Origin of the sequence: Cupriavidus sp. D384, from assembly GCF_001652915.1 — a bacterium.
Classification (GTDB): domain Bacteria; phylum Pseudomonadota; class Gammaproteobacteria; order Burkholderiales; family Burkholderiaceae; genus Cupriavidus.
In genome coordinates, this window is sequence record NZ_BBQI01000017.1 from 1 (window position 1) to 55,202 (window position 55,202).

The following is a 55,202-nucleotide window of genomic DNA, read 5'->3' on the forward strand; positions in this document are numbered from 1 at the left end:
TAGATAAAGGCCACCACGGCACCGGCCGAGAACTGGCGGTAGCTGTACAGCCGCATGTTCATCAGCGGATCTGGCGCGCGCAGCTGCCAGGCAACAAAGGCCGCCAGCATCAACACGCCGAACACGGCCAGCCCGAGGCCTTCGCCAGCGCTGGTGCGCATTTCCACCAGTCCGTTGAGCAGGCTCACCGTGGCAACGCCCACCAGGGCCAGGCCGCGCCAGTCCAGCGGCTTGCGCTCGCCCATCATCGCCGAGTCCACGGCCATGTAGCGCCGCGCCATCCACAGGCCGGCCAGCGTCAGCGGCACCACCACGAAGAAGATGGAGCGCCAGCCGAACAGCTCCACCAGGAAGCCGCCCACGCTGGGGCCGATGGCCGGCGCCAGCACCACGCCAAACCCGAACAGCGACAACGCCTTGCCCTGCTCGCGTTCATCGAAGACGCGCAGGATGAAGATATTGGGCAGCGGCTGCATGATGCCGGCGGCAATGCCTTCGGCCACGCGCATGGCCAGCATGACGCCGAACGTGGGAGAGAAGCCGCCGATCAGCCCGCCCCCGCCCAGCAGCACCAGCGTGCCGATGAAGGTGCGGCGCAGGCCGTAGCGGTTGAGCAGCCACGGGGTCAGCAGCATCGACAGCGTCATGGCGATCATGAAGCTGGCGGCCACCCATTGGGCACGCTCCTGGCCCAGGTCAAAGTGGCGGCTCAGGTCGGGAATGGCGACATTGACGATGGTCGACGACACGATCGACGACATCGTGCCCAGCATCAGCGTGACAAGGATCAGCCAGCGCAGGCGGTCGCCGTAGCGGGCGCGCAGATCGGCACGCGTGGGGCCACCACGGCGGCCCGCCGACGGGTCCGGCTCGCCTGGCTCCCCGGGTGCCTGCGATCCGCCAGCGCCTCCTCCATGGGCATCCCCGCTGCCGGTACTTGCCGGCGCAGTGGATGGGCGGCTCACCCGAGCCGTCCTGTCGCGGCGATTTCCCGGATCTTGCGAACCGTGTCGAGGTCGGCCTCGTGATAGGCCGACTTGACGATCTCGGCGTAGCGGTTGTCGCCGCTCGCGTCCACGTTGGGCATGGTGGTCTGGTAGATGAAGCGGACCAGCAGTGCGCCAGGCGCCGGGGTCTCGATAATCATCTCCAGCGTGCCGCCCGCATGTTCGGCGGTGGGGGCCGACTCATACCGTACGGCGCGGCGCGGTTCGTAGGCCACGCGGTCGCTCACGCTGGCCTTGCCGAAATGCAGCACGCGTTCGATCCAGCCATCTCCCCGCCCGACGATCTCGGCGCTATCCAGCCCGAGCATGAACAGTTCCGGCGATTCCGCCCGCAGTACAAGGCCCTGCCAAAGCTGGTCCGGCGTCAGCGGCTCCAGCGTGGGATTGCCTGGGTCATTGATTTCCACCAGGTGTTCGAAGCGCAACTTGAATCTCCAGATCGTAGATTTCCGTATTATGGGGCTTCCCGCGCGCCGCTGTCCGCCCCCAGGACCACCAGTCCGGGGTGGCGGCCTGCGCATCACTCCTGACAGCTGGTGTCAGGAGCCCGGGCGCACAATGCTCGCCCGGTTTCAAGCAAGCGTCAGGAGTCGTCAGGAGCGGCTGCCCGGCGCCGCGCATCGGGAGAACGCTCAGGAGGCAGGCATGGAGTTGTTGATCAACATCGACGTCGATGACCTCGAACGCGGCATCGGCTTCTATGAGGCAGGATTGGGATTGCGGCTCAACCGCAGGCTGTTCGACGGCACGGTGGCCGAACTGCACGGCGCCTGCGCGCCCGTGTACCTGCTGGCCAAGGCGCCCGGCACCGTGGCGACCACACGGGCCGATACCCGGCGCGACTATGTCCGGCACTGGACCCCGGTGCATCTGGACTTCGTGGTCGAATCGCTGGAACCAGCCATCGAGCGGGCGCTCAGCGCCGGCGCGGAAATCGAGGACTGGCCACGGGAATTCGACTGGGGCCGCCAGGCGATGCTGTCGGACCCGTTCGGGCATGGCCTGTGTTTTATCGAGTGGAAGGGCCAGGGATACGGGGCCGGGAGCGCGCCATAGATGGCCCAACCGGCAATCGGACCCCGAAAATAGCGTCCCGCCGGTAACACCCCGCCGATAGCGCATCCGCCGGCATGGCCGCCGCCATTGCCCGGCGCCCTCACCGCCCAACAAAAAACCCCACGGCTCGCACCGTGGGGTTTTTCTGTTGGCTTTCTGGCGAAACCGCCATCACCAGGGCTGACTTCAGACTTCCTCGTACAGCGGCAGCGTCAGGAATTCGGCGAAGTCTTCCGACGTCGACATTTCCTCGAAGATCTTTGCGGCGCGGTCATAGGTCGGGCCCGTGCCCGCCACTTCCTTGACCTTGGCCAGTTCTTCCGGAATCAGCGCGCGCACCAGCTCGGCGGTGACCTTGCGGCCGTCCTCGAGCTTGCCCTTCGGCGAGCGGATCCACTGCCAGACCTGCGAACGCGAGATCTCGGCCGTGGCGGCGTCTTCCATCAGGTTGTGGATCGGCACGCAGCCGTTGCCGGCCAGCCAGGCACCCAGGTAATGGATGCCGACGTTGATGTTCATGCGCAGGCCGTGTTCGGTGATCGGCGTTTCCGGCTGGAAGTTCAGCAGGTCGGCGCCCTTTACTTCCACGTCCATGCGCTGCTTCTCGAACTGGTTCGGCTTGTCGCCCAGCACGGCCACGAATTCCTTCATTGCCGGCTCGACCAGGCCCGGGTGGGCCACCCAGCCGCCGTCGTAGCCGTCGGTGGCGTCACGACGCTTGTCGCTGATGATGCCTTCCATGGCGATGGCGTTCTTTTCCGGATCGTTCTTGATCGGGATCAGCGCGCTCATGCCGCCGATGGCGGGCGCACCGCGCTTGTGGCAGGTCTTCAGCAGCAGCAGCGCGTACGAACGCATGAACGGCGCGGTCATCGTCACCTTGGCGCGGTCGGCCAGGCAGAAGTTCTTGTCCACCTTGAACTTCTTGATGCACGAGAAGATGTAGTCCCAGCGGCCGGCGTTCAGGCCAGCGCTGTGGTCGCGCAGTTCGTACAGGATTTCTTCCATTTCGAATGCGGCCAGGATCGTCTCGATCAGCACCGTGGCCTTGACCGTGCCTTGCGCCAGGCCAACTTCCTTCTGGGCCATCACGAAGACGTCGTTCCACAGGCGCGCTTCCAGATGGCTTTCCATCTTCGGCAGGTAGAAGAACGGGCCGTCGCCGCGGGCGATCTGTTCGCGGGCATTGTGGAACAGGAACAGCGCGAAGTCGAAGATGCCGCCCGAGACGCGCTTGCCGTCGATCGTGACGTGCTTTTCGTCCAGGTGCCAGCCGCGCGGACGCACCTGCAGCGTGGCGATCTTGTCGTTGAGCTTGTAGTGCTTGCCGTTGCTGTCCAGCGTCAGCGTGCGGCGCACGGCGGCCTTCAGGTTCACCTGACCCTGCATCTGGTTGTGCCAGTTCGGGGTGTTGGAGTCCTCGAAGTCGGTCATGTAGCTGTCAGCGCCCGAGTTGAAGGCGTTGATCACCATCTTGGCTTCGACCGGGCCGGTGATTTCCACGCGGCGGCATTCCAGAGCCTTGGGCACCGGGGCAACCTTCCAGTCGCCTTCGCGCACGTTCTTCGTTTCCGGCAGGAAATCGGGGATCTCGCCGGCGTCCAGGCGCTTGGCGCGTTCCACGCGTGCGGCCAGCAGTTCCTGGCGGCGCGGCTCGAAGGCGCGGTGCAGCTTGTCGACCAGGGCCAGGGCTTCCGGCGTGAGGATGTCTTCGTAGGCCGGCAGGATCTCGCCGGTAATCTTCATGCCCGCGGGCAGCGTGATAGCCATCAGTCTTCTCCTGTAGGTGCGATGGTGTATTAAGGGGGGCCTGCCTGTCAGACCGTTGCGCCCGAGGCGGCAACGAAGGCAAGCAGGTCGTTCATGTCGTGCCCGGTGCCGGTGGGCGCCACGTCCAGGCGCTCCGCCGGATGGCCGGCACGGTTGATCCAGTAGGTGGTGTAGCCAAACCACGTGGCGCCACAGGCATCCCAGCAGTTCGACGAGACAAACAGGATCTCGCCGGCCGGCACGTCGAAGGCCTTGGGGCCCAGCGCGTAGGCGGCCGGCGCGGTCTTGTACTGCTTCACGGCATCGACCGACAGCACATGGTCGAACAGCCCGTGCATGCCGGCGCTCTTGACCGCGATATCAAGCATTTCCGGGTTGCCGTTGGACAGGATGCCCAGCGGCAGGCTGGCGCGCTTCAGCCGCTTGAGTGCCGCCAGGTTCTCGGGGAACGCCGACAGGCACGCGTATTCCTTGAGCAACTGCGCCTGCGCGGTGTCATCGAGCTTCAGTTCGAGACGGTCGGCGGCATAGCGCAGTGCATCGATCGTGATGTCCCAGAACGGCTTGTAGCGCGCGCCGTCCGGCGCGGCCAGCGAACGCAGCCGGGTGTAGTCGATCTGGCGCTCGCGCCAGAGCAGGGCCAGTGCCTCGCCCTTGCCCGGAAACAGTTGCTCGGCGCGCGCCGTGACCGAATACACGTCGAACAGCGTGCCGTAAGCATCGAAAACTACCGCGCGGATTTTGTTCATCTCTCAAAACGCCAGGGACTGAATGGACCTGTACACGATTGAATGCATGGAATTCTAGTGATGCGCTGCAGTGCGGCAAATAGGCTCGCTGTCACTTGATCTTTTACTTTTGCACTACTAATCTTTGCCATCCCCATCAAGACTCGTGTACAACCGAGCTAACATTCGTGGACCACTTCAAGCAACTGGAGACTTTTGTATCGGTGGCGTCACGTGGCAGCCTCTCCGCTGCCGCAGCCGCCGAAGGCGTGGCGCCGGCCATCATCGGCCGCCGCATCGACGCCCTGGAAGAACGGCTCGGCGTGAAACTGCTGGTGCGCACCACCCGCAAGATCACGCTGACGTTCGAAGGCTCCGCGTTCCTGGAAGACTGCCAGCGCATCCTCAACGATCTCCACAATGCCGAAGCCAGCGTCTCCGCTGGCGGGGTCAAGGCCAGCGGCCACCTGCGCATCACCGCGCCGGCCGGCTTTGGCCGCAAGCACGTGGCGCCGCTGGTGCCGCTGTTCATCGAATCCCACCCCGACGTCACGCTCACGCTCGACCTGTCCGACCGCGTGGTCGACCTGGTCAACGAAGGCTTCGACTGCGCCATCCGCCTGGGCGACCTGCCCGATTCGAGCCTGGTATCGATCCGCCTGGCCGAAAACCGCCGCGTGGTCGTGGCGTCGCCCGAATACCTGGCGCGCGCCGGCACCCCTGCCCTGCCTGAAGACCTGGCACGCCACAATTGCCTGCACTTCGGCGCCAGTGCCAACGTGCAGCGCGGCTGGGTCTTCCAGCAGGATGGCCGCGCCGTCACCGTCAAGGTGGGTGGCAACATGGAATGCACCGACGGTGCCGTACTCCATGCCTGGTGCCTGCAGGGCCACGGCCTGGCCTGGCGTTCCTGGTGGGAGGTCGGCCAGGAAATCGTCAGCGGCCGGCTGGTGACCGTGCTCGACGAATTCCAGGCGCCGCCCATCGGCATCCACGCCGTCTTTCCCCAGCGCAAGCACCTGCCCCTGCGCGTCCGGCTGTTTATCGACCATCTCAAGAACACCTATGGCAACCCGGCCTACTGGCGCCGCGCCGAACAGGCGCCCAGCAATGCCGCCGCCGAAGTCCACGCTGTCGTCGCCTGACACCGTCCGTTCGCTGTCAATCGCAGAATCTTGATATTTCACAATGACGAACACTGCACACTGACTACAATCGATTCAGACAGGCGCCCCGCTGGCCTGCACCCGTTCCCACTCGTGAAAGGAGGTCCCGGTATGTTCAAGCACATCCTGCTGCCCACCGACGGTTCGGAGCTGTCCAAGAAGGCCATAGACGGCGGCCTGGAACTGGCCAAGGTCATCAATGCCCGCGTCACCGCCTACGTCTGTCTCGAGGAATATCCCTATACGCCCTTCAGCGAGATCGTGGTCGAGGCCCCGCAGGCGTTCAAGGAACGCATCGAGAACCAGGCCCGGCTGTACCTGAAGGAAATCGAAAGCGCCGCCGTGGCTGCCGGCCTGCCCTTCGACGCCGACATGACCACCTTCGCGGTGCCCTACCTGGGCATCATCGACGCCGCGGAGCGCCACGGCTGCGATGTCATCTTCATGGCCTCGCACGGCCGGCGCGGGCTGTCAGGCCTGCTGCTCGGCAGCGAGACGCAGAAGGTGCTCACACATACGGATATTCCAGTCATTGTTTACAGGTAGGCACTAGCAAAACGATTCTGGCGTCGCGCGGCCTTGGCCGATCCACTACTGTCTGCGGCCGCGCGCTTTGGCCAGAACCGCTGCGCTTCGTTTTGTTAGCGCCCTTGAACGCTGCTGTCCTGCAAAAAAGCCGCGCCGCAGGTCTTGCGGCGCGGAGCCAAACTGACGGCGCGATGGTCGCGCGCCGTCCCCGAATCCCCTTTCCGTTCAGAAGGCTCAGGCCACCTTCTTGTCGAAGAACTGTTCGTCTTCGGTCGATCCCTTGAGCGCGGTCGTCGACGACTGGCCGCCTTCGATGGTCTGCGTCACGGCGTCGAAATACCCGGTGCCCACTTCGCGCTGGTGCTTGACGGCGGTGAAGCCCTTCTCGGCAGCGGCAAACTCGGCTTCCTGCAACTCCACGAAGGCCGACATCTGGTTGCGGGCGTAGCCATAGGCCAGGTTGAACATCGAGTAGTTCAGCGAGTGGAAGCCCGCCAGCGTGATGAACTGGAACTTGTAGCCCATGGCGCCCAGTTCGCGCTGGAACTTGGCGATGGTGGCGTCGTCGAGGTTCTTCTTCCAGTTGAACGAGGGCGAGCAGTTGTAGGCCAGCAGCTTGCCCGGGAACCTGGCATGCACCGCCTCGGCAAACTTCTTCGCGAATTCCAGGTCCGGCTTGCCGGTTTCGCACCACACCAGGTCGGCCACTTCGGCGTAGGCCAGCGCGCGGGCGATCGACTGGTCGATGCCGGCCTTCGAACGGAAGAAGCCTTCCACGGTGCGCTCGCCGGTCAGGAACGGCTGGTCGCGCTCGTCCACGTCCGAGGTCACCAGGTCGGCGGCTTCGGCATCGGTTCGGGCGATCACCAGCGTCGGCACACCCGACACGTCGGCGGCCAGGCGCGCTGCAGTCAGCTTGGCCACGGCCTCGCGGGTCGGCACCAGCACCTTGCCGCCCATGTGGCCGCACTTCTTCACCGAGGCGAGCTGGTCTTCGAAGTGAACGCCGGCGGCGCCCGCCTCGATCATCGACTTCATCAGTTCGAACGCGTTCAGCACGCCGCCGAAACCGGCTTCTGCGTCAGCCACGATCGGCGCGAAGAAGTCGGTGTCGCCCTTGCCTTCGCTCCACTGGATCTGGTCGGCGCGCTGGAACGTGTTGTTGATGCGTTTGACGACCATCGGCACCGAGTTGGCCGGGTACAGCGACTGGTCCGGGTACATTTCGCCGGCCAGGTTGGCGTCGCCGGCCACTTGCCAGCCCGACAGGTAGATGGCCTTCAGGCCGGCCTTGACCTGCTGCATGGCCTGGTTCCCGGTCAGCGCGCCCAGCGTATTGACGAACGGCTCGGTGTTCAGCAGGTGCCAGAGCTTTTCGGCACCGCGGCGAGCCAGCGTGTGCTCGATCTGGACCGAACCCCGCAGCTTGACCACATCCTCGGCCGTGTAATGACGTTGCACGCCCTTCCAGCGCGGGTTGGTATCCCAGTCCTTTTGAAGGGCGTCGATCTGTTGTTGGCGGGTCGTCATGTTCACTCTCCTGTAACGATTTCGAGATGGCATGGAAATCGGTGACTGCTCCCCGTCTGCTGCCTGCCGGGGGACGCTGGCCGCCTGTGCCGCCGGCGCCTCAAGTCATGTGTCTTATATAAGAGTGTAGGGAAACTTCCCGCGTTGCAACAAGCGTCGACCGTAACGAGGACACAGTTTTTTATTTGATAAAAATCAAAGCGTTACCTTCAGCTTTCCACGATACGGCATGAAATCTTTCATGATGAGAAATGCCGGTGCCGGTATGGGCATGCCATTTTTGCGGACCAAAACATCATTCCGCATCATGAAATTTTGGCAGCCTCCGGGTCGACACGGGCCGCCTCCAGCGCGGGTGACGCGGGCGCACCATCGAGATGATCGACAAACTCGCACACCATGGCCGCCATGCGCCGCGGATGCGACAGCGGCAGCCAGTGGTGCGCCTCGACCCGTCGGCGCCACAACCGGGGCACCCAGCGGCCCAGGTCTTCGGTCACGGCCGGACGCACGTAGCGGTCGCGCGTGGGGACGATGATCTGCACCGGCGCATGGGCCTGGCGCTCGCGCGGCGCCTGCAGCCGCGCGCGGATATTGGCGCGATACAGCCGCAGCCCGTGGATGCCGTCGGCCGTCTGGGTGGGACTGGACGGCACGTGCAGCCCTTCGGTGCGGCGCAGCCAGAAGGGCCAGCCGCGTCCGAGCCAGAGCTTCCAGTTCCATTCGGGCAGCAACGGAATATGAAAGAACACGATGTACCAGGACGCCAGCGCCTGCCGCAACGTAGCGCCCCATTGCTTCAGGCTGCGGCGCCCGCCGGCGCGCAACGCACTGGCCGCGTGGTCCAGGCACGGCCCCGAACACGACGTGAACGACGCGATACGGCCATACAGGCGCGGATCGGTCACGAATTCCCAGCCCTGTATCGATCCCCAGTCGTGGCCCACCAGATGCACCGGCCGATCCGCCGACACGGCGTCGAGCACGGCAATGAAATCGTCGGCCAGCCGTTCCAGGCGATAGTCGGCCACGTCGGGCGGCGCATCGGACTGCCCAGCCCCGCGCACGTCGTAGGCGATGACGTGGAACCGTGCCGCCAGCGCCTGTGCCACGCCGTGCCATACCTCGCTGTTGTCGGGATAGCCATGCACCAGCACCACCACGGGATGCGCGGGATCGCCCCAGGCCGAGGCGGTCAGGCGGACGCGGCCGGACTGGATATGGAATCGGAGCGGAGCACCGGGGAGAGAGCTTGCGGAGCGGTCAGGCGGCGGCAGGGTCATGGGCGGGCACGGTGCGTTGACAGTGTGGGATGTCGTCGCCAGCCATGCTAACGCCGTCACGTGCCGCGTGACGGCGTTTGAAGTGTTTCGTCCTGGTGGTCCGGGGCCACCTCAGGCAGCCGCGGCAGTATCGCGGGCCTGGCGATGGGCCACCCAGTCGCCGCCGTCGATGCGGGCCAGGCCGGCAACGGCAGCATCGGCCACCGGGTAAAGCAGGCAATCCGTGGGCGCGCCGTTCAGCATTACGGGCCGGGTCTCGCGGATAAACAGCGTGGCCTGCCCCGGATAGACCTCCTCGATCTCGTCCAGCACCGGCAGCAATGCATCGGGAATGTCGTACACGTCGCCCAGCACCGGCGCGGCCGATGCATCGAGCACCAGGCCCGGATAGGTGCCGAAGTCATAGAGGCGCCCTGCAATGCTGGCCGTGCCGACCAGCGTTGCCGCGCCGATGCCATGCCGCACGGCGGCCTGGTTCAGATCGTTGACCTCGCCGGCACGAAGGGTGCCGTAGACAAACACACGCTGCATGGCGCAATCCTTTGCTGACGGAAAAGCCCATGGTAGAGGAAGCCGCGCGGCGATGGAACCACGGCTGGCGCGTTTCCCCGCCATGGTGCATCCCGCCCCGATACCAGCCTCGGCCGCCCCTACATCTGCTTGAACAGGTGCGCGTACTGCCTGGCAACCGGCAGCGACTCGGGCCGGTCGCGCAGCTTCAGCGACAGGCGGCCCAGCGACTGGTTCACGGCGCTGGCCACGCAGTCGATATTGACCACCGTGCCGCGATGGATCTGCCAGAAGCGGTCGGGGTCCAGCTGCTGGGTCAGTTCGCGCAGGCTGGTGCGGATCAGCGCCTCGCCGCTGGTGGACACCACGTTCACATACTTGTCGGTGGCTTCGAGATACACCACTTCATCGACCGGGATGATGCGCACCTCCTGCCCGACCAGCGCCTTGATAAAGCGCAGGTAGTGGCCGCGCGGGGCGGCTGCCGGCTGCTCCAGCGACTCCAGCCGCTGCAGCAGTTGTGCCAGCCGGTCGGTGTCGACCATGGTGCCGATGTCGGTGGCGGCTTCATCGCTGTCTGCGCCGGCATCGCCCTCGGCAGACTCTGCCGCCTTGGCGCTCAGGCGGGCCTTCAGGCGCCCTACCGTGGCCTCCAGGCGTTCGTGCTGCACGGGCTTGAGCACGTAGTCCACGGCCGCGCGTTCGAAGGCTTCCAGCGCAAACTGGTCGTAGGCGGTGACAAACACAACCAGCGGCGGACGGTCGAATTCGATCAGCTCGCGCGCCACGTCCATGCCGCTCATGCCGGGCATGCGGATATCCAGGAACGCCACGTCTGGCTGGTGCGTGCGCGCGGCCTCCAGCGCGGCCATGCCGTCATGCACCACGGATGCAATCGTGGCTTCGGGCCACAGGGCTTTCAGTTCGGCTTCGAGCACGCGGGCGAGCAGCGCCTCGTCGTCGGCGATCAGCAGGGTCGGGGGCATGCAGGACAAAGGTCAGGGACGGAAATGGTTTCGGGGGCTTCACCCGGACGTCATCGCAGCCGGGCAAGGCGCATCAGGTCCGGGAGATGGCCGGTGCCACGGTGGCGGGCGCCGCGGGGCGCGCATCCGGTGCAGCACGCATCGGCACAAAGGTGGGCTCGCTGCTGCGCGTAAGCGGCAGCGTCAGCCGCACCACCACCCCGCGCGGCGCGTTCTCTTCCATCTGCATCGTGGCCGCCGCGCCAAAAATGCGGGCCAGCCGCTCGCGCACATGGGTCAGCCCCAGGCCGGAGCCCCCCTTGCTGCTCTGGCAGAAGCCCACGCCGGTATCGGTGATCAGCACCTGCAGGCTGCCGTCGTCGGCCTGGCGCGCAGACAGCATGATCTTGCCGCCGCGCATGCACGGTTCGATGCCGTGCGTGACGGCGTTCTCCACCAGCGGCTGGATCAGCATGGGCGGAATCTCGGCATCGGCCAGCGCTGGCGGCAGGTCCACCTCGTAGTCGAGCCGGGCGCCGAAGCGCATGCCCTGGATGTCGAGATAGCTGCGCAGCAGTTCGAATTCCTGCGCCAGCGTGCAATGCTCGGCGCGCGTGTGCGACAGCGACATGCGCAGGAAGCCGATCAGCCGCTGCAGCAACTGGCGCGCGGCACGCGGATCGGTGGCAATCAGGCCGTCAAGGTTGGCCAGAGAATTGAACAGGAAGTGCGGCTCGATCTGGGCCTGCAGCGCCATCAGCTGGGCGCGCACCAACTGCTTCTCGGCTTCCTCGCGCTGCAGCGCGTCCAGTGCCGCCTGGCGTTCCAGATAGGCCAGCTTTTCGCGCGACCAGTAGAAATAGATCATGCTGGCCGATGCCAGCATGCCGACGATCAGGCACATGCGCAGCATGTCGCCCGTGGCGGCGGCGGACTTGACGGGAAGTTGCAGCAGTTCGCGCGTGGCCCAGCTGCCCAGCACCACGCCCATCGGCACGGCCACCACGGCCAGGCACATGAACGGCCAGCGGCGCGGGCGGTCGTTCCACCAGATCAGCACGCGCGGCACGTCGATCAACACCCAGATCGACAGGCCGATCAGCTGGCTGTAGACAAAGTTCTGCACCAGCGTGCCGCCGGTCTGGAAGCCATAGTTGAGGCTGACCGCGATGACGGTGTTCATGCAGAGCACGAACAGCAGGTCTCGCGCAAGAATATTGAGCCGTGACGGCACCGCGCATGACATGCGCATATTTCTCTCCCTCCTTCTGCTCCACAAACCGCGTGCAAATCTGTGATGCACTGCAGCAAAGCCAGTGGCCCGGGCATTCGGCGTGTTCCGGGCACTGCGATGAAGGGCACTTTACGCCGGAGCGCGACGGGAGAAAAGCGCCGTGCGACGAACTGGCGGCAGACGGCGCGAGAGGTTCAGGGATTCGACCGGTGGGTCGTACGCGCGTTTGACGGCGCGTGGCCGCCAGGCAGGCGCGGGACGGGCCGCCTGGCGGTGCATGGGCGCAAGCGGATTACCGGCTGCGGGGGCGGTCTCAGGCCGCCACTGCCAGCCGACTGGTGGCCTCGGCCATCGCGGTGGACACCGTGTCGCGCGACAGGTGGGGCGCGAACATGTTGATGAACGCATGGGCGTAGCCACGCAGGTAGGCGCCGCGCCGCACGGCCACGCTGGTGGTGTTCGGCTCGAACAGGTGATCGGCCGAAATCTGCGTCAGGCCGGCGTCCTTGCGCGAGTCGTAGGCCATCGACGCGATGATGCCCACGCCCAGCTCCAGCTCGGCATAGGTCTTGATCACGTCGGCATCCATGGCGGTCAGCACGATTTCCGGCTGCAGCCCGGCCGCGGCAAACGCGCCGTCGATCTTGCGGCGCCCGGTGAAGCCCGCGTCGTAGGTGATGATCGGGAAATTGCTCAGGTCTTCGAGCGTGGGCTCGGGCAGGCGCGTCAGCGGATGTTCCGGCGACACCACGATCACGTGCTGCCAGCTGTAGGCTTCGAACGATGTCAGCCCCGCCTCGCTGGCGACGGCTTCGGTGGCGATGCCGATATCGGCCTGCCCCGTCAGCAGCAGTTCCACGATATGCGACGGCGACGCTTCCTGCAGCGCCAGCGTCACGTGCGGATATTCGCGCCGGAAGCTCTGCACCACCTTGGGCAGCGCGTAGCGCGCCTGGGTGTGGGTGGTGGCCACGGTCAGGCGGCCCGTATGGCGGCCGGCGAATTCGTCGCCGGCCTGGCGCAGGTTCTCGGCTTCGAGCAGCAGCCGTTCGACGATGCGCACGATCTCGCGGCCCGGTTCGGTCAGGCCGGTCAGGCGCTTGCCGTAGCGCTCGAAGATCTCCACGCCAAGCTCTTCTTCAAGCTCGCGGATCTGGCGCGACACGCCCGGCTGCGACGTGTACAGCGCGTTGGCTACCTCAGTCAGGTTGAACTGGCGGCGCACCGCCTCCCGAATCGATCGCAGTTGCTGGAAGTTCATCGTGCCGCCCCTTGTTCCTGTGTTGTTGTCTGGTTGCGGTTGAAGACGCGCAGCTGGCGCGGACGCACCGCCAGCAGCTCGCCCTCGCGGAAGCCCTGGTGCCGGAAGCGTTCCAGCGGCAGCGCCACCTCGATCACGTCCTGGTTGTCCTCGCGCTCCAGTTCCAGCTGGGCCACCGGGCCCAGCGTCAGCGCGCGGCGCAGCGTCACGGCGATGCCGTCGGTGCCCGGCGCGTAGCGCTCCAGTTCCAGGTCGTGCGGACGCACATAGGCCACCGCGTCGCCGGCCGTCTCGTGGCCGCTGCCCACCACGGGCAGCACGGCCTCGCCCGTGTGCAGCAGGCCGCCGCTGTCGCCCACTTCCAGGCGGCCGTGGAACAGGTTCACGTTACCCAGGAAGCCGAACACGAACGGCGTGGCCGGATGGTTGTAGACCGCTTCGGGCGTGCCGAACTGCTCCACGCTGCCGCGGTTCATCAGCACCACCTGGTCGGCCACTTCGAGCGCCTCTTCCTGATCGTGCGTCACGAACACGCTGGTCACGTGCAGTTCGTCATGCAGGCGGCGCAGCCAGCGGCGCAGTTCCTTGCGCACCTTGGCATCGAGCGCGCCGAAGGGCTCGTCGAGCAGCAGCACGCGTGGCTCCACGGCCAGCGCGCGGGCCAGCGCGATACGCTGGCGCTGGCCGCCCGACAGCTGCGCCGGGTAGCGGTCGCCCAGCCAGTCCAGCTGCACCAGCTCCAGCAGCGATTTCACCTTCTCGCGGATCTTCGCCTCGGACGGACGCTCGGCGCGCGGCTTCACGCGCAGGCCGAAGGCCACGTTCTCGAACACGGTCATGTGCTTGAACAGCGCGTAGTGCTGGAACACGAAACCCACGTTGCGCTGGCGCACGTGCTGCGACGAGGCGTCCTGTCCGGCCAGCACCACCTGGCCCGCATCGGCGCGTTCCAGGCCGGCGATGATGCGCAGCAGCGTGGTCTTGCCGCAGCCGGACGGGCCCAGCAGCGCCGTCAGTTCCCCTTCGGCAAAGTCCAGCGAGACGTCGTTGAGCGCCACGAAGTCGCCAAAGCGTTTCTGCACGTTCCTGACCTGAATGCTCATGATGGCTGCCCTTCCGATGCATGTTCACGGCTGGCGCGCACTTCCACCAGCGTCTTGATTCCGAGTGTGACCAGCGCCAGCAGCGTCAGCAGGGACGCCACCGCGAACGCGGCCGCGAAGTTGTATTCGTTGTAGAGAATTTCCACGTGCAGCGGCATGGTGTTGGTCAGGCCGCGGATATGGCCCGACACCACCGACACGGCGCCAAACTCGCCCATCGCCCGTGCGTTGCACAGGATCACGCCGTACAGCAGCCCCCAGCGGATGTTCGGCAGCGTCACGTGCCAGAACGTCTGCCAGCCCGAGGCGCCCAGCACGATGGCCGCCTCTTCCTCTTCGCTGCCCTGCGACTGCATCAGCGGGATCAGCTCGCGCGCCACGAACGGAAAGGTCACGAAGATCGTTGCCAGCACGATGCCCGGCACCGCGAACATGATCTTGATGTCGTGCGCTTCGAGCCAGGGGCCGAACCAGCCCTGCGCGCCGAACATCAGCACGTAGATCAGGCCCGAGATCACGGGCGACACCGAGAACGGCAGGTCGATCAGCGTGATCAGCAGGTTCTTGCCCCGGAAATCGAACTTGGCGATGGCCCAGGCCGCCGCCACGCCGAACACCACGTTAAGCGGCACGGCAATGGCCGCCACGGTCAGCGTGAGCTTGATGGCCTCCACGGCATCGGGCTCGATCAGCGCGGCCAGGTAGGTGTCCACGCCCTTGCGCAGCGCCTCGTAGAACACCGAAGCCAGCGGCACGAACAGGAACAGCGCCAGGAACAGCACCGCCACGGTAATCAGCGTATAGCGCACCCACGGCGATTCGCCCGTGGCGTCGTGCGGATGGTGGGCGGCAGCCGTGCCGCCCAGTCGGGATACAGCGCCGGCCATGTCAGTTCGCCTCCGGGTTGCCGTCAGGCAGCGCGGCTGCGCGGGCACCAGTCTGGTGGCGGCGCGTCCAGGCCTGCAGCAGGTTGATCAGCAGCAGCAGCACGAACGAGATCACCAGCATCACCACGGCCACCGCCGTGGCGCCGGCATAGTCGTACTGCTCCAGCTTCGAATAGATCATCAGCGGGGCAATCTCGGACACCATCGGCATGTTGCCGGAGATAAAGACCACCGATCCGTACTCGCCGGTGGCGCGTGCGAACGACAGCGCAAAGCCGGTGAGCAGCGCCGGCAGGATGGCCGGCAGGATCACGCGCCCGAACGTCTGCAGACGCGACGCGCCCAGGCTGGCCGCCGCTTCCTCCAGTTCGCGCTCCACGTCTTCCAGCACCGGCTGCACCGTGCGCACCACGAACGGCAGGCCGATAAAGGTCAGCGCCACCACCACACCCAGCGGCGTGAACGCCACCTTGATGCCATGCGGCTCCAGCCAGCGGCCGATCCAGCCGTTCCCGGCAAACAGCGCGGTCAGTGCAATGCCGGCCACGGCGGTAGGCAGCGCGAACGGCAGGTCCACCAGCGCATCGATAAAGCGCTTGCCGAAGAACCGATAGCGCACCAGCACCCAGGCCACGATCAGGCCGAACGCCGTGTTGACGATGGCCGCGATCAACGACGCGCCAAAGCTCAGTTCCAGCGACGCCACCACGCGCGGGTTGCTCACCGTGGTCCAGAAACCGTCCCAGGTCAGCGTGAAGGTCTTCAGGAATACCGCCGACAGCGGGATCAGGACGATCAGCGTCAGGTAGAAGATGGTGAAGCCAAGCGACAGCCCGAAGCCCGGCAACACGGTAAAGCGCTGGGCCGGCGCCGCGCGCAGGGGCGCGGCCGGGGCCGTCGGCGGGGGCGCGTCCGCCAGGGAAATCGAGGAAGGCATGCGTGTCTCGTCTTATGAAACCGGCGCATAAGGCGCCGGCGTACGAGACAAATTTTGCAGATGCGTCCTTATAAACAGAACGAATCTTTCCGAATTTTCTTAGACGATTTAGATATAAGGCGATGTCTGCGCGACATCCGCTGAGGCTTCCCAGGAGTCGGAACCGTCCCCCAGATGCAGGATACGTCCCTTGGAGTCGATCCGCTGCAGCAAAGTGGCAAGCAAGGCCTGCCCGGCTGGCCATTCGTCGAGCCGGGAATCGGCATTGATATGACCAAGCGCACCGGCATCGACCAGTTCGCTGCCCCAGAGCGTGCCCCAGCTGAACGCGGTACGCTGCGACATCCACGGATCGTTGGTACTCGCCACCAGCACGGTCGGGAACGGCAGGCGCCAGGTGGGCAGCAAGGCACCCACACCGAACTTGTCCGGATCGGCCGGCGCCACCAGCAGCGCACCGGCAATGCCCACCGGGTCCAGCGACGCCTGGCGCAGCGTGGCGAGGCAGCCAAAACTGTGCGCCACCAGCACCGCGCCGCGCGATGCGACTCGCAAGGCGCGCGACACCCCTTCCGAGACCCGCTCGGCCCACAGCGGCAGGCTGGGGCGTCCCCAGTCGTGCTGCTCGATGCGCTGCCAGTCCGGATACAGTCCTTCCCAACGGCTCTGCCAGTGCGCGGGGCCGCTGCCATGCAGGCCCGGAACGGTCAGGATCTGCAGGCCGCGCGGCACTTCCAGCCGCGCGACACCACCCGATAGAGTCGATGCCGCCATACGCTCTCCTTCTCTGCTTCGTTGTTCAAGTCTTATAGGAACTGCCTTGGGTATTACGTTTGGTTGCCTTGCCGGTACTGCCGCTCGCGATGCCGGATCGATGCCGCCTACGAAGCACTGCCGGCCTGCAGCGGTTCACGCAATTGCCGTGCCGGTACCGGGCCACCGGCCACCGCCTCGCCCTGCCCCAGCGCGATGCCCGCGTTCTGCAGCCGCTCCACGGCTTCGTCGTTCTGCAGCCGACGGCCGATCAGGGTGACGCCGGCGCCCTCGGCACTGGCGCGCAGGCCGGCGAGCTGGCGGTCGGTCCAGAGGCGGCGCATGTCCAGCTTGAGCCAGTCGGGCAGCGCATGCGCCATCAGCGCGCCAGCCTCGGCCGGGTCCGACGCCTGCAGGCTGACGGCAAACCCGTTACGGCGATAGTTGCCCACCACGTGCAGCAGCAGCGGCAGGTCGTCATTGGCGCTGGCAGGCACCTGGATCACGAAACGGTCGACAGGCAGGCCCAGCGATTCCAGCGCGCGCCGGAACGCGGCGCCGTGGTCGTCGGCCACGGCGGCCAGCAGGCGGTTATGCACGTTGAGCACGAGCTTTTGCTCGCCATGCGCGGCGAAGTAGTTCATCGCATGCACCAGCCGCGACAGGCGATCCAGCGACACCAGCGACGCATCGTCGGCGGCCATCGCGAACAGCTTCCAGGCGGCCAGCCCCACGCCATCGTCGGCATAGGTGCGGATGGAGCCCTCGTGGGCCACCACCACGCGGTCGGCCAGGGTCACCAGGGGTTCGAACGCGCTGGTCAGCGAGCAGTTGAAATACTGGCCCTGCACCTGGCCGCGCGCGTCGCGCCACAGCTCGCGGCCGGGCACGGGCTCGCGCGGGAGCGTTTCAAGGTAGCGTTCAAGTGCGGAAGCGTTGGTCATGGTGATGTCCATGTCGGTACGCGCGGTTCGCCTGATTGCTCATGATAGAAGCTCCTCGGCGGGCCATGCGTGAAGATTCGTTGATGGTGCAGACACTGTCGATGCCTGCCGCATCACGCGGCGCAGGACGGTGTCTTCGAGTTGCGCAAACGCCGCCGATCCACGCTGGCGCGGACGCTCAAGCGCCACGCGCTGGTCCAGCGCGATGCGGCCGTCCTCGATCAGCACCACGCGGTCGGCCAGCGCAATGGCCTCCGACACATCGTGTGTGACGAGTAGCGCGGTGAAACCGAGCCGGCGCCACAGCGATTCGATCAGCGCCTGCATGTCGATGCGGGTCAGCGCATCGAGCGCGCCCAGCGGCTCGTCCAGCAGCAGCAGGCGCGGATGGTGAACCAGCGCACGTGCCAGGGCCACGCGCTGGCGCTGGCCGCCCGACAGGCGCGCCGGCCATTCGTCGGCCCGCTCGGCAAGCCCCACCTGCGCCAGCACGGCGGCCGCGTCGGCGCGGCGCTCGCGCGGCAGTCCCAGCGCGACGTTGTCGAGTACACGCTTCCAAGGCAACAGCCGTGCATCCTGGAACATCACGCGGATACTGTCCTGCAAGGTTCGGCTTTGCTGGCGATCAAGCTGCCGCTCCTGCTGATGGTCGAGCAGCACGGCACCCTCGTCGGTTGGCTCCAGCCCCGCCACCAGCCGCAGCAGCGTGCTCTTGCCGCAGCCGCTGCGCCCGACGATGGCGACGAACTCGCCCGGCGTCACGTCGAGGTCGATGCCGTGCAGCACCTCGCGGCCGTTGTAGCGCTTGACCACCTGCTGCACGCGCAGCGCGATGCCACCGGCGGCCGGCGCCTGTCGATCTTCGGCAGCCGCCTCGCGCCGTGCCAGGTCACGCCGGGCCAGATCGCGCTCGGCCCAGGCCAGCGCGGCCTGCTCAACAGGAAATAGCGTTTGCATGAGGAGATCTCCTTGTCAGTTGGTCTGGTAGCCCGGATGCCAGCGCAGCCAGAACCGCTCCAGCGCGCGTGACAGCACATCGGCCAGCTTGCCCAGCAGCGCATAGAGCAGGATGCCGACCAGCACCACGTCGGTCTGCAGGAATTCGCGCGCATTCATCGTCATATAGCCAATGCCCGACTGCGCCGAAATGGTCTCGGCCACGATCAGGATCACCCACATCAGGCCCAGCGAAAAACGCACGCCCACCAGGATGTTCGGCAACGCGCCGGGCAGGATCACCTCGCGATACAGGCGCCAGCCCGACAGGCCATAGCTGCGCGCCATCTCGACCAGGCCCGGGTCCACCGCGCGGATGCCGTGGTACGTGTTCAGGTACACCGGGAAGAACACCCCCAGCGCCACCAGGAACAGCTTGGCCGTCTCGTCGATGCCGAACCACAGGATCACCAGCGGGATCAGCGCCAGCGTGGGGATGTTGCGCACCATCTGCAGCGTGCTGTCGAGCAGCGTGGCCGCCGTGCGGAACGTGCCGGTCAGCAGGCCCAGCGCCAGCCCCAGCCCGCCGCCCACGGCCAGGCCGATCAGCGCCCGCCAGGTGCTGACCCAGACGTGGCGCCACAGCTCGCCGGAGACGGCCAGCGACCACGCCGCCTCCACCACGGCCAGCGGCGCGGGCAACACCCGGTTCGACAGCCAGCCCAGTTGCGACGCGGCCTGCCAGGCCACGATCAGCAGCACCGGCACGATCCATGGCGCGATGGCCTGGGCTGCGGATTTCCCTGCAGCCTTGTTGGCTGCCTTGTTCGATGCGGGGGTCGGCATGGTGGCGCCCTCCTCAGCTTTGCGAAGCCCGCGGCACGATGCCGGTGGCCATCACTTCGCCAAACGGACCCGACAGCACCTGGCCGGGCAGCTTGTCGCGCACCGAGCGCGGCAGCAGCGGGAAGACCAGCTCGGCAAAGCGGTACGCCTCTTCCAGATGGGGATAGCCCGAGAAGATGAAGGTGTCGATGCCCAGCGCCGCGTATTCCTTGATGCGCGCCGCCACGGTCTGCGGATCGCCCACCAGCGCCGTGCCCGCGCCCCCGCGCACCAGGCCCACGCCGGCCCACAGGTTCGGACTGATTTCCAGTGCCTCGCGGGTGCGCCTGGCGCCGCCGGCATGCAGGGCCGCCATGCGGCGCTGACCTTCGGAATCCATCTTCGCAAAGACGGCCTGGGCGCGCGCCACGGTTTCGTCGTCAAGGCGGCTGATCAGGTCGTCGGCGGCGGCCCATGCGGCCGCTTCGGTTTCGCGCACGATCACGTGCAGGCGGATGCCGAAGCGCACCGTGCGTCCATGCTTCGCGGCACGGGCGCGCACATCGGCAATCTTCTTCGCCACCTCGGCGGGCGGCTCGCCCCAGGTCAGGTAGGCTTCGACCTGTTCGGCGGCCAGGTCATGCGCGGCCGCCGACGATCCGCCGAAATACACCGGCGGATGTGGGCGCTGCACCGGCGGGTACAGCACGCGCGCGCCCTTCACGGTGATGTGCTTGCCTTCGAAGCTGATGTCGCCGTTGTCGTGGCTGGCCGCGAGCACGTCGCGCCAGACCCGGATGAACTCGGACGACGCCTCGTAGCGTGCGGCGTGGTCCAGGAACAGTCCATCGCCTTCCAGTTCGGCCACGTCGCCGCCGGTCACCAGGTTCACCAGCAGGCGTCCGCCCGACACGCGGTCGAAGGTGGCGGCCATGCGCGCGGCCAGCGTCGGCGTCATCAGACCCGGCCGCACGGCCACCAGGAACTTGAGCTGGCGCGTCACCGCAGCCAGTGCCGAGGCGGCCACCCACGGGTCTTCGCACGAACGGCCGGTGGGAATCAGCACACCTTCGTAGCCCAGCGTATCGGCGGCCACGGCAATCTGCTTCAGGTAGTCGAAACTGACTTCGCGCGCCCCTTCGGACGTGCCCAGGTAGCGGCTGTCGCCGTGGGTGGGGATGAACCAGAAAACTTGCATGTCGAGCCTCTTTTTTTGTCGGTTGCGATGCGCGGCCTTGGCGGTTCCGCCATTCAGCGTTGCGCCGTGGCGGCCGGTGGTTGCCAGGCGGCATCGGCCACCTTGATCGGCTTCGGAATCAGCTTCAGCGTCACGAATGCGTCGGCAATGCGTTGCTGTTCGGCCAGCACACCGGCCGTGACCGGCTTCGCGCCATAGGAAAACCTTGAAACTGCGAGTTCCAGCACGCTTGGATCGAGTCCGGTTTCCTTTGCCAGGAACTGCGTGGCGTCCCTGGGGTTCTTCTCGGCCCACTGGCCCAGTTGCGCGAGTTCGTCGAGGATCGCGTTCACCACGTCGGGGCGGGCATTCGCATAGGGGCGCGATGCCAGGTAGAACTGATGGTTGCTGACCACGTTCTTGCCGTCGGCGCCACGGCCATCGGCCAGTACGCGTGCATCGAGCTGCTTTTCGGCAGCCGCCAGGAACGGGTCCCAGATCACCCAGGCGTCCACGGCGCCGCGCTCGAAGGCCGCGCGGGCGTCGGCGGGCGGCAGGTACACGGGCTGGATCTCGCTCCAGGGGATGCCGGCCTTTTCCAGCTGGCGCACCAGCAGGTAATGGACGTTCGAACCCTTGTTCAGCGCCACGCGCTTGCCGCGCAGGTCGGCCACCGACTTCAGCGCCGATGCCTTCGGCACGACGATGGCCTCGGACGTGGGGGCCGGCGGCTCATTGCCGATATAGGCCAGCTGCGCCCCGGCTGCCTGCGCAAAGATCGGGGGCGCCTCGCCCACGGTGCCGAAATCGATGGCGCCCACGTTCAGGCCTTCCAGCAACTGCGGGCCGGCCGGGAATTCGGTCCATTTGACGGTGATGCCCTGCTGCGCCAGGCGCTTTTCCAGCGTGCCGCGCGCCTTGAGCAGCGTCAGCGTGCCGTACTTCTGATAACCGATGCGCAGTTGCTTCGGATTCACGGTCTGCGATTGCGCCTGGGCCGGCTTGGCCAGCAGGCCGTAGGACAGGCCGGTGGCTACCACGAGCGCGCCCAGCAGCAGGCGCCGGCGCAGGGAAAGCGGTTTGAACGATGTCATGGGATTCCTGAAGACGAAAAGGTCGATATCGATGGCGGCACGACGCCCTGCCGGCGCATCGCGCGGCATGCAGGAAGGTCATGCGTTGGGAAACTTCAGGTCAGGCGGGACATCGCCCCATGGCGACGCGGGATGGCAGGACAGCGCGAACAGCGGACATCTCGGGCTCCTTCGTCAGGCGCTCCGGGGCGGCAGGCACGGTCGCGGGCGCGATCGTTCCAGGGGCCGCCCCGGCGCTGTGATTACCGCTTGCCGGGCTGGTACACCTGGTCAAACGAACCGCCATCGGCAAAGTGCGCCTTCTGGGCCTTGGCCCAGCCGCCGAACACTTCGTCGATCGTGAACAGCTTTACCTTCGGGAAGTTGGCGGCGTACTTGGCGGCCACCTTTTCCGAGATCGGGCGATAGTAGTTCTTGGCTGCGATCTCCTGGCCCTCGTCGGTGTACAGGAACTGCAGGTAGGCCTCGGCGGCCTTGCGGGTGCCCTTCTTGTCCACCACCTTGTCCACCACGGCCACCGGCGGCTCTGCAAGGATCGAGACCGACGGCGCCACGATGTCGAACTTGTCCGGACCCAGTTCCTTGATCGCCAGGATGGCTTCGTTTTCCCATGCGATCAGCACGTCGCCCAGGCCGCGCTCCACGAACGTGGTCGTGGCGCCGCGCGCGCCCGAATCCAGCACCGGCACGTTCTTGAGCAGCTGGCCGACGAATTCCTTGGCCTTGGCCTCATTGCCGCCCGGCTGGCGCAGCGCATAACCCCAGGCCGCCAGGTAGTTCCAGCGCGCACCGCCCGACGTCTTCGGGTTCGGGGTGATGACCTGCACGCCCGGCTTCACCAGGTCGTTCCAGTCCTTGATATGTTTCGGATTGCCCTTGCGCACCAGGAACACGATCGTCGACGTGTACGGCGACGCATTGTGCGGCAGGCGCTTCTGCCAGTCGGGCTTCAGCAGGCCCTTCTCCGCAATGGCGTCGATGTCGTAGCCCAGTGCCAGCGTGACCACATCGGCATCCAGGCCATCGATCACCGAACGTGCCTGCTTGCCCGAGCCGCCATGCGACTGCCGAATCTGCACCGTGTCGCCGCCCTGCGCCTTGTAGGCCTTGGCAAACGCGGCGTTCACGTCCACGTACAGCTCGCGCGTGGGGTCATAGGAAACGTTCAGCAGGTTGGTATTGGCCAGGGCGGCCGGTGCGGCGCCGATTGCGGACAGTACTGCGAGGCCCAGGGCCAGCTTGCGAATCATGTTCAATTGCTCCCGTCAGAGTTGTCGTGAAATGTCCCCGCCTTGATCGGACGGGGTTTCTGTCAGGGAGAAAGGCTACCGGCCGGCCCTTCTGAACGGAACGAATGGTTTCGCCGATCCAAGCACGTTTTCTGCATAAGATCGGAGGGGAATATGGGAATGCCGGAAAGCTCGCATCGCCATCTTGACAACGCAACATAAATGTTGCATTTTACCCGTTGAGATTCACAACATATATGTTGCACAATGCCGACCTCTCAACCGACTAGGGAGGGGCATGAAATACAGCGAGTTCAAGCGGTGGCTCGAACAGCAGGGTGCGGTTTTCCAGAAGCACCGCAGCGGTTCCAGCCACTACCGGGTCACGCTGAATGGCTTCACGACGATCTTTCCCCATCATGGCAGCAAGGAAATGGGCAAGGATCTGGAATTGAGGATCAGGAAGCAGCTCGGCCTGAAGTGAGGGGCAGGCCCGCAAAGGGCCTCCTTTCACCCGGACTCGCCATCCCATACCTGGCATCGACCGACTTACCACAGGACGCACGACATGTTCTCGTACCCCGTAACGCTGACGCCCGATAGCAATGGCACGCTGCTAGTCACCTTTGCCGACATCCCGGAAGCCAATGCCGTCGGCGTCGACGAAACCGATGCGCTGAAGCAAGGGCTGGAGGCCCTTGAAGCGGCGCTGGACATCTACTTCGACCTGCGCCGCCCGATTCCCCTGCCCTCCAAGTCCCGTCGCGGCCAGCCAACGGTCACACTGCCCGCATTGGTCACCGCCAAGGTGCTCCTCGCCAACGAAATGCTGGCGCAGGGTGTACGCAAGGCGGATCTCGCTCGGCGGCTGGATGTTCACATGCCACAGGTGGATCGACTCCTGAACCTGCGGCACTCTTCCAAGCTGGAAATGATCGAGAAAGCGCTGGGCTCGCTGGGCAAGCGGCTGGACGTTCAACTCGCCTGATTGGAGCGCGGTGACCGCACCCCGATCGATGGGGCTTGTCACAGCGCATTCGCCGGCCCAAAAGAAAAAACCCGCAGCACCGGAGTTGCGCTGCGGGTCAAGTTTCCATTCCGGAAACGGGTAGACAAGTCATGAAGAGCGCCCCCGCATCTCCATGACGGTTCAAATATTAGCCATCCGTTCCCATTCGCAAGTTGACGCAGGTCAATCGCCCCACAATCGCGGGCGGCTGGCTGCAAAATCCTGCCAACAGGACAGAAGAACCCTGCCGAACGGCGTAGTTCCGGCGGCAGTCATGGCGTAAACGTATTGCCCAGCACAACGCCCTCTCGCCGGGGGTCGGTGCCGCCCTGCAGCACGGGCGCGCCGCCCGCCTGGGTGCGCAGGATCGTGTTGACGCCGCTGGACTGCGCCGAAGTCGAGATGGTGTGACCCAGCGCCTTCAGCCCGGTAATCAGCGGATCGTTGGCGCCGCCATTGCTGGCATCGATGTCCGGATGCTCGCCGCCGATGGTCGTGGTGGCGCTGTTGCTGGCGCCAAAGTCCACCAGGTTCGACGCCTGCTGCGCGTCAAGCCCCCAGTCGAGCACGCCCACCAGCGTCTTGACCACATATTGCGGAATGGTGCCGCCGCCTGGCGAGCCGGTCGCCATCAGGAAATCGCCAATCGACCCATCGGCGGCCTTGCGGAACACCAGCGTCGGCGCCATCGAGCTGCGCGGCCGCTTGCCCGGCTGCACCCGGTTGGCGACCGGGTCGCCGTTGGTATCCGTGGGTGTCGCCGAGAAATCGGTCAGCTGGTTGTTGAGCAGGAAGCCATTGGTCATATGGAACGATCCCATGCTCGACTCCACCGACGTGGTGGCGCTGACGACATTGCCCTGCGCGTCAACGATCGAGTAGTGGTTCGTACCGTGCTCGACCAGCGGCACCACCCCCAGGGGCACCGCACCGAAGTTGCCGGGCGCGGCCGTGTGCATCGACTGGTTCGGATCGATCAGCGCGGCGCGCGTCTGCAGGTAGGGCTTGTTCAGCAGCGTGTCCCAGGTGCCGCCGGGCAACGGCACGAAGTCCGTATCGGCCACGTACTTGTCGCGATCCGCGTAGGCCAGCCGTTCGGCCTCGCTCACGCGATGCACGCCCTGCACGGTCGGCTTGCCGCCCTCGGCGTCCACGGGACTGGGCTTGAACGATGCCATGTCGAAGTTCTCGATGATCTGCATCGCCGATGCCACGGTGATGCCGCCCGATGTGGGCGGCGGCGCGCCGCAGATCCAGTACGCGCGGTACGTCACGCAGACCGGGGTGCGCAGCTTGGCCTCGTACGCGGCCAGGTCGGCCAGCGTGGTCTTGCCCGGGGTGGTTGGCGTGCCGTCCGTGGCGGTGGTCGAGCCGATCTTGGCGATGATGTCGTTGGCGATGGCGCCCTTGTACAGCGCGTCGGCACCCTGCGCCGCCATGGCGGTCAGCGTGTTGGCATAGGCCGGATTCTTGAGCACGGTGCCGAGCGCCTTGGGTGTGCCGTCCGCGTTGAAGAAATAGGCGGTCGCTTCGGGATCGCGCTTCAGGCTGGTGGCGTTCGACGAGATGGCCTGTGCAAGCCGGCCGCCGATCGGAAAGCCATTGGTAGCCAGCGAGATGGCATCGCCAAACAGGTCCTTCCACGCCAGCTTGCCGTGTTCCTTCTGCACGCGCTCGATCATCCTGGGCACGCCGATGGTGCCAATCGACCGGCCACTGGCGCGTGCACTGGGCTTGGGCACCGTCTGGTCGGTGGCATCGTCCACGTATCGCAGGTAGTTCTCGGTGGCGGCGGCCGGCGCGGTCTCGCGTCCGTCGTAGGCCTGCACCGTCTTTGCGGCGGCATCGTAATAGAGCATGAAGCCGCCCGACCCCATTCCCGTGGCCTCGGGCACGGTCAGCCCCAGCACGGCCTGCACCGCCACGGCGGCGTCGGCGGCCGATCCACCGTTCTTGAGCACCGCGCAGCCCGCCGCGCTGGCATAGGCGTTCGACGTGGAAACCATATAGGTCTTGGCGTAGACCGGTTTCAACCCGGTGCGATAGCCGGTGGCAGGCTCCGGCAACGCGGGGTCGCCGGGCTGATTCGACCCGACCACCACCGTGCTGCCATTGCTCGCCAGCACCTGGCAACTGTTGTCGGCCTGTGGCGTGGTGGGCGTCGTGGGTGTGGTCGGCGTCGAATTGTCGTCGCTGCCACCGCAGGAAACGACCAGCAGCGTGCCCGCAACCGCGGCCGCCAGGGTCAGGGGGACCTTCCGTATTGGCAACACCATATTTCCTCCAGACTACAAAGAAGCGCCGGGGGGCGCGAGCTGCGAATGTCGGACTGGCAGGCGTGGCAACGCGCGGATCGGGCGTCTGCCGTGTTCTTGCATGACGCAAGGACGAGCGAGGCCCGCCGGGCGGATGGGCTCGGCAACCGGATGCGACGGGCTGGGAAACGGGCAACCCGCGCGGCAGCGCGGGGGCAGGCCCTATGAGGAGTTGCTCAGGACAACGCGGATATTCATGACCGTGCTGACTGTTGGCTTGTCAAGCAATGCAATGTGTCAACACTAGTACATGGCAATCGTGATGGACAAGCAGCTTTCGCACGAGATTGGTGAGGCAACCGACATACGCGCCCCACATGCGGCTCAGGCCGCAGCCGCCTGCACGATCACCGGCTCGCACCGGATCGGGAAGTTGACCGAGTTGGCGACATAGCATTTCTCGTGTGCCACGTGGTGCAGGTGCGCGGCCTGATCGGCGTCGTCGCCGGCGCGGATCGTCACGTGCGGGCGCAGCACGATTTCGGAGAACCGCCCGCCTGCGGGGCTGTCGGTCATGGTGCCTTCGGCCTCGTCCACATAGGCCAGCACGGCGATGCCGGCATCCGAGCACAGGTGCAGGTACCAGAGCTTGTGGCAGGCGCTGGCCGACGCCACAAGCAGGTCTTCCGGATTCCAGCGCCGGGCATCGCCCAGGAAGGCCGGGTCCGACGAACCGGGTATCGCGGGCTTGTCGCCGGCGCGGATCGTGTGGTCGCGTCCGTAGGCGCGGTACCCGGTGGTGCCGGTGCCGCGATTGCCGGTCCATTCCACGGTGATGTGGTATTTGTGCTCGCCATGAGCCATGGGATTGCTCCAGGGGTGGGAATCAGGCAGAGCCGGTATTGTGGCGCAAGACGCGCACAAAAAAAAAGGACCTCCGCAGGAGGTCCTTTCGCGATGTCGTCGCGCGTTGCCGTCGACAGCCCGGCTCAGTGAACGATGCGTCCAAACGTGAAGTGGTCGTCCTCGTAATCCACCGGTATCACGTCCTTGGCGGCAAACTTGCCTTCGAGGATGGCCTTTGCCACCGGGTTCTCGATCTGCTGCTGGATCGCGCGCTTCAGCGGCCGCGCGCCAAACACCGGATCGTAGCCCGCGCTGGCAATCTTCTCCAGGGCACGCTCGCTGATATCCAGCGTCATGTCCATGCGTGCCAGGCGCGACTGCAGGCGCTGCAACTGGATCCTTGCGATGGATTCGATGTTCTTCTGGTCCAGCGCGTGGAACACCACCACCTCGTCGATCCGGTTCAGGAACTCCGGCCGGAAATGCGTGCGCACTTCCTGCCACACCGCGCCCTTCACCGCTTCCTGCGGCTCGCCGGACATTGCCTGGATGATGTGCGAACCCAGGTTCGACGTCATCACGATCACCGTGTTCTTGAAGTCCACGGTACGGCCCTGGCCGTCGGTCAGGCGGCCATCGTCCAGCACCTGCAGCAGGACGTTGAACACGTCCGGGTGGGCCTTCTCCACCTCGTCGAGCAGGATCACCGCATACGGCTTGCGGCGCACGGCCTCGGTCAGGTAGCCGCCTTCGTCATAGCCCACGTATCCCGGCGGCGCGCCGATCAGCCGGCTCACGCTGTGCTTCTCCATGAATTCGCTCATGTCGATACGGATCAGGTGCTCTTCCGAATCGAACATGAATTCGGCCAGGGCCTTGCACAGTTCGGTCTTGCCCACGCCGGTCGGCCCCAGGAACAGGAACGAGCCATACGGCTTGTTCTCGTCCGACAGCCCGGCCCGCGAACGGCGGATCGCATCTGACACCAGCCGCACGGCCTCGTCCTGCCCCACCACGCGCTGGTGCAGCCGGTCTTCCATCCGCAGCAGCTTCTCGCGCTCGCCCTGCATCATCTTGGCCACCGGGATACCCGTGGCACGGCTGACCACTTCGGCAATTTCCTCGGCCCCGACCTGCGTGCGCAGCAGCTTGTTGGGCTGCTTCTGCTCGGAGGCCTCGGCCTTGTTTGCCGCCTGCAGCTTGCCCTCCAGCGCCGGCAGCTTGCCGTACTGGAGTTCGGCCACCTTGTCGAGCTTGCCTTCACGCTGCAGGCGCGAGATATCGAGCTTGATCTTCTCGATCTCTTCCTTCAGCGCAGCCGCACCCTGCGCCGCGCCCTTCTCTGCGCGCCAGATTTCATCCAGGTCCGCGTATTCCTTCTCCAGGCGCGTGATTTCCTGCTCGATCAGTTCCAGGCGCTTGCGCGATGCCTCGTCGGTTTCCTTCTTCACCGCCTCGCGCTCGATCTTGAGCTGGATCGTGCGGCGCTCGAGCTTGTCCATCGCCTCGGGCTTCGAGTCGATTTCCATCTTGATGCGTGCGGCCGCCTCGTCGATCAGGTCGATGGCCTTGTCCGGCAGGAAGCGGTCGGTGATGTAGCGGTGCGACAGCTCCGCCGCAGCCACGATGGCCGGGTCGGTAATCTCCACGCCATGGTGCAGCTCGTACTTTTCCTGCAGGCCGCGCAGGATGGCGATGGTCGATTCCACGCTCGGCTCGTCGACCAGCACCTTCTGGAAGCGGCGCTCCAGCGCGGCATCCTTCTCGATGTACTTGCGGTACTCGTTCAGCGTGGTGGCGCCGATGCAGTGCAGCTCGCCGCGCGCCAGCGCCGGCTTGAGCATGTTGCCCGCGTCGATCGCGCCTTCGGCCTTGCCCGCGCCCACCATCGTGTGGATCTCGTCGATAAAGACGATGGTCTGACCTTCGTCCTTGGCAACGTCGCTGAGCACCGCCTTCAGGCGTTCCTCGAACTCGCCACGGTACTTGGCGCCGGCCAGCAGGCCAGCCATGTCGAGCACCAGCACGCGCTTGTTCTTGAGCGTCTCGGGCACTTCGCCATTGACGATGCGCTGCGCCAGCCCTTCGACGATGGCGGTCTTGCCCACGCCCGGTTCGCCGATCAGCACGGGGTTGTTCTTGGTACGGCGCTGCAGGATCTGGATCGCACGGCGGATTTCGTCGTCGCGGCCGATCACCGGGTCGAGCTTGCCCGCGCGGGCCCGCTCGGTCAGGTCCACCGTGTACTTCTTCAGTGCTTCGCGCTGCGATTCGGCATCGGCGCTGTTCACGTTCTCGCCGCCGCGCACGGCCGTAATGGCCGCTTCCAGCGACTTGCGCGACAGCCCGTTCTCACGCGCGATGCGGCCGGTGTCGCCCTTGTCGTCGGACACGGCCAGCAGGAACAGTTCGCTGGCAATGAACTGGTCGTTGCGCTTGATCGCTTCTTTCTCGGTGGCGTTCAGCAGGTTGTTGAGGTCGCGTCCAACCTGGACCTCGTTGGTGCCCTGTACCTGCGGCAGACGGCTGATGGCCGCGTCCAGCGCGGTCTGCAGCCCGGTGACGTTCACGCCGGCACGCGACAGCAGCGTGCGGGCCGAGCCGTCTTCCTGGGCCAGCAGCGCACGCAGCAGGTGCTGGGGTTCGATATATTGGTTGTCGTGGCCCAGGGCCAGGCTCTGCGCTTCGGCCAGCGCTTCCTGGAACCGGGTAGTCAGTTTGTCAATTCGCATCAGGCGCCCTCTCTCTCAAGTCGATGAGTGTGTCCTGGTGCGGGGCGGCGGCGTTGCAGCGTCTTGGCTGCCGTTTCGCGCATGCCCTGCCGGACACGTTACTCCCGAAAGATAGGGCTTTGCATTGACATTTCAAGACACCCGCCACACAACTTGTACAGACTGCAAGTGCATGGCGGGTTACCTGGCCTTCAGTGGGTTGCCGGGCGGCTAGTTCGGCACGTCGACGGTGGTACCACTCACCGAGATCTTGTCGCCTGCAGCCGGGGTGGCCGCGATCGGCGGCACATTAGACGGCAGGATCTGCGGGGCGATGATGTCCGTCAGGCCGCCCGCGCGCGGCGTGGTGCGCACCACCTGCGAGGGCGGCAGCGCCGTACCGCTCTTCAGGTTGGCGTAGACCGCATCCAGGGCCCGGTTCATGTAGACATGCATCGGAATGAACCGCGCGCCATAGCCGGCCACCAAATCGATGAAACCATCGAAGTGCTGTCCGTTCGTCACTTCGATATAGGACAGCTTGCTGGCATTGCCCTCCACCGACTTGTTCAGCCCCAGATACGGCCGTGACGTGTGATTGACCGGCAGCAACGCATCGCTGCGGCCATGCACGATCATCGCCGGCTTGCCGCGCAGGTCGCCGTTGCGATACGTCTGGGCAATACCCGTCATGAGGGCCGTGTTCCGGTTGTCGAGGAGATTGCGCAGGCACAGGGCGCCATCCAGGTTCGCATCGGCCACGCTGTTCGATTTCGATTTCGACACGAAGTCACGCGTGGCGCCGCCCGGCGAGTCGTCGTTCATGATCGTCACGCTCGTGGTCGGCGGTATGCCATTGCCCGTGGAGAACAGCCCGGCCAGCGAAATGGCCGGGATCGTGGCAGGCACCGATGTCGTCGGCGCGGGCGAGGCAAAGCTGTAGCTGCACAGCCGGTCGGTAACGCTGGCCCGCGAGTAGGAGTTTGCGTAAGTCACCGAGATCGAACTCGCCACCTCCAGCAGCGACAGACTGGTGTGCAGCTCATCCGATTCCGGTTCCCATCCCGCCGCGTGCATGGCGCCGAGCGCGGCATTGGCCTGGTCCGGGGTCGTGGCCCCCGCCAGCTTTCCTGCCGCCACCAGCGACGTACAGCGGTCGATGGTCTGTGACGGCAGCGATGGCAGCGTAGAAGAGCCGGAAACACGTGGCGCATTCGCCAGCGTGGCCACCTGCGCCGCACACAGCTGGAACAGGTTTGCCGTCGTCGTGTAGTCGTACAGCGACTTGCCCGACGCTGCCACCGCCGTGCCGCCGCGCCGCACCGTAATCACCGGGGCCGGCGGCATTTCCACGTTGGGCTCGCCCACCGCCACCCCGTCGATCAGCCCGTCCTCGTCCTGCTCCGCAGCGGCGATGGCCGCCCCGCCGCCGTTCGAGATGGCCGACGCGATGACCAGCACGTTGCTCTTCGTGAAGGTGATCTGGCGCAAACCATCCGTACCCAGCGTGCCGAAGCGGTCGTTCAGCGCAAACATGGCGAACTGGATGGCCTGCAGCGTGTTCCTGCCCCAGTCGGCTTCGGGGTTCTGCTGCGAATGGGCGTGCTTGAACGCAAGCCGGTGCGGGAAGGACGCGTTGAACGCTGCCAGCGAGACCCCGCCCGGCTGGGCCGCGAACTGGGCCAGCTTGCCTGCGGTGGTCCGGTCGGCGCGCGTGCCATCGATCAGCGGGACCGTGTCGGATTCAAGATCATGCGGCGCGGCCCCGGTGCCCTTGTCGGTATAGGCCACCGCGCAGCCGCGCTTGAGGCCCCACTCGCCCACCGCGATGCCGCCATAGACGCCGCGCGACCCCGACGACGTGGCGGAAATGATGCACGGGTTGGCACGGTCGAACGAATCTGGAATCTGAACCATCATCGTCACGTTCTTGAGCCCGGAGCCGTCATCGGCATAAGCGATGTATTCGGTACCTGGGACCTTGCCCTGGCTGGCCGTGACGTTGCCCTGCGAATCGACGTTCGGCCCGTACAGCGACCCGTAGCCGCCGGCGGCCTGGACGTCCACGATGGCCCGGTAATTGACGTAGATCGCATTGCGGCGCAGTTCCGCCGCCGTCGGCGCATTGGGATTGGCAAATACCGGCGCCGTACCCGCCAGCCCGTCCTTGCCCAGCCCTGCGGTGAGCAGGTCGTCGGAATTGCCGTCGTACGACTTGATCGAAATCGTGCCGACGATAAAGTCCGGACGCGTGTTCGGATTCGTCGCGGGAGGGGTGGTCCCGGTACCGCCGGACGAATCTCCGCCTCCGCAGGCCGAGATCAACAGGGTGGAAGCGGCCACCGCAACCGCGGTCTGCCGAAACTGGCGCCGCAATGGGAGGCTCGCAAGCCGCGAGGCATGGCGATGCTGCATGGGGATGTCTCCTTGTTATGAACGGAACTGGTGAGGCCGCGATAAGACAAGGACTGCTGGAAGGACTGCTGATTGCCGAACGGATTGCCGGATTCTTGTAAGCCACGGCGGGCCGGCAAGCGCCCGTAGCTGCACTTTCTAATGGTTGTGAAAGCAGACAGGCGAACCACCCGAGGTGCGTTGCACACCTCAATGCCCATGCGGGGAATAGTAGTCGGTCCAGCAGGGACCGACAGCAGCAAATGTATCGGGACTGTTACCTATGCCCCAGAACTGGGGTCCGGGAGGGAAATCCCGGCCCGTCCGACGCGTCAGGACAACGTGCGGTACGTCCAGATGCCCAGTGCGGTCAGCAGCAGCGAGCCGCCCAGGTGGGTTGCAAGGTGCGCCAGCGCCCAGCGGTAGTCGCCGGCCAGCAGGTTGCCGATCACCTCGCTGGAAAAGGTCGAGAACGTGGTCAGGCCGCCCAGGAAACCGGTCACGGCCAGCAGGCGCCACTCGGGCGGCAACGACGGGTGGGTGTCGAAGAACGCCACCGCCAGCCCAATCAGATAGCCGCCGACCAGGTTCGACGCCAACGTGCCATACGGCAGCGCCGGATTGACGGCATTCCACATCACGGAAAACGACCAGCGCAGCCACGCGCCCACGGCGGCGCCCACGCCTACCGCCACAAACCCCATCGGACCCATCGAGTCGACCCTTTCGTCCTTTCGAACTTTTTCGTACTTATTTGTTGTGTTTCGTGCCCACCGCTTCGGCGTTGAACGATTCGATGCCCCAGCGGCGCAGCGCCGCATCGTCGGAAACCCTCGCGTCAACCCAGCGCGCGCCCTCCGGTGTGGCTTCCTTCTTCCAGAACGGCGCCTCGGACTTCAGGTAATCCATGATGAACTCGCAGGCGGCAAAGGCATTGCCGCGATGCGCAGACGCCACCGCTACCAGCACGATCTGGTCCAGCGGTTGCAGCACCCCCACCCGATGCACGATCGTCACGCCCAGCAGTTCCCAGCGCTGGCACGCGGCAGCCTCGATCTGCGCCAACGCCTTCTCGGTCATGCCCGGATAGTGCTCAAGCTCCATGGTGCTGACGCGCGAGCCGTCGCTGACATCGCGCACGGTGCCGATAAAGCTGGCCACGGCACCCACGCCCGGGTTGCCGGCGCGCAGCGCAGCCACCTCGGCACCCAGGTCGAAATCTTCCAGCTGGACGCGCACCGTCATCTCAGCCTCCGGTCACGGGCGGGAAGAACGCCACTTCGCAGCCATCGGCCAGCGGTGTATCGGCGCGGGCCACGGCGTGATCCACCGCCATGCGCAGGGCCTTGCCTTCGGCCAGCGCCTCGGCCCACACGCCGCCGCGCGCGCGCAGCCAGCCGCGCAGATCGCCTACGGTACGTACGTCGGCGGGCACCTCGGCGCGCTCGGCGGCCTGGCCGACCTGCTCGCGCACACTGGCGAAATAACGAAGTTCAAGTTGCATCGGCATGAAGACTAGGCCAGCAGGCTGGCAAACGGAATGAACTGCACGGTGTCGCCGCGCACGATGGGCTGGTTGGGCGGATTGTCGATCAGGCCATCGCCCCAGACCGTGGACGTCAGCACGCCGGAACTCTGGTTCGGGAACAGGTCGAGGCCGCCGGCATCGTTCAGGCGCGCGCGCAGGAATTCGTTGCGGCGGTCGCCCTTCGGCAGATCGAAATCGGCGCGCATGGCAATGCGGCGCGGCGTCACGTCCGCCACACCCTGCAGGCGCAGCAGGAAAGGCCGCACGAACAGCAGGAACGTGACGAAGCTGGACACCGGATTGCCGGGCAGGCCGATGAAGAAGGTCGGCGCATCGGTACCGTTGGCGACCTGACCAAATGCCAGCGGCTTGCCGGGCTTGATGGCGATCTGCCAGAGGTCCAGCCGCCCCTCCGCGGTCACGGCCGGACGGATATGGTCTTCCTCGCCCACCGACACGCCGCCCGACGTGATGATCAGGTCGTTGCCTTCGGCGGCGCGGCGCAGCGTATCGCGCGTGGCGGCCAGCGTATCGGGCACGATGCCGAAGTCGGTCACCTCGCAGCCCAGGTTTTCCAGCAGGCCGCGCAGCGTGAACCGGTTCGAGTTGTAGATGGCGCCCGGCTTGAGCGGCTCGCCGGGCATCGCCAGTTCGTCGCCGGTAAAGAACACGGCCACGCGCACCCGGCGAATGACGTCCAGCCTGGCCTGCCCAACCGACGCGGCCAGTCCCAGCGCCTGCGGCGACAGGCGCGCGCCCACCGGCAGGATCTGGCTGCCGGCCTCGATATCCTCGCCCGCACGGCGGATCCACTCGCCCGACGCCGGTACGTGATTGACGATCACCGCATCGCCGTCGGCCTGGCACTGCTCCTGCATTACCACGGCGTCGGCCCCCGGCGGAATCAGCCCGCCCGTGAAGATCCGCGCGGCGGTACCCGGCGCCAGTTCGGACCCGACATGGCCGGCCGGGATGCGCTGCGACACCGGCAGGCGGGTGCCTTCGGCCGGCACATCGGCGGCGCGCATCGCGTAGCCGTCCATCGACGTGTTGTCGGCAGGCGGCACGCGCAGCGTACTGGTCACCGGTGCCGCCAGCACGCGGCCGTTGGCATCGAGCGTATCGACGGTTTCCGTTTCGGTGATGGGACGAGCGCCGGCCATCAGGGCATCCAGCGCCTGGGCCATCGTCAGCATCGGGGGACGCGCTGCGGATTGGGTCATGTAAGTCTTCGGGGTATGGGTTGGCCCCAGAAAGCAAAACAGCCCCCGGGAGAAATACCCGGGGGCCGTGGCAGCGGGGCCCGGCAAACCCGATTGTAGCGAGTTGGCGCCGGATCCACAGGTGTCCGGGGCAATACCCCTTATTACAGACCCGTGTGCTGCACGATGTACGCCTTGACCGTGTCGGTATCGGCCGGCATGACCTCGAAGCGCTGGGGCAGCTTCTCGATGCCGTCGAATGCCGACGGACGCTCGGGCTCGTGGCCCAGTGCCTCGCGGATCGTGTCCGCGAACTTGGCCGGCAGCGCGGTTTCCAGCACCACCATCGGCACACCGGCCGACAGATGCTCGCGCGCCACCTTCACGCCATCGGCGGTATGGGTGTCGATCGTCACGTCGTAGCGCTGCCTGACGTCGCGGATCGTCGCCACGCGGTCATCGTGCGTGCTGCGGCCCGAGACAAAGCCGAACTGGCGGATGCGGTCGAATTCCGGCGTGCCGGACAGGTCGAACCCGCCCTTGGTATCCACGTCGCGGAACAGCGCGGCCAGCTTGCCGCCGTCCTGGCCCAGCAGGTCGAAGATGAAGCGCTCGAAGTTCGACGCCTTCGAGATATCCATGCTCGGGCTCGACGTGTGGTACGTCTGCGCCGACGTGCGCACGCGGTACGTGCCGGTGCGGAAGAACTCGTCCAGTACGTCGTTTTCGTTGGTGGCCACCACCAGCTTGTCGATCGGCAGGCCCATCATGCGCGCGATATGGCCGGCGCAGACGTTGCCGAAGTTGCCCGACGGCACGCAGAACGACACCTTCTGGCCGGGGCCGTCGGTCGCCAGCAGCCAGCCCTTGAAGTAGTACACCACCTGGGCCACCACCCGCGCCCAGTTGATCGAGTTCACGGTGCCGATGCACTGGCGCGCCTTGAACGCGTGATCGTTCGACACGGCCTTGACGATGTCCTGCGCGTCGTCGAACACGCCTTCGATGGCGATGTTGAAGATGTTCGGGTCCTGCAGGCTGAACATCTGCGCGGTCTGGAACGCGCTCATCTTGCGGTGCGGGCTCAGCATGAACACGCGGATGCCTTCCTTGCCGCGCATCGCGTACTCGGCGGCGCTGCCGGTGTCACCCGAGGTCGCACCCAGGATATTGAGCTTCAGTCCGGCACGCTTGAGCGCGTACTCGAACAGGTTGCCCAGCAGCTGCATGGCCATGTCCTTGAAGGCCAGCGTCGGGCCGTTGGACAGCCCCAGCAGTTGCAGCTTCGTGCCGCCCTCTTCGCCCAGCGTGCGCAGCGGCGTGATATCGGCGGTGTTGTCGCCGGGGCGCGCGTTGCAGTACACCTCGGGCGTATAGGTCTTGCGCGTCAGCGCGCGCAGGTCCTCGGCCGGGATATCGTCACAGAAACGCGACAGCACCTCGAACGCCAGGTCGGCGTACGGCAGCTTGCGCCAGGCTTCGAGTTCGTCGGCCGTGACTTGCGGATACTGCTTCGGCAGGTACAGGCCGCCGTCCGGGGCCAGGCCCCCGAGCAGGATCTCGGAGAACGATTGCGGCATGTCATGGCCGCGCGTCGACTGGTATTTCATGGTAATTCGTCCAGTTTCGCTCAGTTCCGGGGCTTAGTTCAGTTCTTCCATGCGCAGGCGCGTGACCGGCGACAGCACGGTCTGCAGGCCTTCGATGCTGCGGATGGCCGCGTTGACATGCTTTTCGCGCGTCAGGTGCGTCAGGATGATGATGTCGGTCTGCGGCTCGCCCTCGCGCGATTCCTTCTGCAGCATCGCGTCGATGCTGATGCCGGCTTCGGCCAGGATGCGGGTGATCTCGGCCAGCACGCCAGTCTGGTCGGCCACGCGCATGCGCAGGTAGTACGAGCTGGTGACTTCGTCGATCGGCAGCACCGGCACGCTCGACAGTTCGTCCGGCTGGAACGCCAGGTGCGGCACGCGATGGTTCGGATCCGCGGTGTGCAGGCGGGTCACGTCAACCAGGTCGGCGATCACGGCCGACGCGGTCGGCTCGGCGCCGGCACCCTTGCCGTAGTACAGCGTGGCGCCCACGGCGTCGCCCTGCACCAGCACCGCGTTCATCGCGCCTTCCACATTGGCGATCAGGCGCGAGGCCGGCACCAGGGTCGGATGCACGCGCAGTTCCACGCCTTCGTCGCGGCGGCGCGTGATGCCCAGCAGCTTGATGCGGTAGCCCAGTTCCTCGGCGTACTTGATGTCGATGGCGGCCAGCTTGGTGATGCCTTCCACGTGGGCCTTGTCGAACTGCACCGGCATGCCGAACGCAATCGCGCTCATCAGCGTCACCTTGTGCGCGGCGTCGATCCCCTCGATATCGAAGGTCGGATCGGCTTCGGCATAGCCCAGCTGCTGCGCTTCCTTGAGCACGGCGCCAAAGTCCAGGCCCTTGTCGCGCATCTCGGACAGGATGAAGTTCGTGGTGCCGTTGATGATGCCGGCGATCCACTGGATGCGGTTGGCCGTCAGGCCTTCGCGCAGCGCCTTGATGATGGGGATGCCACCGGCCACGGCCGCCTCGAACGCCACGATCACGCCCTTCTTGCGGGCGGCTTCGAAGATCTCGTTGCCATGCACGGCCAGCAGCGCCTTGTTGGCGGTGACCACGTGCTTGCCGTTCTCGATGGCCTTGAGCACCAGTTCGCGCGCGATGCCATAGCCGCCGATCAGCTCGACGACGATGTCGATGTCCGGGCGCGTCACCACGTCGTTGGCGTCGCTGACCACGTCCACGGCACCCCCGGTCAGTTCGCGGGCGCGTTCGGTGTTGAGGTCGGCCACCACCGCAATCTCGATGCCGCGGCCTGCACGGCGGCGAATTTCCTCCTGATTGCGCTTGAGCACGTTGAACGTGCCGCTACCGACGGTACCGATGCCGAGAAGGCCGACTTTGATGGGATTCATGGACGTCTGACTCTGGGTTGCTTGATACGAAAATAGGGGGCGCCCCGGCGGCTCAGGCCGTGCCGTGACGTTTGCGATAGTTCTCAAGGAAGCGCGCCACACGGCTGATGGCCTCGCGCAGGTCTTCCTCGTGCGGCAGGAACACGATCCGGAAATGGTCCGGCGCATCCCAGTTGAACCCCGTGCCCTGCACCAGCAGCACCTTGGATTCCTGCAGCAGCTCGTAGATGAACTCCTGGTCGTCCTGGATCGGATACATCGACAGGTCGAGCTTCGGGAACAGGTACAACGCCGCCTTGGGCTTCACGCAGGTAATGCCGGGAATCTGCGTGATCAGCTCGTGGGCCAGGTCGCGCTGGCGGCGCAGGCGGCCGCCTTCGGCCACCAGGTCGTTGATGCTCTGGTAGCCGCCCAGCGCGGTCTGGATCGCCCACTGGCCCGGCACGTTGGCGCACAGGCGCATCGACGACAGCATGTTCAGGCCTTCGATATAGTCCTGCGCCGGGCGCTTGTCGCCCGACACCACCATCCAGCCGGCACGGTAGCCGCAGGAGCGGTAGTTCTTGGACAGGCCGTTGAAGGTCACGGTCAGCACATCGGTGGACAGCGAGCCGATCGACGTGTGCTCGTTGCCGTCGTACAGGACCTTGTCGTAGATCTCGTCGGCGAAGATGATCAGCCCGTGCTCGCGCGCGATGGTGACGATCGACTGCAGCAGCTCGTCCGAATACAGCGCACCGGTCGGGTTGTTCGGGTTGATGACGACGATGGCCCGGGTATTGGGCGTGATCTTGCGGCGGATGTCATCCAGGTCGGGCATCCACTCGTTGGCCTCGTCGCACACATAGTGGACGGGCGTGCCGCCGGACAGGCTCACCGCAGCCGTCCAGAGCGGATAGTCGGGCGCCGGCACCAGCACTTCGTCGCCGCTGTTCAGCAGCGCGTTCATCGACATCACGATCAGCTCGGACGCGCCGTTGCCCACGTAGATGTCGTCCAGCTCCACGCCCTGGATCTTCTTTTCCTGGGTGTAGTGCATGATCGCCTTGCGCGCGGCGAAGATACCCTTGGAATCGGAATAACCTGCCGAGTTCGGCAGGTTGCGCATCATGTCCTGCTGGATTTCCTCCGGCGCATCGAACCCGAACACGGCCAGGTTGCCAATGTTCAGCTTGATGATCTTGTGCCCCTCTTCCTCCATCTGCTTGGCCTTTTCCAGCACCGGGCCGCGGATGTCATAGCAAACGTTCTGGAGCTTGTTCGATTTCTGGATGGGTTTCACGGCGATGTCGGCGATGTCAGGGCAAGCTGCCGGTCTCTGCGGCAGCGGTCTTGGGAATCTTCTGGATTGTCCTGGACGTCTGGCGGCGCGCGTCGCTGGGCAGCAGTCGAGCGTGGCAGACCGGGAGGCAAAAGCTATAAGATATCGGATTATGACAGACTTCGGCATGGATTCTTGCATTGCAGCGCGCCTTTTGGGGCCCCGCACGCACGATCCTGCCACCAACCCGCCGCCCGCCCCTCCCGTGGCCGATCCGGCCGCCCATCCCAGCCCAGGGAGCGGCCTCCGGACACCCCGGGCGGCATGAGGCCCCCCCTTGAAACTCCACGCCGACCAACCCCAGAACCTGAACACCGTGACCGGTTACGGCCCCGGCTATGTCGAAATCAACGCGGTACGCCACGACCAGTCGGTACTGGTCATGCCCGAGGGCGAAGTCTCGCCCTGGCCGGTGAGCCGCTTCGAAGACCTCGAACCGGCGCACTTCGAGGCACTGCTGGACAGGAAGCCCGAAGTCGTGCTCCTGGGCACTGGCAATCGCCTGCGCTTCCCGCACCCGCGCCTGACTGCGGCGCTGTCCCGCCTGCATATCGGGGTCGACGCCATGGACCTGCAGGCTGCATGCCGCACCTACAATATCCTCATGGCCGAGGGCCGCAAGGTCGCGGCGGTGCTGCTGGTGGAGTCCGCCGCACAAGGCTGATCCGGCCGATTCCGGCAGATCCGGTTGCCGGGCAGGGCTGGGCAGCCCGGTCATGCACCACTTTTTTGCCGGGTTGAGCCGGCGTCACGCTTGAAGTCCGGCCGACTGCCCCAATCTGCACCCGCCATGGCGCAGGCCCAGGCGCACACACCAACAATGGGCCGCCAGCCGTCACCGATGATGCATCGCCATCCAGGAGAGCCACCAGCATGACCGTCAGTCTCAACCAGGCCGTTCCCGACTTCCAGGCCCCCGCTACCGGTGGGGATTTCCGTCTTGCCGACCACCGCGGCAAGACCCTGGTGCTGTACTTCTACCCGAAGGACAACACGCCGGGTTGCACCACCGAGGCCATGAACTTCCGTGACCAGCACGATGCCTTCGAGGCGGCCGGCGTGGCGGTCTTCGGCATTTCGCGCGACAGCCTGAAGTCGCACGAGAACTTCAAGGCCAAGCTGGAGCTGCCGTTCGAGCTGATCTCCGACGGGGACGAAGCCATCTGCAACATCTTCGATGTCATCAAGATGAAAAAGATGTATGGCAAGGAAGTGCGCGGCATCGAGCGCAGCACCTTCATCCTCGACGCCAAGGGCGTGCTGCGCCATGAAATGCGCGGCATCAAGGTGCCGAACCATGTGGACGAGGTGCTGGAGATCGTCAAGGGGATGTGAACCGGAACATCCTCGGCGTGGCAACCCGTACGCCGCATGGCCCGATGACAGTTGCGCAATCGCGACGAGAATTTGACCGATTGCAAAAGCGAAAACCTTCGGGTAGATTGGGCCTCAATGCGTTCCGATCACAGTTGCCACGCTGCAGTAACGTCCCGGCCCGACAGGCACAGTCCCAGGGCTGGTAGCGGACCTGCCGCGTCGCGGGACCGCAGAGAAGCCGCCACCCCTGTACTCCAGGCCTGGCGGCTTTTTTGTTTCCTGTTCCGTTTCACCCTCGTCCGCCACTCCGGTTTTCCCGATTTCTGCAGTTCCCCGGTTGTACGCCCGGCTTTACGCCCGCGTTTTCTTCGCCCCCGTTTGCTCCCCTGAAAGGAAAGCCAAGCATGCCGCTGCCTACCATGCCCGCCAAGCCTGCCCAACTGCTGGACCCGAGCGAGTTCGCTCCGGTGACACTGCCCAAGGCCAAAGCCGCGCAGGGTAAAAAACCCGTGCCGGTCCTCGAGCGCGTGGCACTGCTCGAGACCGGCGACACCGAGGCGCCCGCCACCCGTGCACGCGCCGGCAGCACAACCCGGGCCAAGACCGCCGACGCCCCGGCGCCGGTCGCCACCCCGACGGCAGCGCCGTCCGTCAGCCTGGTCAAGCCGGCTGCCGGCCCCACGCGCCGCACGCGCAAGACCGCAGGCCCCAGCAAGCTGTTCGTGCTCGACACCAACGTGCTGATGCATGACCCGAGCTCGCTGTTCCGCTTCGAGGAACACGACATCTATCTGCCGATGATGACGCTCGAGGAACTGGACAACCACAAGAAGGGCATGAGCGAAGTTGCGCGCAACGCGCGCACGGTCAGCCGCACACTGGACCAGCTCGTGGGCGGCACCGACGGCGTACTCGACGAAGGCCTGCCGCTGGCCAAGCTCGGCAACCGCGACGCCGCCGGCAAGCTGTTCTTCCAGACCCGCCTGAACGATATCAAGCTGCCGGAAGGCCTGCCGCAGGGCAAGGCCGACAACCAGATCCTGGGCGTGGTCAGCGCGCTGCAGCAACAATATCCGGAGCGCCAGGTGGTGCTGGTGTCGAAAGACATCAACATGCGCATCAAGGCCCGCGCGCTGGGCCTGCCTGCCGAGGACTATTTCAATGACCAGGTCCTGGAAGACAAGGACCTGCTCTACTCGGGCGTGATGCAGCTGCCCAACGATTTCTGGGCCAGGCACGGCAAGGGCGTGGAAAGCTGGCAGGACCCGAAATCGGGCACGATGTTCTATCGCCTGACCGGCCCGCTGGTGCCGTCGTTCCTGGTCAACCAGTTCGTCTACCTGGAACCGATGGACGGCAGCCTGCCGCTGTACGCCCAGGTCAAGGAAATCAACGGCAAGACCGCCCTGCTGCAGACGCTGCGGGACTACACCCACAACAAGAACAACGTGTGGAGCGTGGTGGCCCGCAACCGCGAGCAGAACTTCGCGCTGAACCTGCTGATGAGCCCCGATGTCGACTTCGTGACGCTGCTGGGCCAGGCCGGCACCGGCAAGACGCTGCTGGCGCTGGCGTCGGGCCTGGAACAGGTGCTGGACCAGAAGCTCTACAACGAAATCATCGTCACGCGTGCCACCGTGCCCGTGGGCGAGGACATCGGCTTCCTGCCGGGTACCGAGGAAGAGAAGATGCAGCCCTGGATGGGCGCCTTCGACGACAACCTCGAAGTGCTGCAGAAGAGCGACGACAGCGCCGGCGAATGGGGCCGCGCGGCCACGCAGGAGCTGATCCGCTCGCGCATCAAGGTCAAGAGCATGAACTTCATGCGCGGCCGTACCTTCGTCAACAAGTTCGTGATCATCGATGAAGCGCAGAACCTGACGCCGAAGCAGATGAAGACCCTGGTCACCCGGGCGGGCCCCGGCACCAAGATCGTCTGCCTGGGCAATATCGCGCAGATCGATACCCCGTACCTGACCGAAGGCTCGTCCGGCCTGACCTACGTGGTGGACCGCTTCAAGGGCTGGAGCCACAGCGGCCACGTGACCCTGGCCCGTGGCGAACGCTCGCGACTGGCCGACCACGCGGCGGACGTGCTGTAGCGCGGCAGTCACTGCAACCCTGGCAGTTCCACGGGCTGGCCTGTTCCATGGCCGCCCGTGGCCGCATCGCGTAGTGTGGCGCATCACACAGCGTCGGCGTTTGGCCGACAGCCAGCACTGCACGACCCGGCTATGATGGCTGGGTGTTCATGTCGATACGGAGGCGTCGATGAACAGGCAACCGTCTTTCAGCAGATACCTGTCCAACAGCAGGACCCTGTTTTCCCAGAACGCACGCGCCACGCGGCGCAAGCGCCTTGCCGTGGCCGCACTGATTGGCGCCACGGTGATCGTGGCCGCCGCCCTGCAACCGGCCAAGGCCGCGGACGCCAGCGCGCCCGTCGGCAACGAGATGGTGATCCGCACCATGGGCCCGATCAGCTACGTCTGCGGCGGCATCGCCGAGGACGAACGGGCCAGGCTGGCCGCGCAGGAGAAAAACTTCAACATGGGCATCCTCTTTACCCGGGGGGCCGATGGAGAATACCTGGCCGATGTTGATGTAAAACTGACACGAGACGGCCAGAATGTGGCCGATTTCCGCGCCGGCGGCCCGCGCTGCCTCATACGTGCGCCAGAAGGCAGCTACAATATCGAGGCCAGTTACAAGGGTCAGCCAAAGTCCATCAAGATCAGTACCGGTACGCGCAACGCGCAGTTGCGCTGGTAGTTTTCGCCGAGAAATCCGCTGGCAGTCCCACCCTGTACGGTGGGGCGGACGCCTGACCCGGCAACCGAACGACAAGAAGGATGCCGCAGCGCCCGCTTACATTGCCGCCAATCACGCGTTCCGCGTGTTCCACGCTGTCTCCGGCTCCGTCAACGCGGCGGTCGCCCCGACTCGCCCTGACCGCGTTGTGTGCAGGCGCCCTGCTGCTGGCGGCTTGCGCCGGTAGCCCCCCGGCCCGCCATACGTCTTCGCTGCCCCGCACGCCGGGCAAGCCCATGATCGACCCGAGCGCCGGCCTGGAAGAAATCTCGATCCAGGCGATGTCACTGGTCGGCACGCCCTACCGCTACGGCGGCAACACGCCCGATTCCGGATTCGACTGCAGCGGCCTGGTCCGCTATGTAGTGCTGCGCGCCGCCAGCGTCAACCTGCCGCGCACGACCGAACAGATGGGCCAGCGCGGCATATCGCTGGACCGCAGCGACGTGGCATCGGGCGACCTGGTGTTCTTCAACACCACCGGCCGCGCCAACTCGCATGTCGGCATCTATGTCGGACAAAATCGCTTTGTGCATGCGCCCGCCACCGGCGGCACGGTCCGGCTCGAAGACATGGGCAAGTCCTACTGGGCCTCGCGCTACAACGGCGCACGGCGCGTGGTGGCGGCCAGCAACCTGCCAATGACCCCGGCACCGTCGCCGACACCGCCCCCTTCGATCACGCCCGCCCCGAGCCTGCCGGTGCCTGCCGCACCCACAGCCCCGCCGCCGGAAGACGATCCGATCGCGGCATTCGCCAACCAATAGTAAAAAAGCCAGGCGCAATGCCTGGCTTTTCTGTTTGCGTATCTGCCGGATAGGGCTTACAGGATCTGCTTGCCAATCCACCAGGCGATGGCCGCCATAAACGCCGATGCCGGAATGGTCAGCACCCACGCCCAGACGATATTGCCCGCCACGCCCCAGCGCACGGCCGACATCTTCTGCGCCGAGCCGACGCCGACGATGGCGCCGGTGATGGTATGCGTAGTCGACACGGGCACGCCCATCGCCGAAGCGATAAACAGCGTAATCGCGCCGCCGGTCTCCGCGCAGAAGCCACCCACCGGCTTCAGCTTGGTGATCTTCTGACCCATGGTCCGAACAATCCGCCAACCGCCGAACAGCGTACCCATGCCGATCGCAACGTAGCAGCTCACGATGACCCACATCGGCGGCTCGGCACCGCCCACGGCCACATGGCCGCTGGCGATCAGCAGCATCCAGATGATGCCGATGGTCTTCTGCGCGTCATTGCCGCCATGGCCCAGGCTGTAGAGCGATGCCGAGACCAGCTGCAGCCGGCGGAACCAGCGGTCCACGCGCGACGGCGGCGTACGGAAGAACGTCCAGCCCACGATCACCATCATCAGCGAGCCCAGGATAAAGCCCAGCAGCGGCGAGATCAGGATGAACGCCACGGTCTTCAGCAGGCCGTTACCCACCAGCACGCCCGTGCCGCCCTTGGCAACCGCAGCGCCCACCAGGCCGCCGATCAGCGCGTGCGACGACGACGACGGAATGCCGTAGAGCCACGTAATCACGTTCCAGACGATGGCGCCGACCAGCGCCCCGAATATCACATAGTGATCGACGATATTCACGTCGACCGTGCCCGTACCCACTGTGGCCGCCACCTTCAGGTGGAAGATGAAAATTGCCACCACGTTGCACATGGCCGCCATGGCGACGGCATGGTGCGGCTTCAGCACCCCCGTGGAAACCACCGTGGCGATCGAATTGGCCGCGTCGTGAAAACCGTTCATGAAATCGAACAGCAGCGCCAGCGCCACCAGCAACCCGATGACCCACAAGCTCATTTGTACTGTTTGCATGCCAGTGCGAGCCTCAGGCGTTTTCCAGGACGATGCCTTCGATGATGTTCGCCACGTCCTCGCACTTGTCGGTGATGGACTCCAGCTGCTCGTAGATCGCCTTCAGCTTGATCAGGCGCTTGACGTCGGTCTCGTCGCGGAACAGCTTCGACATCGCCGAACGCATCACGCGGTCGGCTTCCGATTCAAGCTGGTCGATCTGCTGGGCAGTCTTCAGGATCGTGCTGGCGTTGCCCATGTCCTCGAGCAGGCCCACGGCGATCTTGACGGCTTCGCAGCACTGCACGCAGATCGCGGCCAGGCGGCGGGCTTCGTCGGTCAGGTGCGTGACGTCGTACAGCGAGATCGTCTCGGCCACGTCCTCCATCAGGTCCAGGATGTCGTCCATGGTCGTGATGAGCTTGTGGATCTCGTCACGGTCCAGCGGCGTGATGAAGGTCTTGTGCAGCAGATCGATCGTGTCGTGCGTGATACGGTCTGCCTTCTTTTCGGTGGCCTGCACGCGGCGGGCATGGCCTTCGGCGTTGGGCAGGTCATTGACCAACGCTTCCAGCTCGTGCGCGGCGGTGACGGCGCAATCGGCGTGCTGGTTGAAGTATTCGAAGAACTTGCCCTCGGTGGGCATGAAACGGCCGAACATGAAATGTCCTTGTGGCGCGCCTCACGGCAGCGCTCGGTTGTGTTGCAAATGGGAGGCAGAGCAATCGCACGACAGCCGCCTCGTGGGCGGCTGTCATCAAAGCGCAATATTTTACAGGGTTGCACCGCCCAGCGGTGTAACCCCCTGACAATCAGGTGTCGTTGTCGAAGAACGCCGGGCCGCCGCTGAAGTTGTCGAACTTCGTGAATTGACCCAGGAACGTGAGCCGAACGGTGCCGATCGGACCGTTACGCTGCTTGCCGATGATGATTTCGGCAGTCCCTTTGTCCTGCGAGTCGGGGTTGTACACTTCGTCGCGATAAATAAACAGGATCACGTCGGCATCCTGCTCGATGGCGCCCGATTCACGCAGATCGGACATCACGGGGCGCTTGTTCGGGCGCTGCTCCAGGCTTCGGTTCAGCTGCGACAGCGCAATGACCGGGCAGTGAAGCTCCTTCGCCAGGCCTTTCAGTGACCGCGAGATTTCCGAGATTTCCGTCGCGCGGTTTTCGCCCCCGCCCGAACCCGACATCAGCTGCAGGTAATCGATGATGATCAGGCCCAGCTGCCCGCACTGGCGCGCCAGGCGCCGCGAACGGGCCCGCAGTTCCATCGGGTTCAGTGCCGGCGTCTCGTCGATGAACAGCTGCGCATCGTTCATGCGCTGGATCGAATGCGTCAGACGCGGCCAGTCCTCATCCAGGAGGCGGCCGGTACGCAGCCGGTGCTGATCGAGCCGACCCACCGAGCCCAGCATACGCATGGCCAGCTGCACGCCAGCCATTTCCATCGAGAACACGGCGACGGGCAGGCCCTGCTCCACCGCCACGTGCTCGCCAATATTCAGCGAAAACGCGGTCTTGCCCATCGAGGGACGGCCAGCGACGATGATCAGGTCGCCCGGCTGCATACCGCTGGTCATGCGATCCAGGTCGATAAAGCCGGTCGGCACGCCGGTCACGTCGGTGGTGGTGTCACGGTGATAGAGCTCGTCGATCCGCTCCACTACCTGCGTCAGCAGCGGCTGGATCTCCTGGAAGCCCTTCTGACCACGAGAACCCTCTTCCGCGATCGCAAAAACCTTGGATTCGGCCTCGTCGAGCAGTTCGCGCACTTCTCGCCCCTTGGGCGCGAAGGCTGCCGAGGCAATATCGTCGGCAACGGTCACAAGCTTGCGCAGCACCGAACGCTCCCGAACGATTTCGGCATAGCGACGGATATTGGCCGCGCTCGGCGTGTTCTGTGCGAGCGAATTCAGGTACGCCAGCCCGCCCACCTCCTCGGCCTTGCCGGCCACCTGGAGCATTTCGTAGACCGTGATCACGTCGGCCGGCTTGGTGGCCGAGATCAGCCGGGCAATGCTCTGGAAGATCACCCGGTGGTCGAACCGGTAGAAATCGGCTTCTGACAGGAAGTCGGCAATACGGTCCCAGGCGGCGTTATCCAGCAGCAACCCGCCAAGCACCGATTGTTCGGCCTCGATCGAGTGCGGAGGAACCTTGAGGTTGTCTAGTTGGGGATCTGCGGCGGGCGCGTTCATGGGGGGCAATTATAGCGGGGTGGGCCTGCACGGGACGGCGCCCAAAGAAAAAAGGCAGGAGCATGGCTCCTGCCTTTTCGTGCATCCGACGCGCCGGTCCGGACCGGCGCATCACAGACGCGTACAGCTTAGACGTGTTCGCCCAGCACCGAAACGGTGATGTCGACCAGCACGTCGGTGTGCAGCGACACGCCAACGGTGTAGTCGCCCACCAGCTTCAGCGGGCCGTTCGGCAGACGCACTTGCGACTTCTCGACCTTGAAGCCTTGGCCTTCCAGGGCCACGGCGATGTCGGCGTTGGTCACCGAACCGAACAGACGGCCGTCCACACCCGACTTCTGGGTGATCTGGACGGTCAGGCCGTTCAGCTTCTCGCCTTCGGCTTGCGAGGCAGCCAGCTTCTCGGCGGCGGCCTTTTCCAGCTCGGCGCGCTTCACTTCGAATTCGGCGATGGCGGTTTGCGTAGCACGACGAGCGCGCTTGGTCGGGATCAGGAAGTTACGTGCGTAACCGTCCTTCACGCGAACGATGTCGCCCAGGTTGCCCAGGTTGATGACTTTTTCCAGCAGAATGACTTGCATCGTGTATTTCTCCTTGCGGTCCTGGGACTATCAGTTCTTGTGCAGGTCGGTGTACGGCATCAGCGCCAGGAAGCGGGCGCGCTTGATGGCCGTATCCAGCTGACGCTGATAGTGAGCCTTGGTACCGGTCAGACGAGCCGGCGTGATCTTGCCGTTGTCGCCGATGAAGTCCTTCAGGGTGTCCAGATCCTTGTAGTCGATCTGTTCGACGCCAGCCACGGTGAAGCGGCAGAAGCGCTTGCGCTTGAACAGCGGGTTCTGTTGCTGGAAGCGCTTCTTGTTCTTGTTGTCACGTTTGACGAATGCCATGATTCAATCCTTTTCGAATGCTTTACATCGAGTGATGTGAAAGACCAGTGTCTTGCTGTTGCGGTGCTTGCGGGCCAGGAAGCCTTCGCAGTCGAGCAGCGTGCCGAGCGGCATGCGCTCGAGCCGCTGGCCAATCGGGCCGATGCCCATGGCCACCACTGCGAATTCCACCTGCCGGGGCGTTTCCGCCTCCATCACCTCGCCGGCATGCTGCAGGATGCAGTTGACGACAGGGATGCCGGCCGGCGTATAGCGAAGCGTATCTCGCTCGGCGAGCGTGGCGGTCAGCCGGAGCTGGTTCACCGCGACACAGCAGTCCGCACTCAGGCGGCCTGGCCTTCCGTGGTCGTTTGCGCGGCCTTGCGGGCTTCTTCGCGCTGCACTTCCTTCATCATCGGCGACGGAGCGGTCTCAGCCTTCTTGGTCTGGACGATCAGGTGACGCAGCACGGCGTCGTTGAACTTGAACGCGTGCTCGAGTTCAGCCAGCGTGTCCTTGCCGCATTCGATGTTCAGGCAAACGTAATGAGCCTTGGCCAGCTTCTGGATCATGTAGGCCATCTGACGGCGGCCCCAGTCTTCCACGCGGTGGATCTGGCCATTTTGCGACGTGACGAGCTGCTTGTAACGCTCGATCATCGCCGGCACTTGTTCGCTCTGGTCCGGATGGACGATAAATACGATTTCGTAATGACGCATTGACGCTCCTTTTGGGATGAGCCACCCGGGCGTCACGTCCGGTGCGGCAAGGTTGAATAGCCCGCGAGTATAGCCCGTAACCTCGTAAGTCCACAAGGCCCCAGCGCGGAGGCGGGTTCAGCAGGCTGCGAATACCGACTGCAAGCGCACAGCGTCGAAGCCCAGCGAGGGATCAGCCGCCAGCGCGAGTAGCAACAGCACGCGCGCCTTGTACGGGTTGAGGTCGCCTGCCGACACGAACAATCCTGCCCGTGGCGACGGATGCGCCGGTATCGACACATGACCCGCTCCGGTACGCGAGCTGCGCACCACGGCAACGCCGGCACCGGCCGCATCGGCCAGCGCCGCCGCCAGGGTTTCGTGAATCGAACCGTTCCCCGTGGCGGCCACCACCAACCCCTTCACACCTGCCGCCACCAGCGCATCGATGGCCACCCTGCCCGGCTGGGCATGGCTGACCACGATCTCCGCCAGCGGCCAGGTCGACGGCACCGGCCAGGTCGACGGCACCGGCAGATGTTCCGCGTCGCGTCGCGCCGGCATGCGCGTGAATCGAATATAGGCGTCCTGCACGTAACCGAGCGGCCCCGTATTCGGCGAGACAAACGCGTCGACAGCCGACGTGTGCGCCTTTGTCACATCACGACCTGCATGGATCTGCTGGTTCAGGACCACAAGGACACCCTTGCCCCTTGCATCGGGACTGGCCGCGACGCGCACGGCGTCGAGAAGGTTCAGCGGGCCGTCGGCCGAAAGCGAGGTTGCCGGCCGCATCGCCGCCGTGATGACCACGGGCACCGGACACGACTGCGTCAGGTGCAGGAACATCGCCGTTTCCTCAAGCGTGTCGGTACCGTGCGTAATCACAATACCGGCCACGTCTGGCTGAACAGACCAGTAGGCCACGCGCCCCGCCAGTTGCTGCCAGAGACCGAACGCCATGTCCTTGCTGTCGATCTGCGCCACCTGCTCGGTCTCCACGCGCGCCACATCGGCCAGCGCGGGAACCGCCTGCACCAGTTGCGACACCGGCACAGTGGCGGCCTGGTACTGGGCGCTGCTGGCGGGATCGCCGGACGATCCGGCAATGGTGCCGCCAGTGGCAAGAACAACGACGCGGGGCAGCGATGACGAGGAAGCTGACATGAATGGAGGCTGGCAGAGGAGCTGATTTTGAAGCTGGCCCGGGGACTCACGAACCAGGATCTGGCCGACGATTGTAACTGTCACGCCGCGCCGGGCACCCCATGGCAAACCCGCGAAGTCACCGGACGGGGTTCGCTCCATGTTGTGCCCGCTGCGCAAATTGTGCTTGCACTTCACACGATACTGTATAAAATCACAGCATACTGTTTAAACATACAGTGCTTCGGCACGAAAGACCGGCGAACCATGGCGACCCTGACACCCCGGCAGCAGCAGATTTTCGATCTGATCCGCGACGCGATCCGCAACACGGGCTTCCCCCCCACACGCGCCGAGATTGCGGCCGAGTTCGGCTTTTCCTCACCCAACTCGGCCGAGGAGCACCTGCGGGCACTGGCGCGCAAGGGTGTGATCGAACTGACGCCCGGCGCATCGCGCGGCATCCGACTCAAGGTGGCACGCAGCGATTCGGAGCGTTCCGACCAGTTCACGCTGCCGATGGCTGGCGTGCTGCAACTGACACTACCGCTGGTCGGTCGCGTCGCTGCAGGCAGCCCGATCCTTGCCGCGGAGCATATCGATCGCCAGTACCAGGTGGACGCCTCCGTCTTCGACGAGCGTCCTGACTACCTGCTGCGCGTACGCGGCCTGAGCATGCGCGACGCCGGCATCCTGGACGGTGACCTGCTGGCCGTCAAGAAAGCCAGCGAGGCCGCCAACGGCAAGATCGTCGTGGCCCGCCTTGGCGAGGACGTTACCGTCAAGCGCCTGAAGAAACGCGGCGACACGATCGAACTGATCGCCGAAAACCCCGATTTCCAGAATATCGTGCTCCATTCGGGCCGCGATGAGTTCTCCCTGGAAGGTATCGCTGTCGGCCTGATCCGATCATCAGGCTTCTAGCGTGACCGGAGGCGCCTGACAGCGCCTCCGACTCCCGAGACTTAGGCAGCACGGCCGTCTGCCCTGGTCACCCGCTTTGCTTTGCCCACGCCGCCCCGTCCATGCTGGACGACGGGCGCGGACCACTGCTGTCGCAAATAACGAGGTGTTGCCATGCTGCAATCGAATCCCATCGCTTCCCGCCGCCCGGTCAAGCCGGTCCCGTTCCGGCAAATCAAGGGCGTCCGCGTCTACCAGGGCGCGCAACGCCGCACGATGGTCGGCAACATGGCCGCCATCTGCCGCATGCTGGAACTCGCCGAGCCGAGCACGAAACTGATCGACTGACCCTTCTTTGCCCGCCTCGCCCATGCGGGCAAACGGCCGCGCATCTTCAGATGGCCTGCTTTGTAAAAAGTGGAGTTGCGAGCCCACAACATGTAATTAAGGCTTCATTTAAAACTGACAGAAGCCTGATTAAACTCACTGACGCGCACTGCATCACTGGCGTATTCGCGTCATGCGCATAACCGGAACTTGTCGACCCCGCCAAGGGCCGGTTTTTTTTGACCGATCGCTCGGAAGGGCCGCCCAAAGAAGGCCCATCCGATCTTCAGTCCGCCAGGGGCGCGCCGAACCAGTCGGCATCGAGATCAGCCTCGAAAGCCGCTGTCCAACCCGTTCCGTCGGGCACCTTGTACTTCTGAAACTGCCCACCCACGACACGCTCGACGGCAACGGCCTCACACCGGCCGTCGACACCACTCAGGACGAATTCAAAGTCGTCCGGCACAAACCCGTGCTTTGCACACGCGGCCGCAACCTCGTCCTGCTCCTGCTGAGGAAGATCGAAGAAGCGCTGAGCCATGTTCACCCCCACTGGCATCTCGTCGTGGTATCCAGTACAGCATAGGAAATCAACATGACCGACACGCAGCGATATACACGACGCGAAAAACAAAAAGGCCGCTCGTTTGAGCGGCCTTTTGCAGAAATTCTGGGGTGGCTGATGGGACTCGAACCCACGACGACAGGAATCACAATCTGAGCTATCAAGCCTTACGCGGCGCGGCTTTCCGGACGATTCGCGGGAATACTCGACCTCAAAAACCCTCGAAAACTCCCGTGTATTTTGATGGGTATTCCCACGATCTTGGACGCCTATTTGCCCTTCGCCGGCGGGTTGTTACCCCGGCCGCCGCCCGACGGATTGCCAGTTCGGCTGGGCCAGTTAGCTTGTCCGGTACTCATGATGGACTCCCAGTGTGTTGCCTCCCCTCCAGAGTAGGGTATAGACCAATTGGAGGGGACTCGAACCCCAGCAATCTGGCTCAACCATGCGGCTTTCTGGCAAATGCTGGCAAAAAGCTGGCAAATTGCCAGCCGCTCCTCGCATTGTTTTCGAGTAAATCCCACCTTCTCACTCCATGGAAAAGCGCGCCTCGCTGCCTACAAGGGTGATCCATGTCGTACCCTCGAAGGTTGCGGAGGGTGGGAAGCTCCTAGGCTGGTACTTGTTGTACACACAATCGATTCGTGCGTCGTCGTCAGTGAAGGGCACCACAAACCAAACATACTCAAATGCGTGCTCGGTATCCGCGAAGCGCCTCGCGAGAGCCCAGAGCGCCGCATCATTCGGGTTGTATTGTTCATGTGTCGTGTAGATCATGAGGCAAATCGGCACCTCATGACGCAAGCCGTATTTCGTGATTTTCTTGGCAACCTGGGCGAATACCTTGTCCGCATATTCCCCGGCGACGTACTTCCCATGGCCCGGCTGGAACGGTACCTTTCCAGCTGGCACGACGACCTCCATCAGTTCCATGTACTCCTTTCCTCCGGGAAACTCCAAGAGAAAATCCAGTTCTTCAGTGCCTCCATCCGTGACCTTTAAGACCGATACACCCGCCTTCTTCAATTCCCGAAGATGGTAGTCAAGAATCTTTCGTTCGATGCCTTTTTGGTCGGTTGGCCACTGAATCGTGAGGTGTTTTATCTGCGGCCCGTTTGGCCCCACAGTGATCTGCACCGGACCAGCCACCCCGGAAGGTTTGCGCGCCATACGAAGGTCCCTTGGTTTCAATTCAGCGATCCTACAGGACGGCGCACACCATGCGGTTTTGGTAGCTCACCTCGCGATACTGTATGTCCATACAGTATCACGCCCGACCATGCCCCGCCTCTCCCCAAAGCCTCGCCCTCCCCTTCCGGCCGGCGGCTACATGCCAAGCCCGATCGATCCGAGCTACGACCGCTACTACACCCTGGACGGCGCTGGCCAGCCGGTACGCTGCTTTGACTACACCGAGCACGCCATGTGGGAGTCCTGCGAGGGCAAGGCCTGGCAGATCAAAGACATCCTGGCGGAATACGCCGTCGACATCTGGACCTACTTTTCGGGTTGGGCCAGCCTGAAGGACGACAAGCCGCCCATGTTCCGGACGACGATCAGCGGCGGCATGACCAAGTCCTTCGAGTCGGAGACATGGGAAGAGGCCGAAGACAAGCACAGGCGGGTGCTGGAAAAAATCCGGACTACGCTACCGCGCAGGGACTAGTCCTTGGTCGGAACCCTGCCCCGTATTGCGTCCGCATAGGCTACGAAAAGCATCAGTGCAAAGTAGATCCACATCAAAACAGCCACGGTCCAGAGAAGCCAGGCAGTATTCTCCGGAGGCGGATGGATAGCCTTCCATGTTGCGCCAGCTGCAGAACTCAACTCGGCCGCACAAGTAAAAAGCGCAGCCAGCATAAATAGTCGACTGCGGATCGCCTTCAAGAGGATGAACCGCTTCCATCGCTTAGCGAAAAGCGCCGGCGTCATCAGCCAGGTGTTCAGTCTCTGGAAGAGTTCTTTGACCGTTTTCATCGAAGTGACCTAGAAGTTCGCCCCTCCGAGATTCTGACATACGCGGGATAGGTGAAATGTTTCACTTCCTCACCAGCTGACGTATTCCACCCGTTCGGGCGATGCGCGACAGTAGGTGGCGTGCCATTCTCTGCCCTGCCGGGAAACCGGCGTTATTTCTTTCATTCACCAACTTTGACGCCACGACCACCCCGGTCGTGGCATTTTTTCTTCCTGTGGTCAAAATTCCCCCTTGCAATTAGCCCCATTGGTGCTAATATACGTCTCAGAGGTAGCGCACCGCGCCGCCCGACATCCCGAAAGGACGATCGAATGGAAAAGACCTTGGACATCCTCAAGACCGAAGCCGAAATCGGCAAGCTGATGGCTGAGACTGTGAAGCTCAACGCGGAAGCCGCCAAAATGATCCGCGAGCGGTTCTGGCTCCCGGTGGTGTACGCCTCCGGACTGATCGCAGCAACGGTCACTCTCACCAAGCTGTTTTTGAACTGATCCAAGGCCCGCCGCAAGGCGGGTTCTTTCTATGCGCTATACATCCCCTTCCCCCTCCGATCTCCAACGCCTGAAATCTGAGCTGGACCGCACAGGCGAGGAAATGGCGGACCTTTTCGGCGTGGCCGGCGGCCAGCAGTGGCGTAAGTACACCGGTGGCGCCCAGCCGCGCGAGATGGCCCCGCAGATGTTGTTCTTCGGCGCGGCGCGCCTGGCGCTCTCAGACGAGGAAATAAAGCGCGTGCTGGACCGGATGCGCGAGATTGGCGCCGAGATCGACTTGACGCATGACGGCGAATAGCCACCTCTCCATGCCATTCTGGCCACAATCGCTCGTTGACTGGGCACAGGTTTTTTCCGCTGTTGGCACTGTAGGCGCCGTCGCGCTATCGCTATGGCTGGCGAGCCGAAATGGACCCAGGCTGGTCCTTCATAGCTATAGGGCCATACACCTTGGTGGGACTGAACCGTACGAAGTAACGTTGGTCGCTGAACTTACCAATGTCGGTACCGGATCAATTTCAATAAGGAACGTGTTTCACACCGCCCACGGAGCTTTTTATAACTTTGCGTTCTACGCAGACAACGGGACAACCGATGCAAACTTCCCCGTGAGACTTCGGCCGGGCGAGTCTATTGTGCTTAAAGCGCCTGTCATTGGATGGAATCGGGTGTCAGGTCGTTGGTCAATGTGGAGACGAGCTTTCTGGGAGGTCCACTCGAACACGGGCACCATTCAGAGATTTCGAGTCACGAGGCAGACGGCTTGGAACCTGTGGCAAGACTTACTCGCAACGCGAGGAGGCGCCTCGACAATGAAAGCAAGAGCAGAAGAAGTCGACCGTAGTTGGCAATAAACACCACTTGGGCCATGCCATTCCGAGTCAAGAGATGAGAGATTTCCTAGCTTCAATTCGACAGAGTCTGGAAACCAACA

Annotated in this window: 59 protein-coding genes (1 of these 59 running past the window's edge); 17 read left to right on the forward strand and 42 right to left on the reverse strand. The window is 64.7% G+C overall.

The window, feature by feature from the left end; translation table 11 throughout:
* Together A9J21_RS07410 and A9J21_RS07415 are read right to left on the reverse strand one after the other, a co-directional pair.
* Window positions 1–824, reverse strand: an 824-nt coding sequence (locus A9J21_RS07410; protein WP_231906854.1) for an MFS transporter, incomplete at its 3' end; no start/stop codon positions are given.
* A 137-nt stretch (window positions 825–961) separates the two neighbouring features.
* Window positions 962–1,432, reverse strand: a complete 471-nt coding sequence (locus A9J21_RS07415; protein ID WP_066733424.1) for an SRPBCC family protein — start codon at window positions 1,430–1,432, stop codon at window positions 962–964.
* A 220-nt stretch (window positions 1,433–1,652) separates the two neighbouring features.
* Between A9J21_RS07415 and A9J21_RS07420 the strand changes: the two genes are divergently transcribed.
* Window positions 1,653–2,063 carry a VOC family protein gene (locus tag A9J21_RS07420; RefSeq protein ID WP_066733426.1) on the forward strand — a complete coding sequence of 137 codons (411 nt, stop codon included), beginning with the start codon at window positions 1,653–1,655 and terminating at the stop codon, window positions 2,061–2,063.
* A gap of 186 nt (window positions 2,064–2,249) precedes the next feature.
* Here the strand turns inward: A9J21_RS07420 and aceB are convergent, their stop codons facing one another.
* Window positions 2,250–3,833 carry a malate synthase A gene (gene aceB / locus A9J21_RS07425; protein WP_066733429.1) on the reverse strand — a complete coding sequence of 528 codons (1,584 nt, stop codon included), beginning with the start codon at window positions 3,831–3,833 and terminating at the stop codon, window positions 2,250–2,252.
* A 47-nt stretch (window positions 3,834–3,880) separates the two neighbouring features.
* Window positions 3,881–4,582 carry a haloacid dehalogenase type II gene (locus A9J21_RS07430; RefSeq protein ID WP_066733431.1) on the reverse strand — a complete coding sequence of 234 codons (702 nt, stop codon included), beginning with the start codon at window positions 4,580–4,582 and terminating at the stop codon, window positions 3,881–3,883.
* Between the two features lie 167 nt (window positions 4,583–4,749).
* Between A9J21_RS07430 and A9J21_RS07435 the strand changes: the two genes are divergently transcribed.
* Window positions 4,750–5,706 carry a substrate binding domain-containing protein gene (locus tag A9J21_RS07435; RefSeq protein ID WP_066733432.1) on the forward strand — a complete coding sequence of 319 codons (957 nt, stop codon included), beginning with the start codon at window positions 4,750–4,752 and terminating at the stop codon, window positions 5,704–5,706.
* Between the two features lie 132 nt (window positions 5,707–5,838).
* Window positions 5,839–6,273 carry a universal stress protein gene (locus tag A9J21_RS07440; RefSeq protein ID WP_066733433.1) on the forward strand — a complete coding sequence of 145 codons (435 nt, stop codon included), beginning with the start codon at window positions 5,839–5,841 and terminating at the stop codon, window positions 6,271–6,273.
* Between the two features lie 216 nt (window positions 6,274–6,489).
* On the opposite strand, the gene aceA is transcribed toward A9J21_RS07440, so the two are convergent.
* From aceA to A9J21_RS07520, 16 genes are all read right to left on the reverse strand, one after another.
* On the reverse strand, window positions 6,490–7,785 hold the full coding sequence (aceA, locus tag A9J21_RS07445) for an isocitrate lyase (protein ID WP_066733434.1): 1,296 nt from the start codon (window positions 7,783–7,785) through the stop codon (window positions 6,490–6,492).
* 305 nt (window positions 7,786–8,090) lie between these two features.
* Window positions 8,091–9,068 carry an alpha/beta fold hydrolase gene (locus tag A9J21_RS07450; protein WP_066733436.1) on the reverse strand — a complete coding sequence of 326 codons (978 nt, stop codon included), beginning with the start codon at window positions 9,066–9,068 and terminating at the stop codon, window positions 8,091–8,093.
* A 111-nt stretch (window positions 9,069–9,179) separates the two neighbouring features.
* Window positions 9,180–9,599, reverse strand: coding sequence for a gamma-glutamylcyclotransferase (locus A9J21_RS07455; RefSeq protein ID WP_066733438.1), 420 nt, complete (start codon window positions 9,597–9,599; stop codon window positions 9,180–9,182).
* A gap of 119 nt (window positions 9,600–9,718) precedes the next feature.
* Window positions 9,719–10,564: a LytTR family DNA-binding domain-containing protein gene (locus A9J21_RS07460; RefSeq protein WP_066733440.1), complete on the reverse strand. Its 846-nt coding sequence runs from the start codon at window positions 10,562–10,564 to the stop codon at window positions 9,719–9,721.
* 73 nt (window positions 10,565–10,637) lie between these two features.
* On the reverse strand, window positions 10,638–11,795 hold the full coding sequence (locus A9J21_RS07465) for a sensor histidine kinase (protein WP_066733442.1): 1,158 nt from the start codon (window positions 11,793–11,795) through the stop codon (window positions 10,638–10,640).
* A gap of 295 nt (window positions 11,796–12,090) precedes the next feature.
* Complete coding sequence (locus A9J21_RS07470) at window positions 12,091–13,038, reverse strand: CysB family HTH-type transcriptional regulator (RefSeq protein WP_066733443.1); 948 nt, start codon at window positions 13,036–13,038, stop codon at window positions 12,091–12,093.
* Window positions 13,035–14,141, reverse strand: a complete 1,107-nt coding sequence (locus tag A9J21_RS07475; RefSeq protein WP_066733444.1) for a sulfate/molybdate ABC transporter ATP-binding protein — start codon at window positions 14,139–14,141, stop codon at window positions 13,035–13,037. The genes A9J21_RS07470 and A9J21_RS07475 overlap by 4 nt, the downstream gene beginning before the upstream one ends.
* Window positions 14,138–15,028: a sulfate ABC transporter permease subunit CysW gene (gene cysW, locus A9J21_RS07480; protein WP_066733445.1), complete on the reverse strand. Its 891-nt coding sequence runs from the start codon at window positions 15,026–15,028 to the stop codon at window positions 14,138–14,140. Before cysW ends, A9J21_RS07475 begins: the two co-directional genes overlap by 4 nt.
* 1 nt (window position 15,029) lies before the next feature.
* Window positions 15,030–15,965 (reverse strand): sulfate ABC transporter permease subunit CysT, encoded by a 936-nt coding sequence (gene cysT, locus A9J21_RS07485; protein ID WP_066733447.1) that lies wholly within the window; start codon window positions 15,963–15,965, stop codon window positions 15,030–15,032.
* A gap of 108 nt (window positions 15,966–16,073) precedes the next feature.
* Window positions 16,074–16,739 carry an alpha/beta hydrolase gene (locus tag A9J21_RS07490; RefSeq protein ID WP_066733449.1) on the reverse strand — a complete coding sequence of 222 codons (666 nt, stop codon included), beginning with the start codon at window positions 16,737–16,739 and terminating at the stop codon, window positions 16,074–16,076.
* A 107-nt stretch (window positions 16,740–16,846) separates the two neighbouring features.
* The gene (locus tag A9J21_RS07495) at window positions 16,847–17,662 is read right to left on the reverse strand and encodes an EAL domain-containing protein (protein WP_066733861.1); all 816 of its coding nucleotides are present in this window, start codon (window positions 17,660–17,662) and stop codon (window positions 16,847–16,849) included.
* A gap of 39 nt (window positions 17,663–17,701) precedes the next feature.
* Entirely contained in the window at window positions 17,702–18,619 is a 918-nt protein-coding gene (locus tag A9J21_RS07500; RefSeq protein ID WP_066733453.1) for an ATP-binding cassette domain-containing protein, read from the reverse strand.
* Between the two features lie 15 nt (window positions 18,620–18,634).
* The gene (gene ssuC, locus A9J21_RS07505) at window positions 18,635–19,444 is read right to left on the reverse strand and encodes an aliphatic sulfonate ABC transporter permease SsuC (RefSeq protein WP_066733454.1); all 810 of its coding nucleotides are present in this window, start codon (window positions 19,442–19,444) and stop codon (window positions 18,635–18,637) included.
* A gap of 13 nt (window positions 19,445–19,457) precedes the next feature.
* On the reverse strand, window positions 19,458–20,621 hold the full coding sequence (gene ssuD, locus A9J21_RS07510; protein WP_066733456.1) for an FMNH2-dependent alkanesulfonate monooxygenase: 1,164 nt from the start codon (window positions 20,619–20,621) through the stop codon (window positions 19,458–19,460).
* A gap of 53 nt (window positions 20,622–20,674) precedes the next feature.
* A complete protein-coding gene (locus A9J21_RS07515; protein WP_066733865.1) occupies window positions 20,675–21,694 on the reverse strand; it encodes a sulfonate ABC transporter substrate-binding protein in 1,020 nt (339 codons plus the stop codon).
* Window positions 21,695–21,936: 242 nt separating this feature from the next.
* On the reverse strand, window positions 21,937–22,944 hold the full coding sequence (locus A9J21_RS07520) for a sulfate ABC transporter substrate-binding protein (protein ID WP_066733457.1): 1,008 nt from the start codon (window positions 22,942–22,944) through the stop codon (window positions 21,937–21,939).
* A gap of 277 nt (window positions 22,945–23,221) precedes the next feature.
* Between A9J21_RS07520 and A9J21_RS07525 the strand changes: the two genes are divergently transcribed.
* A complete protein-coding gene (locus A9J21_RS07525; protein WP_066733459.1) occupies window positions 23,222–23,407 on the forward strand; it encodes a type II toxin-antitoxin system HicA family toxin in 186 nt (61 codons plus the stop codon).
* 84 nt (window positions 23,408–23,491) lie between these two features.
* Window positions 23,492–23,911, forward strand: coding sequence for a type II toxin-antitoxin system HicB family antitoxin (locus A9J21_RS07530; protein WP_066733464.1), 420 nt, complete (start codon window positions 23,492–23,494; stop codon window positions 23,909–23,911).
* A gap of 293 nt (window positions 23,912–24,204) precedes the next feature.
* On the opposite strand, the gene A9J21_RS07535 is transcribed toward A9J21_RS07530, so the two are convergent.
* The 11 genes from A9J21_RS07535 to A9J21_RS07585 all read right to left on the reverse strand — a co-directional run bounded on the left by A9J21_RS07535 (window position 24,205) and on the right by A9J21_RS07585 (window position 39,104).
* Window positions 24,205–26,196, reverse strand: a complete 1,992-nt coding sequence (locus A9J21_RS07535) for a gamma-glutamyltransferase family protein (RefSeq protein ID WP_231906855.1) — start codon at window positions 26,194–26,196, stop codon at window positions 24,205–24,207.
* Window positions 26,197–26,571: 375 nt separating this feature from the next.
* Entirely contained in the window at window positions 26,572–27,051 is a 480-nt protein-coding gene (locus A9J21_RS07540; RefSeq protein WP_066733468.1) for an OsmC family protein, read from the reverse strand.
* 125 nt (window positions 27,052–27,176) lie between these two features.
* Window positions 27,177–29,765, reverse strand: coding sequence for an ATP-dependent chaperone ClpB (gene clpB / locus A9J21_RS07545; RefSeq protein ID WP_066733470.1), 2,589 nt, complete (start codon window positions 29,763–29,765; stop codon window positions 27,177–27,179).
* Between the two features lie 210 nt (window positions 29,766–29,975).
* Window positions 29,976–32,159 (reverse strand): D-(-)-3-hydroxybutyrate oligomer hydrolase, encoded by a 2,184-nt coding sequence (locus tag A9J21_RS07550; RefSeq protein WP_066733471.1) that lies wholly within the window; start codon window positions 32,157–32,159, stop codon window positions 29,976–29,978.
* 311 nt (window positions 32,160–32,470) lie between these two features.
* Window positions 32,471–32,851, reverse strand: a complete 381-nt coding sequence (gene crcB, locus A9J21_RS07555; protein ID WP_066733474.1) for a fluoride efflux transporter CrcB — start codon at window positions 32,849–32,851, stop codon at window positions 32,471–32,473.
* Between the two features lie 37 nt (window positions 32,852–32,888).
* Window positions 32,889–33,383, reverse strand: coding sequence for a molybdopterin synthase catalytic subunit MoaE (gene moaE, locus A9J21_RS07560; protein WP_066733475.1), 495 nt, complete (start codon window positions 33,381–33,383; stop codon window positions 32,889–32,891).
* Between the two features lies 1 nt (window position 33,384).
* Entirely contained in the window at window positions 33,385–33,642 is a 258-nt protein-coding gene (moaD, locus tag A9J21_RS07565) for a molybdopterin converting factor subunit 1 (protein WP_066733868.1), read from the reverse strand.
* 11 nt (window positions 33,643–33,653) lie between these two features.
* On the reverse strand, window positions 33,654–34,889 hold the full coding sequence (glp, locus tag A9J21_RS07570; protein ID WP_066733476.1) for a gephyrin-like molybdotransferase Glp: 1,236 nt from the start codon (window positions 34,887–34,889) through the stop codon (window positions 33,654–33,656).
* A gap of 143 nt (window positions 34,890–35,032) precedes the next feature.
* A complete protein-coding gene (gene thrC, locus A9J21_RS07575; protein WP_066733477.1) occupies window positions 35,033–36,478 on the reverse strand; it encodes a threonine synthase in 1,446 nt (481 codons plus the stop codon).
* A 33-nt stretch (window positions 36,479–36,511) separates the two neighbouring features.
* Window positions 36,512–37,822: a homoserine dehydrogenase gene (locus A9J21_RS07580; protein WP_066733479.1), complete on the reverse strand. Its 1,311-nt coding sequence runs from the start codon at window positions 37,820–37,822 to the stop codon at window positions 36,512–36,514.
* 52 nt (window positions 37,823–37,874) lie between these two features.
* Window positions 37,875–39,104 (reverse strand): pyridoxal phosphate-dependent aminotransferase, encoded by a 1,230-nt coding sequence (locus A9J21_RS07585; protein ID WP_066733484.1) that lies wholly within the window; start codon window positions 39,102–39,104, stop codon window positions 37,875–37,877.
* Window positions 39,105–39,420: 316 nt separating this feature from the next.
* On the opposite strand from A9J21_RS07585, the gene A9J21_RS07590 reads away from it, so the two are divergent.
* From A9J21_RS07590 to A9J21_RS07610, 5 genes are all read left to right on the forward strand, one after another.
* A complete protein-coding gene (locus tag A9J21_RS07590) occupies window positions 39,421–39,807 on the forward strand; it encodes an Mth938-like domain-containing protein (protein ID WP_066733486.1) in 387 nt (128 codons plus the stop codon).
* Between the two features lie 209 nt (window positions 39,808–40,016).
* Window positions 40,017–40,478 (forward strand): peroxiredoxin, encoded by a 462-nt coding sequence (locus tag A9J21_RS07595; RefSeq protein ID WP_066733488.1) that lies wholly within the window; start codon window positions 40,017–40,019, stop codon window positions 40,476–40,478.
* Between the two features lie 386 nt (window positions 40,479–40,864).
* Window positions 40,865–42,562, forward strand: coding sequence for a PhoH family protein (locus A9J21_RS07600; protein WP_066733490.1), 1,698 nt, complete (start codon window positions 40,865–40,867; stop codon window positions 42,560–42,562).
* Window positions 42,563–42,731: 169 nt separating this feature from the next.
* Window positions 42,732–43,232: a hypothetical protein gene (locus A9J21_RS07605; RefSeq protein ID WP_231906848.1), complete on the forward strand. Its 501-nt coding sequence runs from the start codon at window positions 42,732–42,734 to the stop codon at window positions 43,230–43,232.
* Between the two features lie 80 nt (window positions 43,233–43,312).
* Complete coding sequence (locus tag A9J21_RS07610) at window positions 43,313–44,038, forward strand: C40 family peptidase (protein WP_082926292.1); 726 nt, start codon at window positions 43,313–43,315, stop codon at window positions 44,036–44,038.
* 56 nt (window positions 44,039–44,094) lie between these two features.
* Here A9J21_RS07610 and A9J21_RS07615 read toward each other — a convergent pair whose 3' ends face one another.
* From A9J21_RS07615 to A9J21_RS07650, 8 genes are all read right to left on the reverse strand, one after another.
* Window positions 44,095–45,105 carry an inorganic phosphate transporter gene (locus A9J21_RS07615; protein ID WP_066733492.1) on the reverse strand — a complete coding sequence of 337 codons (1,011 nt, stop codon included), beginning with the start codon at window positions 45,103–45,105 and terminating at the stop codon, window positions 44,095–44,097.
* Window positions 45,106–45,118: 13 nt separating this feature from the next.
* On the reverse strand, window positions 45,119–45,745 hold the full coding sequence (locus A9J21_RS07620) for a DUF47 domain-containing protein (RefSeq protein ID WP_066733494.1): 627 nt from the start codon (window positions 45,743–45,745) through the stop codon (window positions 45,119–45,121).
* 151 nt (window positions 45,746–45,896) lie between these two features.
* A complete protein-coding gene (locus tag A9J21_RS07625) occupies window positions 45,897–47,288 on the reverse strand; it encodes a replicative DNA helicase (RefSeq protein ID WP_066733496.1) in 1,392 nt (463 codons plus the stop codon).
* 128 nt (window positions 47,289–47,416) lie between these two features.
* Entirely contained in the window at window positions 47,417–47,869 is a 453-nt protein-coding gene (gene rplI, locus A9J21_RS07630; RefSeq protein WP_066733498.1) for a 50S ribosomal protein L9, read from the reverse strand.
* Between the two features lie 30 nt (window positions 47,870–47,899).
* Window positions 47,900–48,178, reverse strand: a complete 279-nt coding sequence (rpsR, locus tag A9J21_RS07635) for a 30S ribosomal protein S18 (protein WP_006163606.1) — start codon at window positions 48,176–48,178, stop codon at window positions 47,900–47,902.
* Window positions 48,179–48,181: 3 nt separating this feature from the next.
* Window positions 48,182–48,481: a primosomal replication protein N gene (gene priB / locus A9J21_RS07640; RefSeq protein WP_029051060.1), complete on the reverse strand. Its 300-nt coding sequence runs from the start codon at window positions 48,479–48,481 to the stop codon at window positions 48,182–48,184.
* A 20-nt stretch (window positions 48,482–48,501) separates the two neighbouring features.
* Window positions 48,502–48,876 (reverse strand): 30S ribosomal protein S6, encoded by a 375-nt coding sequence (gene rpsF, locus A9J21_RS07645; protein ID WP_029051059.1) that lies wholly within the window; start codon window positions 48,874–48,876, stop codon window positions 48,502–48,504.
* Between the two features lie 117 nt (window positions 48,877–48,993).
* The gene (locus A9J21_RS07650) at window positions 48,994–50,022 is read right to left on the reverse strand and encodes an asparaginase (protein WP_066733500.1); all 1,029 of its coding nucleotides are present in this window, start codon (window positions 50,020–50,022) and stop codon (window positions 48,994–48,996) included.
* A gap of 246 nt (window positions 50,023–50,268) precedes the next feature.
* On the opposite strand from A9J21_RS07650, the gene lexA reads away from it, so the two are divergent.
* Window positions 50,269–50,925: a transcriptional repressor LexA gene (gene lexA / locus A9J21_RS07655; protein WP_066733502.1), complete on the forward strand. Its 657-nt coding sequence runs from the start codon at window positions 50,269–50,271 to the stop codon at window positions 50,923–50,925.
* Window positions 50,926–51,078: 153 nt separating this feature from the next.
* Window positions 51,079–51,252, forward strand: coding sequence for a hypothetical protein (locus tag A9J21_RS31900; RefSeq protein ID WP_197497470.1), 174 nt, complete (start codon window positions 51,079–51,081; stop codon window positions 51,250–51,252).
* Window positions 51,253–51,517: 265 nt separating this feature from the next.
* Here the strand turns inward: A9J21_RS31900 and A9J21_RS07660 are convergent, their stop codons facing one another.
* Window positions 51,518–51,772 carry a hypothetical protein gene (locus A9J21_RS07660; RefSeq protein ID WP_066733876.1) on the reverse strand — a complete coding sequence of 85 codons (255 nt, stop codon included), beginning with the start codon at window positions 51,770–51,772 and terminating at the stop codon, window positions 51,518–51,520.
* 54 nt (window positions 51,773–51,826) lie between these two features.
* On the opposite strand from A9J21_RS07660, the gene A9J21_RS32495 reads away from it, so the two are divergent.
* Window positions 51,827–51,952 carry a hypothetical protein gene (locus A9J21_RS32495; protein ID WP_255366010.1) on the forward strand — a complete coding sequence of 42 codons (126 nt, stop codon included), beginning with the start codon at window positions 51,827–51,829 and terminating at the stop codon, window positions 51,950–51,952.
* A 372-nt stretch (window positions 51,953–52,324) separates the two neighbouring features.
* Here A9J21_RS32495 and A9J21_RS07665 read toward each other — a convergent pair whose 3' ends face one another.
* Window positions 52,325–52,966, reverse strand: a complete 642-nt coding sequence (locus tag A9J21_RS07665; RefSeq protein WP_066733504.1) for a hypothetical protein — start codon at window positions 52,964–52,966, stop codon at window positions 52,325–52,327.
* Window positions 52,967–53,126: 160 nt separating this feature from the next.
* Here A9J21_RS07665 and A9J21_RS07670 point away from each other — a divergent pair, with 160 nt between their 5' ends.
* Window positions 53,127–53,462, forward strand: a complete 336-nt coding sequence (locus A9J21_RS07670) for a hypothetical protein (RefSeq protein WP_066733506.1) — start codon at window positions 53,127–53,129, stop codon at window positions 53,460–53,462.
* Here the strand turns inward: A9J21_RS07670 and A9J21_RS07675 are convergent.
* Window positions 53,459–53,773 carry a hypothetical protein gene (locus tag A9J21_RS07675; protein ID WP_066733508.1) on the reverse strand — a complete coding sequence of 105 codons (315 nt, stop codon included), beginning with the start codon at window positions 53,771–53,773 and terminating at the stop codon, window positions 53,459–53,461. The two genes, A9J21_RS07670 and A9J21_RS07675, sit on opposite strands and share 4 nt — an antisense overlap.
* Window positions 53,774–54,085: 312 nt before the next feature.
* Here A9J21_RS07675 and A9J21_RS07680 point away from each other — a divergent pair, with 312 nt between their 5' ends.
* From A9J21_RS07680 to A9J21_RS07690, 3 genes are all read left to right on the forward strand, one after another.
* Window positions 54,086–54,265: a hypothetical protein gene (locus tag A9J21_RS07680; protein WP_066733510.1), complete on the forward strand. Its 180-nt coding sequence runs from the start codon at window positions 54,086–54,088 to the stop codon at window positions 54,263–54,265.
* A 103-nt stretch (window positions 54,266–54,368) separates the two neighbouring features.
* Window positions 54,369–54,566, forward strand: coding sequence for a hypothetical protein (locus tag A9J21_RS07685; RefSeq protein WP_307188104.1), 198 nt, complete (start codon window positions 54,369–54,371; stop codon window positions 54,564–54,566).
* A gap of 590 nt (window positions 54,567–55,156) precedes the next feature.
* Window positions 55,157–55,202 carry the 5' end (the start) of a hypothetical protein gene (locus tag A9J21_RS07690; RefSeq protein ID WP_066733513.1) on the forward strand. The gene runs 488 nt beyond the window's last position, so 46 of the gene's 534 nt are visible here — the first part of the coding sequence; its start codon is at window positions 55,157–55,159; its stop codon lies beyond the right edge, outside the window.

Bases quoted from the DNA above. Each gene is read 5' to 3' on its own strand.
- A9J21_RS07420 (WP_066733426.1), top strand. From the start codon at position 1,653: ATGGAGTTGTTGATCAACATCGACGTCGATGACCTCGAACGCGGCATC.
- aceB (WP_066733429.1), bottom strand. From the start codon at position 3,833: ATGGCTATCACGCTGCCCGCGGGCATGAAGATTACCGGCGAGATCCTG.
- A9J21_RS07430 (WP_066733431.1), bottom strand. From the start codon at position 4,582: ATGAACAAAATCCGCGCGGTAGTTTTCGATGCTTACGGCACGCTGTTC.
- A9J21_RS07440 (WP_066733433.1), top strand. From the start codon at position 5,839: ATGTTCAAGCACATCCTGCTGCCCACCGACGGTTCGGAGCTGTCCAAG.
- aceA (WP_066733434.1), bottom strand. From the start codon at position 7,785: ATGACGACCCGCCAACAACAGATCGACGCCCTTCAAAAGGACTGGGAT.
- A9J21_RS07450 (WP_066733436.1), bottom strand. From the start codon at position 9,068: ATGACCCTGCCGCCGCCTGACCGCTCCGCAAGCTCTCTCCCCGGTGCT.
- A9J21_RS07455 (WP_066733438.1), bottom strand. From the start codon at position 9,599: ATGCAGCGTGTGTTTGTCTACGGCACCCTTCGTGCCGGCGAGGTCAAC.
- A9J21_RS07460 (WP_066733440.1), bottom strand. From the start codon at position 10,564: ATGCCCCCGACCCTGCTGATCGCCGACGACGAGGCGCTGCTCGCCCGC.
- A9J21_RS07465 (WP_066733442.1), bottom strand. From the start codon at position 11,795: ATGCGCATGTCATGCGCGGTGCCGTCACGGCTCAATATTCTTGCGCGA.
- A9J21_RS07470 (WP_066733443.1), bottom strand. From the start codon at position 13,038: ATGAACTTCCAGCAACTGCGATCGATTCGGGAGGCGGTGCGCCGCCAG.
- A9J21_RS07475 (WP_066733444.1), bottom strand. From the start codon at position 14,141: ATGAGCATTCAGGTCAGGAACGTGCAGAAACGCTTTGGCGACTTCGTG.
- cysW (WP_066733445.1), bottom strand. From the start codon at position 15,028: ATGGCCGGCGCTGTATCCCGACTGGGCGGCACGGCTGCCGCCCACCAT.
- cysT (WP_066733447.1), bottom strand. From the start codon at position 15,965: ATGCCTTCCTCGATTTCCCTGGCGGACGCGCCCCCGCCGACGGCCCCG.
- A9J21_RS07490 (WP_066733449.1), bottom strand. From the start codon at position 16,739: ATGGCGGCATCGACTCTATCGGGTGGTGTCGCGCGGCTGGAAGTGCCG.
- A9J21_RS07495 (WP_066733861.1), bottom strand. From the start codon at position 17,662: ATGACCAACGCTTCCGCACTTGAACGCTACCTTGAAACGCTCCCGCGC.
- A9J21_RS07500 (WP_066733453.1), bottom strand. From the start codon at position 18,619: ATGCAAACGCTATTTCCTGTTGAGCAGGCCGCGCTGGCCTGGGCCGAG.
- ssuC (WP_066733454.1), bottom strand. From the start codon at position 19,444: ATGCCGACCCCCGCATCGAACAAGGCAGCCAACAAGGCTGCAGGGAAA.
- ssuD (WP_066733456.1), bottom strand. From the start codon at position 20,621: ATGCAAGTTTTCTGGTTCATCCCCACCCACGGCGACAGCCGCTACCTG.
- A9J21_RS07515 (WP_066733865.1), bottom strand. From the start codon at position 21,694: ATGACATCGTTCAAACCGCTTTCCCTGCGCCGGCGCCTGCTGCTGGGC.
- A9J21_RS07520 (WP_066733457.1), bottom strand. From the start codon at position 22,944: ATGATTCGCAAGCTGGCCCTGGGCCTCGCAGTACTGTCCGCAATCGGC.
- A9J21_RS07525 (WP_066733459.1), top strand. From the start codon at position 23,222: ATGAAATACAGCGAGTTCAAGCGGTGGCTCGAACAGCAGGGTGCGGTT.
- A9J21_RS07530 (WP_066733464.1), top strand. From the start codon at position 23,492: ATGTTCTCGTACCCCGTAACGCTGACGCCCGATAGCAATGGCACGCTG.
- A9J21_RS07540 (WP_066733468.1), bottom strand. From the start codon at position 27,051: ATGGCTCATGGCGAGCACAAATACCACATCACCGTGGAATGGACCGGC.
- clpB (WP_066733470.1), bottom strand. From the start codon at position 29,765: ATGCGAATTGACAAACTGACTACCCGGTTCCAGGAAGCGCTGGCCGAA.
- A9J21_RS07550 (WP_066733471.1), bottom strand. From the start codon at position 32,159: ATGCAGCATCGCCATGCCTCGCGGCTTGCGAGCCTCCCATTGCGGCGC.
- crcB (WP_066733474.1), bottom strand. From the start codon at position 32,851: ATGGGTCCGATGGGGTTTGTGGCGGTAGGCGTGGGCGCCGCCGTGGGC.
- moaE (WP_066733475.1), bottom strand. From the start codon at position 33,383: ATGACGGTGCGCGTCCAGCTGGAAGATTTCGACCTGGGTGCCGAGGTG.
- moaD (WP_066733868.1), bottom strand. From the start codon at position 33,642: ATGCAACTTGAACTTCGTTATTTCGCCAGTGTGCGCGAGCAGGTCGGC.
- glp (WP_066733476.1), bottom strand. From the start codon at position 34,889: ATGACCCAATCCGCAGCGCGTCCCCCGATGCTGACGATGGCCCAGGCG.
- thrC (WP_066733477.1), bottom strand. From the start codon at position 36,478: ATGAAATACCAGTCGACGCGCGGCCATGACATGCCGCAATCGTTCTCC.
- A9J21_RS07580 (WP_066733479.1), bottom strand. From the start codon at position 37,822: ATGAATCCCATCAAAGTCGGCCTTCTCGGCATCGGTACCGTCGGTAGC.
- A9J21_RS07595 (WP_066733488.1), top strand. From the start codon at position 40,017: ATGACCGTCAGTCTCAACCAGGCCGTTCCCGACTTCCAGGCCCCCGCT.
- A9J21_RS07600 (WP_066733490.1), top strand. From the start codon at position 40,865: ATGCCGCTGCCTACCATGCCCGCCAAGCCTGCCCAACTGCTGGACCCG.
- A9J21_RS07605 (WP_231906848.1), top strand. From the start codon at position 42,732: ATGAACAGGCAACCGTCTTTCAGCAGATACCTGTCCAACAGCAGGACC.
- A9J21_RS07610 (WP_082926292.1), top strand. From the start codon at position 43,313: ATGCCGCAGCGCCCGCTTACATTGCCGCCAATCACGCGTTCCGCGTGT.
- A9J21_RS07615 (WP_066733492.1), bottom strand. From the start codon at position 45,105: ATGCAAACAGTACAAATGAGCTTGTGGGTCATCGGGTTGCTGGTGGCG.
- A9J21_RS07620 (WP_066733494.1), bottom strand. From the start codon at position 45,745: ATGTTCGGCCGTTTCATGCCCACCGAGGGCAAGTTCTTCGAATACTTC.
- A9J21_RS07625 (WP_066733496.1), bottom strand. From the start codon at position 47,288: ATGAACGCGCCCGCCGCAGATCCCCAACTAGACAACCTCAAGGTTCCT.
- rplI (WP_066733498.1), bottom strand. From the start codon at position 47,869: ATGCAAGTCATTCTGCTGGAAAAAGTCATCAACCTGGGCAACCTGGGC.
- rpsR (WP_006163606.1), bottom strand. From the start codon at position 48,178: ATGGCATTCGTCAAACGTGACAACAAGAACAAGAAGCGCTTCCAGCAA.
- rpsF (WP_029051059.1), bottom strand. From the start codon at position 48,876: ATGCGTCATTACGAAATCGTATTTATCGTCCATCCGGACCAGAGCGAA.
- A9J21_RS07650 (WP_066733500.1), bottom strand. From the start codon at position 50,022: ATGTCAGCTTCCTCGTCATCGCTGCCCCGCGTCGTTGTTCTTGCCACT.
- lexA (WP_066733502.1), top strand. From the start codon at position 50,269: ATGGCGACCCTGACACCCCGGCAGCAGCAGATTTTCGATCTGATCCGC.
- A9J21_RS31900 (WP_197497470.1), top strand. From the start codon at position 51,079: ATGCTGCAATCGAATCCCATCGCTTCCCGCCGCCCGGTCAAGCCGGTC.
- A9J21_RS07660 (WP_066733876.1), bottom strand. From the start codon at position 51,772: ATGGCTCAGCGCTTCTTCGATCTTCCTCAGCAGGAGCAGGACGAGGTT.
- A9J21_RS32495 (WP_255366010.1), top strand. From the start codon at position 51,827: ATGACCGACACGCAGCGATATACACGACGCGAAAAACAAAAAGGCCGC.
- A9J21_RS07665 (WP_066733504.1), bottom strand. From the start codon at position 52,966: ATGGCGCGCAAACCTTCCGGGGTGGCTGGTCCGGTGCAGATCACTGTG.
- A9J21_RS07670 (WP_066733506.1), top strand. From the start codon at position 53,127: ATGCCAAGCCCGATCGATCCGAGCTACGACCGCTACTACACCCTGGAC.
- A9J21_RS07675 (WP_066733508.1), bottom strand. From the start codon at position 53,773: ATGAAAACGGTCAAAGAACTCTTCCAGAGACTGAACACCTGGCTGATG.
- A9J21_RS07680 (WP_066733510.1), top strand. From the start codon at position 54,086: ATGGAAAAGACCTTGGACATCCTCAAGACCGAAGCCGAAATCGGCAAG.
- A9J21_RS07685 (WP_307188104.1), top strand. From the start codon at position 54,369: ATGGCGGACCTTTTCGGCGTGGCCGGCGGCCAGCAGTGGCGTAAGTAC.